This window comes from Comamonas sp. FG99, assembly GCF_057808605.1.
Genome location: NZ_JBMDII010000004.1, coordinates 114,543 through 168,431, shown reverse-complemented (window position 1 = coordinate 168,431; position 53,889 = coordinate 114,543). Strand labels below are relative to the sequence as shown.

60 protein-coding genes and 1 pseudogene (2 of these 61 running past the window's edge) are annotated in these 53,889 nt (G+C 64.4%); 44 read left to right on the top strand and 17 right to left on the bottom strand.

Annotation, left to right across the window (positions count from 1 at the left end; all coding sequences use genetic code 11):
* From guaB to ACODRX_RS04515, 8 genes are all read left to right on the top strand, one after another.
* Window positions 1-1,089, top strand: the 3' portion of a protein-coding gene (guaB, locus tag ACODRX_RS04550) for an IMP dehydrogenase (RefSeq protein WP_488869807.1). Its footprint begins 387 nt before the window's first position; 1,089 of the gene's 1,476 nt are visible here — the last part of the coding sequence; its start codon lies off the left edge, out of view; it ends in the stop codon at window positions 1,087-1,089.
* Window positions 1,090-1,183: 94 nt separating this feature from the next.
* Window positions 1,184-1,444 carry a type II toxin-antitoxin system Phd/YefM family antitoxin gene (locus tag ACODRX_RS04545; protein WP_488869806.1) on the top strand — a complete coding sequence of 87 codons (261 nt, stop codon included), beginning with the start codon at window positions 1,184-1,186 and terminating at the stop codon, window positions 1,442-1,444.
* Window positions 1,441-1,875: a type II toxin-antitoxin system VapC family toxin gene (locus tag ACODRX_RS04540; protein WP_488869805.1), complete on the top strand. Its 435-nt coding sequence runs from the start codon at window positions 1,441-1,443 to the stop codon at window positions 1,873-1,875. The genes ACODRX_RS04545 and ACODRX_RS04540 overlap by 4 nt, the downstream gene beginning before the upstream one ends.
* 31 nt (window positions 1,876-1,906) lie before the next feature.
* Window positions 1,907-3,550, top strand: a complete 1,644-nt coding sequence (gene guaA, locus ACODRX_RS04535) for a glutamine-hydrolyzing GMP synthase (RefSeq protein WP_488869804.1) — start codon at window positions 1,907-1,909, stop codon at window positions 3,548-3,550.
* A gap of 301 nt (window positions 3,551-3,851) precedes the next feature.
* The gene (locus tag ACODRX_RS04530) at window positions 3,852-5,108 is read left to right on the top strand and encodes a tyrosine-type recombinase/integrase (protein ID WP_123787438.1); all 1,257 of its coding nucleotides are present in this window, start codon (window positions 3,852-3,854) and stop codon (window positions 5,106-5,108) included.
* A 156-nt stretch (window positions 5,109-5,264) separates the two neighbouring features.
* Window positions 5,265-6,086, top strand: coding sequence for a type IV toxin-antitoxin system AbiEi family antitoxin domain-containing protein (locus ACODRX_RS04525; RefSeq protein WP_123788133.1), 822 nt, complete (start codon window positions 5,265-5,267; stop codon window positions 6,084-6,086).
* The gene (locus ACODRX_RS04520; RefSeq protein ID WP_123787439.1) at window positions 6,070-7,017 is read left to right on the top strand and encodes a nucleotidyl transferase AbiEii/AbiGii toxin family protein; all 948 of its coding nucleotides are present in this window, start codon (window positions 6,070-6,072) and stop codon (window positions 7,015-7,017) included. Before ACODRX_RS04525 ends, ACODRX_RS04520 begins: the two co-directional genes overlap by 17 nt.
* Window positions 7,014-7,277: a transcriptional regulator gene (locus ACODRX_RS04515; RefSeq protein ID WP_252978771.1), complete on the top strand. Its 264-nt coding sequence runs from the start codon at window positions 7,014-7,016 to the stop codon at window positions 7,275-7,277. Before ACODRX_RS04520 ends, ACODRX_RS04515 begins: the two co-directional genes overlap by 4 nt.
* Window positions 7,278-7,305: 28 nt before the next feature.
* Here the strand turns inward: ACODRX_RS04515 and ACODRX_RS04510 are convergent, their stop codons facing one another.
* The 3 genes from ACODRX_RS04510 to ACODRX_RS04500 form a co-directional block, all read right to left on the bottom strand.
* Complete coding sequence (locus ACODRX_RS04510) at window positions 7,306-7,671, bottom strand: helix-turn-helix transcriptional regulator (RefSeq protein WP_252978772.1); 366 nt, start codon at window positions 7,669-7,671, stop codon at window positions 7,306-7,308.
* 113 nt (window positions 7,672-7,784) lie between these two features.
* Complete coding sequence (locus ACODRX_RS04505) at window positions 7,785-8,654, bottom strand: ImmA/IrrE family metallo-endopeptidase (protein ID WP_123787441.1); 870 nt, start codon at window positions 8,652-8,654, stop codon at window positions 7,785-7,787.
* A 2-nt stretch (window positions 8,655-8,656) separates the two neighbouring features.
* Window positions 8,657-9,049 carry a helix-turn-helix domain-containing protein gene (locus ACODRX_RS04500; protein WP_123787442.1) on the bottom strand — a complete coding sequence of 131 codons (393 nt, stop codon included), beginning with the start codon at window positions 9,047-9,049 and terminating at the stop codon, window positions 8,657-8,659.
* 275 nt (window positions 9,050-9,324) lie between these two features.
* Here ACODRX_RS04500 and ACODRX_RS04495 point away from each other — a divergent pair, with 275 nt between their 5' ends.
* From ACODRX_RS04495 to ACODRX_RS04465, 7 genes are all read left to right on the top strand, one after another.
* On the top strand, window positions 9,325-9,549 hold the full coding sequence (locus tag ACODRX_RS04495) for a DUF2188 domain-containing protein (RefSeq protein ID WP_003454802.1): 225 nt from the start codon (window positions 9,325-9,327) through the stop codon (window positions 9,547-9,549).
* A 4-nt stretch (window positions 9,550-9,553) separates the two neighbouring features.
* Window positions 9,554-10,555, top strand: coding sequence for a CBASS cGAMP-activated phospholipase (locus ACODRX_RS04490; protein WP_343499480.1), 1,002 nt, complete (start codon window positions 9,554-9,556; stop codon window positions 10,553-10,555).
* Window positions 10,549-11,691, top strand: coding sequence for a CBASS cGAMP synthase (locus tag ACODRX_RS04485; protein ID WP_123787443.1), 1,143 nt, complete (start codon window positions 10,549-10,551; stop codon window positions 11,689-11,691). The genes ACODRX_RS04490 and ACODRX_RS04485 overlap by 7 nt, the downstream gene beginning before the upstream one ends.
* Window positions 11,688-13,319 carry a ThiF family adenylyltransferase gene (locus tag ACODRX_RS04480; protein ID WP_371438664.1) on the top strand — a complete coding sequence of 544 codons (1,632 nt, stop codon included), beginning with the start codon at window positions 11,688-11,690 and terminating at the stop codon, window positions 13,317-13,319. Before ACODRX_RS04485 ends, ACODRX_RS04480 begins: the two co-directional genes overlap by 4 nt.
* Complete coding sequence (locus ACODRX_RS04475) at window positions 13,307-13,783, top strand: Mov34/MPN/PAD-1 family protein (protein ID WP_123787474.1); 477 nt, start codon at window positions 13,307-13,309, stop codon at window positions 13,781-13,783. Before ACODRX_RS04480 ends, ACODRX_RS04475 begins: the two co-directional genes overlap by 13 nt.
* 324 nt (window positions 13,784-14,107) lie before the next feature.
* Window positions 14,108-14,644, top strand: coding sequence for a RadC family protein (radC, locus tag ACODRX_RS04470; protein WP_123787475.1), 537 nt, complete (start codon window positions 14,108-14,110; stop codon window positions 14,642-14,644).
* A 268-nt stretch (window positions 14,645-14,912) separates the two neighbouring features.
* The gene (locus ACODRX_RS04465) at window positions 14,913-15,260 is read left to right on the top strand and encodes a DUF2958 domain-containing protein (RefSeq protein ID WP_123787476.1); all 348 of its coding nucleotides are present in this window, start codon (window positions 14,913-14,915) and stop codon (window positions 15,258-15,260) included.
* Between the two features lie 37 nt (window positions 15,261-15,297).
* On the opposite strand, the gene ACODRX_RS04460 is transcribed toward ACODRX_RS04465, so the two are convergent.
* Window positions 15,298-15,969, bottom strand: a complete 672-nt coding sequence (locus ACODRX_RS04460) for a DUF6988 family protein (RefSeq protein WP_123788136.1) — start codon at window positions 15,967-15,969, stop codon at window positions 15,298-15,300.
* 539 nt (window positions 15,970-16,508) lie between these two features.
* Between ACODRX_RS04460 and ACODRX_RS04455 the strand changes: the two genes are divergently transcribed.
* The 4 genes from ACODRX_RS04455 to ACODRX_RS04440 all read left to right on the top strand — a co-directional run bounded on the left by ACODRX_RS04455 (window position 16,509) and on the right by ACODRX_RS04440 (window position 19,938).
* Window positions 16,509-17,333, top strand: coding sequence for a DUF932 domain-containing protein (locus ACODRX_RS04455; protein ID WP_123787477.1), 825 nt, complete (start codon window positions 16,509-16,511; stop codon window positions 17,331-17,333).
* Window positions 17,334-17,411: 78 nt separating this feature from the next.
* On the top strand, window positions 17,412-19,454 hold the full coding sequence (locus tag ACODRX_RS04450; protein ID WP_123787478.1) for a ParB/RepB/Spo0J family partition protein: 2,043 nt from the start codon (window positions 17,412-17,414) through the stop codon (window positions 19,452-19,454).
* Between the two features lie 62 nt (window positions 19,455-19,516).
* Window positions 19,517-19,726 (top strand): hypothetical protein, encoded by a 210-nt coding sequence (locus tag ACODRX_RS04445; protein WP_123787479.1) that lies wholly within the window; start codon window positions 19,517-19,519, stop codon window positions 19,724-19,726.
* A 2-nt stretch (window positions 19,727-19,728) separates the two neighbouring features.
* Entirely contained in the window at window positions 19,729-19,938 is a 210-nt protein-coding gene (locus ACODRX_RS04440) for a hypothetical protein (RefSeq protein ID WP_252979110.1), read from the top strand.
* Here the strand turns inward: ACODRX_RS04440 and ACODRX_RS04435 are convergent.
* The 8 genes and pseudogenes from ACODRX_RS04435 to ACODRX_RS04400 form a co-directional block, all read right to left on the bottom strand.
* Window positions 19,857-20,375: pseudogene (locus tag ACODRX_RS04435) on the bottom strand (GNAT family N-acetyltransferase). The gene ACODRX_RS04440 and the pseudogene ACODRX_RS04435 overlap by 82 nt on opposite strands.
* A gap of 17 nt (window positions 20,376-20,392) precedes the next feature.
* Window positions 20,393-21,622, bottom strand: a complete 1,230-nt coding sequence (gene chrA / locus ACODRX_RS04430) for a chromate efflux transporter (RefSeq protein WP_123787480.1) — start codon at window positions 21,620-21,622, stop codon at window positions 20,393-20,395.
* A complete protein-coding gene (locus tag ACODRX_RS04425) occupies window positions 21,619-21,948 on the bottom strand; it encodes a PadR family transcriptional regulator (protein ID WP_015014846.1) in 330 nt (109 codons plus the stop codon). The genes chrA and ACODRX_RS04425 overlap by 4 nt, the downstream gene beginning before the upstream one ends.
* Before the next feature lie 72 nt (window positions 21,949-22,020).
* Window positions 22,021-22,443 (bottom strand): arsenate reductase (glutaredoxin), encoded by a 423-nt coding sequence (arsC, locus tag ACODRX_RS04420; RefSeq protein ID WP_123787481.1) that lies wholly within the window; start codon window positions 22,441-22,443, stop codon window positions 22,021-22,023.
* A 17-nt stretch (window positions 22,444-22,460) separates the two neighbouring features.
* The gene (gene arsB / locus ACODRX_RS04415; protein ID WP_123787482.1) at window positions 22,461-23,546 is read right to left on the bottom strand and encodes an ACR3 family arsenite efflux transporter; all 1,086 of its coding nucleotides are present in this window, start codon (window positions 23,544-23,546) and stop codon (window positions 22,461-22,463) included.
* Between the two features lie 10 nt (window positions 23,547-23,556).
* The gene (locus tag ACODRX_RS04410) at window positions 23,557-24,054 is read right to left on the bottom strand and encodes an arsenate reductase ArsC (RefSeq protein WP_123787483.1); all 498 of its coding nucleotides are present in this window, start codon (window positions 24,052-24,054) and stop codon (window positions 23,557-23,559) included.
* Between the two features lie 12 nt (window positions 24,055-24,066).
* Window positions 24,067-24,537, bottom strand: coding sequence for an ArsI/CadI family heavy metal resistance metalloenzyme (locus tag ACODRX_RS04405; protein WP_003107243.1), 471 nt, complete (start codon window positions 24,535-24,537; stop codon window positions 24,067-24,069).
* A 12-nt stretch (window positions 24,538-24,549) separates the two neighbouring features.
* Complete coding sequence (locus ACODRX_RS04400; protein ID WP_123787484.1) at window positions 24,550-24,879, bottom strand: ArsR/SmtB family transcription factor; 330 nt, start codon at window positions 24,877-24,879, stop codon at window positions 24,550-24,552.
* A gap of 786 nt (window positions 24,880-25,665) precedes the next feature.
* Here ACODRX_RS04400 and ACODRX_RS04395 point away from each other — a divergent pair.
* Window positions 25,666-25,980 (top strand): DUF736 domain-containing protein, encoded by a 315-nt coding sequence (locus tag ACODRX_RS04395; protein WP_123787485.1) that lies wholly within the window; start codon window positions 25,666-25,668, stop codon window positions 25,978-25,980.
* A 106-nt stretch (window positions 25,981-26,086) separates the two neighbouring features.
* On the opposite strand, the gene ACODRX_RS04390 is transcribed toward ACODRX_RS04395, so the two are convergent.
* From ACODRX_RS04390 to ACODRX_RS04380, 3 genes are read right to left on the bottom strand one after another with little or no spacing between them, the layout of a single operon-like run.
* Complete coding sequence (locus ACODRX_RS04390; protein ID WP_252978782.1) at window positions 26,087-26,923, bottom strand: macro domain-containing protein; 837 nt, start codon at window positions 26,921-26,923, stop codon at window positions 26,087-26,089.
* A gap of 33 nt (window positions 26,924-26,956) precedes the next feature.
* Window positions 26,957-27,520 (bottom strand): TIR domain-containing protein, encoded by a 564-nt coding sequence (locus tag ACODRX_RS04385; RefSeq protein WP_016448843.1) that lies wholly within the window; start codon window positions 27,518-27,520, stop codon window positions 26,957-26,959.
* 8 nt (window positions 27,521-27,528) lie between these two features.
* Window positions 27,529-27,819, bottom strand: coding sequence for a helix-turn-helix domain-containing protein (locus tag ACODRX_RS04380; RefSeq protein WP_123787487.1), 291 nt, complete (start codon window positions 27,817-27,819; stop codon window positions 27,529-27,531).
* Window positions 27,820-28,057: 238 nt separating this feature from the next.
* Here ACODRX_RS04380 and ACODRX_RS04375 point away from each other — a divergent pair, with 238 nt between their 5' ends.
* The 12 genes from ACODRX_RS04375 (at window position 28,058) to ACODRX_RS04320 (ending at window position 39,125) form a co-directional block, all read left to right on the top strand.
* The gene (locus tag ACODRX_RS04375) at window positions 28,058-28,408 is read left to right on the top strand and encodes a DUF2958 domain-containing protein (protein ID WP_031323550.1); all 351 of its coding nucleotides are present in this window, start codon (window positions 28,058-28,060) and stop codon (window positions 28,406-28,408) included.
* Window positions 28,409-28,717: 309 nt separating this feature from the next.
* Window positions 28,718-29,479 carry a DUF2285 domain-containing protein gene (locus ACODRX_RS04370; RefSeq protein WP_123787488.1) on the top strand — a complete coding sequence of 254 codons (762 nt, stop codon included), beginning with the start codon at window positions 28,718-28,720 and terminating at the stop codon, window positions 29,477-29,479.
* 83 nt (window positions 29,480-29,562) lie between these two features.
* Window positions 29,563-29,844: a helix-turn-helix transcriptional regulator gene (locus tag ACODRX_RS04365; protein WP_003107109.1), complete on the top strand. Its 282-nt coding sequence runs from the start codon at window positions 29,563-29,565 to the stop codon at window positions 29,842-29,844.
* Window positions 29,845-29,870: 26 nt separating this feature from the next.
* Complete coding sequence (locus tag ACODRX_RS04360; RefSeq protein WP_123787489.1) at window positions 29,871-30,728, top strand: replication initiator protein A; 858 nt, start codon at window positions 29,871-29,873, stop codon at window positions 30,726-30,728.
* 253 nt (window positions 30,729-30,981) lie between these two features.
* Window positions 30,982-31,620 carry a ParA family partition ATPase gene (parA, locus tag ACODRX_RS04355; protein ID WP_123787491.1) on the top strand — a complete coding sequence of 213 codons (639 nt, stop codon included), beginning with the start codon at window positions 30,982-30,984 and terminating at the stop codon, window positions 31,618-31,620.
* Window positions 31,617-31,901: a chromosome partitioning protein ParB gene (locus ACODRX_RS04350; RefSeq protein WP_123787492.1), complete on the top strand. Its 285-nt coding sequence runs from the start codon at window positions 31,617-31,619 to the stop codon at window positions 31,899-31,901. Before parA ends, ACODRX_RS04350 begins: the two co-directional genes overlap by 4 nt.
* Entirely contained in the window at window positions 31,898-32,440 is a 543-nt protein-coding gene (locus ACODRX_RS04345) for a DUF2840 domain-containing protein (protein WP_123787493.1), read from the top strand. The genes ACODRX_RS04350 and ACODRX_RS04345 overlap by 4 nt, the downstream gene beginning before the upstream one ends.
* A complete protein-coding gene (locus ACODRX_RS04340; protein ID WP_123787494.1) occupies window positions 32,437-33,024 on the top strand; it encodes a S26 family signal peptidase in 588 nt (195 codons plus the stop codon). The genes ACODRX_RS04345 and ACODRX_RS04340 overlap by 4 nt, the downstream gene beginning before the upstream one ends.
* Window positions 33,025-33,484: 460 nt before the next feature.
* Complete coding sequence (locus ACODRX_RS04335) at window positions 33,485-35,470, top strand: relaxase/mobilization nuclease domain-containing protein (protein WP_123787496.1); 1,986 nt, start codon at window positions 33,485-33,487, stop codon at window positions 35,468-35,470.
* 215 nt (window positions 35,471-35,685) lie between these two features.
* Window positions 35,686-37,029, top strand: coding sequence for a ferredoxin reductase family protein (locus tag ACODRX_RS04330; protein ID WP_123787497.1), 1,344 nt, complete (start codon window positions 35,686-35,688; stop codon window positions 37,027-37,029).
* Between the two features lie 14 nt (window positions 37,030-37,043).
* Window positions 37,044-37,709, top strand: a complete 666-nt coding sequence (locus tag ACODRX_RS04325; protein ID WP_012204578.1) for a response regulator transcription factor — start codon at window positions 37,044-37,046, stop codon at window positions 37,707-37,709.
* A gap of 60 nt (window positions 37,710-37,769) precedes the next feature.
* A complete protein-coding gene (locus ACODRX_RS04320; RefSeq protein ID WP_238922727.1) occupies window positions 37,770-39,125 on the top strand; it encodes a sensor histidine kinase in 1,356 nt (451 codons plus the stop codon).
* Between the two features lie 13 nt (window positions 39,126-39,138).
* Here ACODRX_RS04320 and ACODRX_RS04315 read toward each other — a convergent pair whose 3' ends face one another.
* Window positions 39,139-39,846, bottom strand: a complete 708-nt coding sequence (locus ACODRX_RS04315) for a VIT1/CCC1 transporter family protein (RefSeq protein WP_123787498.1) — start codon at window positions 39,844-39,846, stop codon at window positions 39,139-39,141.
* Between the two features lie 41 nt (window positions 39,847-39,887).
* Window positions 39,888-40,439, bottom strand: a complete 552-nt coding sequence (locus tag ACODRX_RS04310) for a cytochrome b (protein WP_123787499.1) — start codon at window positions 40,437-40,439, stop codon at window positions 39,888-39,890.
* Between the two features lie 310 nt (window positions 40,440-40,749).
* On the opposite strand from ACODRX_RS04310, the gene ACODRX_RS04305 reads away from it, so the two are divergent.
* The 12 genes from ACODRX_RS04305 to trbE all read left to right on the top strand — a co-directional run.
* A complete protein-coding gene (locus ACODRX_RS04305) occupies window positions 40,750-41,973 on the top strand; it encodes an efflux RND transporter periplasmic adaptor subunit (protein ID WP_123787500.1) in 1,224 nt (407 codons plus the stop codon).
* A 13-nt stretch (window positions 41,974-41,986) separates the two neighbouring features.
* Complete coding sequence (locus ACODRX_RS04300) at window positions 41,987-45,082, top strand: efflux RND transporter permease subunit (protein WP_235105032.1); 3,096 nt, start codon at window positions 41,987-41,989, stop codon at window positions 45,080-45,082.
* Complete coding sequence (locus ACODRX_RS04295; RefSeq protein ID WP_003056157.1) at window positions 45,079-45,399, top strand: DUF3240 family protein; 321 nt, start codon at window positions 45,079-45,081, stop codon at window positions 45,397-45,399. Before ACODRX_RS04300 ends, ACODRX_RS04295 begins: the two co-directional genes overlap by 4 nt.
* Window positions 45,396-46,694, top strand: coding sequence for a TolC family protein (locus ACODRX_RS04290; protein ID WP_252978783.1), 1,299 nt, complete (start codon window positions 45,396-45,398; stop codon window positions 46,692-46,694). Before ACODRX_RS04295 ends, ACODRX_RS04290 begins: the two co-directional genes overlap by 4 nt.
* Before the next feature lie 170 nt (window positions 46,695-46,864).
* Window positions 46,865-47,779 carry a LysR family transcriptional regulator gene (locus ACODRX_RS04285; RefSeq protein ID WP_123787501.1) on the top strand — a complete coding sequence of 305 codons (915 nt, stop codon included), beginning with the start codon at window positions 46,865-46,867 and terminating at the stop codon, window positions 47,777-47,779.
* A 26-nt stretch (window positions 47,780-47,805) separates the two neighbouring features.
* Window positions 47,806-48,030, top strand: coding sequence for an EexN family lipoprotein (locus ACODRX_RS04280; protein ID WP_123787502.1), 225 nt, complete (start codon window positions 47,806-47,808; stop codon window positions 48,028-48,030).
* A 215-nt stretch (window positions 48,031-48,245) separates the two neighbouring features.
* On the top strand, window positions 48,246-50,249 hold the full coding sequence (locus ACODRX_RS04275; RefSeq protein WP_123787503.1) for a conjugal transfer protein TraG: 2,004 nt from the start codon (window positions 48,246-48,248) through the stop codon (window positions 50,247-50,249).
* Window positions 50,246-50,710, top strand: a complete 465-nt coding sequence (locus tag ACODRX_RS04270; RefSeq protein WP_123787504.1) for a CopG family transcriptional regulator — start codon at window positions 50,246-50,248, stop codon at window positions 50,708-50,710. The genes ACODRX_RS04275 and ACODRX_RS04270 overlap by 4 nt, the downstream gene beginning before the upstream one ends.
* The gene (trbB, locus tag ACODRX_RS04265; protein WP_123787505.1) at window positions 50,707-51,723 is read left to right on the top strand and encodes a P-type conjugative transfer ATPase TrbB; all 1,017 of its coding nucleotides are present in this window, start codon (window positions 50,707-50,709) and stop codon (window positions 51,721-51,723) included. Before ACODRX_RS04270 ends, trbB begins: the two co-directional genes overlap by 4 nt.
* Window positions 51,720-52,112, top strand: a complete 393-nt coding sequence (locus ACODRX_RS04260; RefSeq protein WP_123787506.1) for a TrbC/VirB2 family type IV secretion system protein — start codon at window positions 51,720-51,722, stop codon at window positions 52,110-52,112. The genes trbB and ACODRX_RS04260 overlap by 4 nt, the downstream gene beginning before the upstream one ends.
* Complete coding sequence (locus ACODRX_RS04255; protein ID WP_123787507.1) at window positions 52,109-52,381, top strand: VirB3 family type IV secretion system protein; 273 nt, start codon at window positions 52,109-52,111, stop codon at window positions 52,379-52,381. Before ACODRX_RS04260 ends, ACODRX_RS04255 begins: the two co-directional genes overlap by 4 nt.
* 12 nt (window positions 52,382-52,393) lie before the next feature.
* Window positions 52,394-53,889, top strand: the 5' portion of a protein-coding gene (gene trbE, locus ACODRX_RS04250; RefSeq protein ID WP_033955072.1) for a conjugal transfer protein TrbE. 976 nt of this gene lie beyond the right edge of the window; only the first 1,496 of its 2,472 coding nucleotides appear in the window; its start codon is at window positions 52,394-52,396; its stop codon lies beyond the right edge, outside the window.

The following is a 53,889-nucleotide window of genomic DNA, read 5'->3' as shown; positions in this document are numbered from 1 at the left end:
GGCATCGTCACCAGCCGCGACCTGCGCTTTGAGACGCGCTACGACGTCAAGGTGCGCGAGATCATGACGCCGCGCGAGAAGCTCATCACCGTCAACGAGCGCGACGAGATCACGCCCGAGGCCGCCAAGGCGCTGCTCAACAAGCACAAGCTCGAACGCCTGCTGGTGGTCAACGACGCCTTCGAGCTCAAGGGCCTGATCACCGTCAAGGACATCACCAAGCAGACCACCTTCCCGAACGCTGCCCGCGACAAGTCGGGTTCGCTGCGCGTGGGCGCGGCGGTGGGCGTGGGCGCCGGCACCGAAGAGCGCGTGGAGCTGCTGGTCAAGGCCGGCGTGGATGCGATCATCGTCGATACCGCCCACGGCCACAGCAAGGGCGTGATCGAGCGCGTGCGCTGGGTCAAGCAGAACTTCCCGCAGGTCGACGTGGTGGGCGGCAATATCGCCACTGGCGCCGCTGCGCTGGCGCTGGCCGAAGTGGGGGCCGATGCGGTCAAGGTCGGCATCGGCCCGGGCTCCATCTGCACCACCCGCATCGTGGCGGGCGTGGGCGTGCCGCAGATCATGGCCATCGACAGCGTGGCCCAGGCGCTCAAGGGCACGGGCGTGCCGCTGATCGCCGACGGCGGCATCCGCTTCTCGGGCGACATCGCCAAGGCGCTGGCCGCCGGTGCATCCACGGTGATGATGGGCGGCATGTTCGCCGGCACCGAGGAAGCGCCCGGCGAGGTCATCCTGTACCAGGGCCGCTCGTACAAGAGCTACCGCGGCATGGGCTCGATCGGCGCCATGCAGCAGGGCTCGGCCGACCGCTACTTCCAGGAGGCCACCACCGGCAACCCGAACGCGGACAAGCTGGTGCCCGAGGGCATCGAGGGCCGCGTGCCCTACAAGGGCTCGATGGTCTCCATCGTCTACCAGATGGCGGGCGGCGTGCGGGCCTCCATGGGCTATTGCGGCTGCGCCACCATCGAAGAGATGAACAACAAGGCCGAGTTCGTGGAGATCACCGCCGCCGGCATCCGCGAGTCGCATGTGCACGATGTGCAGATCACCAAGGAAGCGCCGAACTACCGCGCGGACTGATCATCGCAAATCTGGCCAGATTGTCTGAATCTGGTCTTAATGTTAGAATCTGGCCTGAATTTGATTTCAGGCCAGATTTTTTTATTTTCCAGCCATGCAATCCGTCGGCATCTACGAAGCCAAGACCCGCTTTTCCGCCCTGATCGAACTGGTCGAGCAGGGCGAAGAGGTGCGCATCACCCGCCACGGCAAGGAAGTGGTGCGCATGCTGCCGGTGCGCCGCCGCCCGGTGATCACCGACGAGCAGATCGCCCGCGAGCTGGCGCAGATCCAGGCGCTGCAGGCCACGGTGCGCCGAGGCCAGGCGCCCGACGCCACCGCCAGGCTGCGCCACGCCGGCCGGAGCCAGGCATGAGCGCATTCGTGCTCGATGCCTCGGTCACCGCCGCCTGGCTGCTGCCCGATGCCGCCAGTCGGCACACCCAGCGCCTCTACGCCCGCATCCGCCGCGACGAGGTGGAGCCGCAGGCGCCCAACCTCTGGCAGTGGGAATGCGGCAACCTGATCGCATCGGGCGTCAACAGCGGCCGCATTCCGCACGGCTCGGTCGAAGGGCTGTGGGGCGTGCTCGAAGCCATCCGCCACCGCGTGGAGCTGCACGAGCTGGCCGTGGCGCAGCACAAGGCCGTGCTCGATGTGGCGCTGGATAGCGGCCTGCCGATCTACGACGCCGCCTACCTGTGGCTGGCGCAGTCGCTGCGCCTGCCGCTGGCCACCTTTGACGAGGCCCAGATCGCCGCCGCCCGCAGGCGCGGCATGGCGCTGCTGGCGCCCGAAGATTTCTGATTCCAACCATCCACCCTTGCCCTAGACCACCATGCAACACGACAAGATCCTCATTCTTGACTTTGGCTCCCAAGTCACCCAGCTGATCGCCCGCCGCGTGCGCGAGGCCCATGTGTATTGCGAGGTCCACCCCTGCGACGTGAGTAGCGACTGGGTGCGCGAGTTTGCCGCCGACGGCCGCTTGAAGGGCGTGATCCTCTCGGGCAGCCATGCCAGCGTCTACGAGGTGGACGACCGGGCGCCCGACGCGGTGTTCGAGCTGGGCATTCCGGTGCTGGGCATCTGCTACGGCATGCAGACCATGGCCAACCAGCTGGGCGGCAAGGTCGAGGGCTCGAACACCCGCGAATTCGGCTATGCCGAGGTGCGCGCGCACGGCCACACCAAGCTGCTGGAGGGCATAGAGGACTTCGCCACGGCCGAAGGCCACGGCATGCTCAAGGTCTGGATGAGCCATGGCGACAAGGTCACCGCGTTACCGCCGGGCTTCAAGGTCATGGCCTCCACGCCGTCCTGCCCCATCGCCGGCATGGCCGACGAGGCGCGCCGCTTCTACGCCGTGCAGTTCCACCCCGAGGTCACGCACACCGTGCAGGGCGCGGCGCTGCTGGGCCGCTTCGTCAAGGACATCTGCGCTGCCGCGCCCGACTGGATCATGGGCAACTACATCGAAGAGGCGGTGCAGAAGATCCGCGAGCAGGTGGGCGACGAAGAGGTCATCCTCGGTCTGTCGGGCGGCGTGGATTCGAGCGTGGCCGCCGCGCTCATCCACCGCGCCATCGGCGACCAGCTCACCTGCGTGTTCGTCGATCACGGCCTGCTGCGCCTGAACGAGGGCGACATGGTGATGGAGATGTTCGAAGGCAAGCTGCACGCCAAGGTCATCCGCGTGGATGCCAGCGAGCTATTCCTGGGCAAGCTGGCCGGCGTGAGCGAGCCCGAGGCCAAGCGCAAGATCATCGGCGGCCTGTTCGTCGATGTGTTCAAGGCCGAAGCCGCCAAGCTCAAGGCCGGCGATGCAGGCGGAAATGGAAATGACGGCCGCCCGGCCGTCAAGGGCGCCACCTTCCTGGCCCAGGGCACGATCTACCCCGACGTCATCGAATCGGGCGGGGCCAAGAGCAAGAAGGCGGTCACCATCAAGAGCCACCACAACGTCGGCGGCCTGCCCGAGCAGCTGGGCCTGAAGCTGCTGGAGCCGCTGCGCGACCTGTTCAAGGATGAAGTGCGCGAACTCGGCGTGGCCCTGGGCCTGCCGCGCGAGATGGTCTACCGCCATCCCTTCCCGGGCCCGGGCCTGGGCGTGCGCATTTTGGGCGAAGTCAAGAAGGAATATGCAGACCTGCTGCGCCGTGCCGATGCCATCTTTATCGAAGAGCTGCGCAACTTCAAGGACGAGGCGAGCGGCAAGACTTGGTACGACCTCACTAGCCAGGCCTTCACCGTCTTCCTGCCGGTCAAGAGCGTGGGCGTGATGGGCGACGGCCGCACCTACGACTACGTGGTCGCGCTGCGCGCGGTGCAGACCAGCGACTTCATGACCGCCGACTGGGCCGAGCTGCCCTACGCGCTGCTGAAGAAGGTGTCTTCGAGAATCATCAATGAAGTCCGCGGCATCAACCGTGTCGCCTACGACGTGAGCAGCAAGCCGCCAGCGACGATTGAGTGGGAGTGAAATCGAGTCCTTCGGGGACTATCGCCAGTTATCGAAAAACTGCCGTAACGTGTTGATTTAAAAGAAAATACGTCACGACAGCTATCGGTGGCTATCGCCGGCCAGCAAAACGGGTTGACGGTAGAGTTGACGGTAAGAACCGAAGGTCTGATTAAGACCCTCCCGTTTACTATTGAGACCAAACCGGTCTTTGACGGTAAAACGCTCCCCTGGAAAGCTTGTTTCATGCGGCTTTCCGGGCATCGACGGGTCTCCTGACCCCTGACGGTAAAAGCCGTCACGAAACAGGAGGAAAACCTCGATGCTTACCGACACAGCACTGCGCAACCTGAAGCCTAAGTCATTGACTTATAAGGTTTCTGACCGGGATGGGATGTACGTGACGGTATCGCCTGCCGGTACCGTCACCTTCCGCTACGATTACCGTCTCAACGGGCGCCGTGAGACCCTGACCATCGGCCGCTATGGCTCTGGCGGCATCTCGCTGGCTCTGGCCCGCGAAAAGCTGCTCGACGCCAAGAAGGCCGTCGCTGCGGGCCGCTCCCCGGCATTGGAGAAGCAGCGCGAGAAGCGCCGGCTGACCGCAGCCAAGAACTTCGGCGATGTAGCGCTCAAGTGGCTGGCGGACGCCAAGATGGCCGACAGCACGCGCGCGATGCGCAAGCATGTCGTGGACCGCGACATCCTGCCGGTGTTCAGGAGCCGGCTGCTCAACGAAATCACGGCCGATGACCTGCGGGCCTTGTGCAACAAGGTGAAGGCGCGCGGCGCTCCTGCCACTGCGGTGCATGTCCGCGACATCGTGAAGCAGGTCTATGCGTTTGCCATCCTGCACGGGGAGAGAGTGGACAACCCGGCCAACGACGTGGCGGCCGCCTCGATCGCCACATTCGTGCCGAAGGACCGCGCGCTGTCGCCGGTCGAGATCCGGCTGGCGTTCCACCAGTTGGAGTCCATTGCGACATACCCGACGATCCGCCTGGCGCTGCGGATGGTCCTGCTGACCCTGGTGCGCAAGAGCGAGTTGATCGAGGCCACCTGGAGCGAGATCGACTTCGAGAACGCGACCTGGACGATCCCGAAGCAGCGCATGAAGGGGCGCAACCCTCACGTGGTCTATCTGTCTCGGCAGGCGCTGGACATCCTCGTGGCGTTGCACACCTGCGCGGCGGGCTCGAAGTTCGTGCTGCCCTCGCGCTATGAACCAACCCGTTGCATGTCGCATGCAACCTTGAACCGCGTGACCCAGCTCATCGCGTCGCGGGCCCAGGCCGCAGGCCTGCCGCTGGAGCCTTTCACGGTGCATGACCTTCGCCGCACGGGCTCGACGCTGCTCAACGAAGTGGGCTTCAACGGCGACTGGATCGAGAAGTGCTTGGCACACGAGGAAGGGCGCTCCTCGCGCTCAATCTACAACAAGGCCGAGTACGCTGAGCAGCGGCGGCACATGCTGCAGGAGTGGGCGGACATGGTCGATGCCTGGATCGATGGGCGCACCCATGTGCCGAAGCTGCTGCCGGAGAACACATCGGTCCCGGTTCTCAGCGCAGCTTTGTGAAGGGAGGGCCGCATGATGACCCTATCGAGACTCTCTCTCGGCGACGAGTGCAAGGTTTGCTGGCATGGCGAAAAGATCACTCTGAGTGATCCTTTGTGGCCCTTATCAAACTGGCCTATCTTGGCGAAGGTTTATAAATCTGTTATTTTGAGCACTATGGATGCTCAAAATTCAGGAAAACTGAACCGTTTGCTGGCCGAGCTGGGGGATACCCGCCTGGTGTCCAGCCGCTGGCTCCGGGCGCACGGCTACTCCAATAGCCTTGTGGCGCGCTATGTGGGCAGCGGCTGGCTGGTGTCGCCGGCGCGTGGTGTCTACATGCGCAGAGGCGGGCGGCTGCAATGGGATGGTGTGGTCCGCAGCCTGCAGGTCGGCGAGGGCATGCCGCTGCACCTCGGGGGACGCTTCGCGCTCGGCCTGCAGGGCCACGAGCACTACCTGCGCCTGGGCGATGCCGGGACGATCACGCTGTATGGGCCGCAGCAACTGCCGGGCTGGGTGGGCAAGCTTTCACTGGAGCAACGCTTCGAGTACCAGGGCAAGGGTCCGCTCGATCTCCCGGCCGTGCCTGTCACTGCGGAAGTCTCCGAGAAGGCGTTGTCGGAAGCGGGCCTAGCTTGGCATTCAGCAGCACCTGGGACCGATGCGCTGGTCTGCTCGACGCCCGAGCGGGCCATGCTGGAACTGTGCGACAGCGTGTCGGATGCGGCAGGGGTCTACGAGGCCGATGCGCTGATGCAGGCCATGACCACGCTGCGGCCGCAGCGGGTCGGCCTGCTGTTGCGCCACTGTCGCAGCATCAAGGCGAAGCGGCTGTTCCTGGCCCTGGCCGAGCGCCATCGGCATGCATGGCTGTCGCACGTGCCCCTGGAGGGCGTTGATCTCGGCCGTGGCAAACGCGCGCTGGTGCCCGGCGGGCGCCTGCATCCGACCTACCAGATCACTTTGCCGGGGGACCTCGATGAGCACCTGGCTTGACCATTGGGACCAGCGCTACACGGACCGCGTGCGGCTGCTGGTCGAGATCCTGCCGGTGTTGGCTTCGGAGCCGGGCTTTGCGCTCAAGGGCGGCACGGCCATCAACCTGTTCGAGCACGATCTGCCGCGCCTGTCGGTAGACATCGATCTGGCCTGGTTGCCGGTACACGGCTATGCCGAAGATGCGAAGCTGATTGCTGACGCGTTGGGGCGACTGGCCAATACGCTGCGCGCCCGGCCTCTGCAATTACAGGTCCACGCCTCGGCGGGCGAGGGTGGGGTGGTCACCCGGCTGGTGGCCAGTCGCGGCCGTGCGCGCGTGCAGATAGAGACGACGCCGGTCATGCGCGGCGCGGTGCATCCGGTGCGAACCATGGTCGTGCGGCCACGGGTGGAAGAGGCCTTCGGCTTTGCCGAGGTGCAGGTGCTGGCGTTCGCTGATCTCTATGCCGGCAAGCTGGCGGCGGCGCTGTCGCGCCAGCATCCGCGCGATCTTTTCGACGTGGGCCTGCTGCTGCAAGATGAACGAGCGGACGAAGTGCTCTGGCGCACCTTCCTTGTTTACCTGACGTGCAGCCCCAAGCCAGCCTGGGAGATGCTGTCGCCGCGCGTGCCGGGGGATTTCGAGGCCACCTTCGAGGCCCACTTCAAGGGGATGACATCCGAGCCTATCAGCGTGGCTGCCTTGCTGGAAAACCGCGAGCGCCTGTTGGCGCGCGTAGCGCATTGGCTGGATGGTCCGTCGCGCGCCCTTCTGCAATCCGTCGAGGATGAGAAGCCGGATTTCAGTTTGATCGGATTGGCCGATGCGGTCGGCCTGCCGGGTGTGCGGCGCAAGCTGCACAACCTTGCGCAGCGCACGGCCGCCAAGCGTGCAGCAGATCGCCAGCAGCTTGACGAAACGCTCGCGCGGATCGCAGGAGCTAGATGACGAAGGAGGTTGACGCGATGGTTCACGATTTCATACTGGTCTATGCGCTGGACTCGGGCGTGGGGTCGCAGGAGGATGTTCTTCGCGAGTTGGCGGATAGCGATTGCGCCGATGCCACGGTGGGCTGGGGACGGCCGGGTCATGTCGGCCTGGCTTTCAGCAGGGAAGCGAGCGACCGCGATGCTGCAGTCACGCTTGCAACGCTGCAAATGGCACAGGCGCTGCCGGGGGCGGTACTGGTCCGGGTTGATGCCGCGTAGCCGCTGCAGGCATTTGATGGTGACTTCATCATCGAACAGGGCGGTGCCGGCGCAGCCTCACGTCCGGTCCGCTGGGCGAGTTAGTCTTCCCTGATCGAGAGGCTTGCTTGCGGTCTTCGATCCAGGCTTCGACTTCTTCCAGGTCCCAGACGACGCAACGGGAGGTGAGGTGGAAGCGACGGGGAAATTCGCCGCGCTGTTCCATTTCGTAGATCGTCGTCTCGGCGAGGGGGACGATTTGGTGCAGTTCGGGACGTCGGATGGTGCGACGAAAGGGGAGAGGGCTGCGCTGCGGAAACTGGGGTAGGGCCTCGTAAGCTTCGGTGCCTGGCAAGGGAAGCGACTGGTGGGCGTGGGTGCCGGTCGCATGAGATGCTTGTCGTAGCTTTTCCACCTCGAACTCCAAGAACTTGCTGTATGGAGATATGGTGAAGTTCAGTACCCATCGGAACAACTTGCTGTGGAGTGGAAGAGCAAGTTACGTACGGACAAACAACTATCCGCTTCTCAGCGGCGTCTACTTCGCCCTGGCCACGGTAGCTGCCCCGTGAGCTCCGCCAAGCCGCCATCGTCTTCGACGCGCGCACCGAAGCGGTTCACTTCGACATCTGGCAAGTCCTCGCTGTCGAACCACAGCAGCGACGTCGTGGTATCAGTGCGGGCGTAGTGTTTGGAAATCTCCCAGAGGTCAAGGCCCTTTTCCCAGTTGTCGAACCAGATGTCTTGTGCAACCTCATCCGTGTCGGCGGCACTGCTGCCTGAAGAACGGAGGCGGTGAGCCACGGAGCCGACGGGAATGGCGGATCTGGGAGATATCCAAGCCCCAGCCTGTCGCAAGCTGGTGGAGCGTGCCGCGTAGCGTACTGCGCCGCGCTCCATGGTGACGAAGGCGCAAGGGATGTCGCTGAGGGAGGCGAATCGCGACGCTGCGGCGGGAAATGATGTGCTGAACAATGCCGCCATGCGCTGGATCAGCTCCAGCGAAGGTTCTTCCTTGGGCGCAAGCGACAGCCATTGCTGATATGGCATCAGCAATTCAGCGGCGAAGGTGTCGCAGGCGATTTCGTTCGGATGCCGCTTTGCATAGGACCAGGACGGCACCTCCTCATGGCTCGATTCCAGCGCAAGGACGATATGCGCAATTTCGTGGCAGATGGTGAAGCGCTGGCGTTCTTCCGTCTCCAGCGAGTTCACCGTAATGACGTGCTTGCCATTCGGCTTGGTGATCGTGTAGCCGGACTCACCCTCACCAAGCTCCTCCTTCTTGACCTTGGCGTTGGCCTCGACGACATAGGGCGTCAGATCTTGCCGGATGTCGGACGCATCGACCTTCGCAACAAAGGCGCGCGCTTTCTGTCTGACATCCGCCTCATCCATGTTCAATCGTCCTCGTCCTCGTCCTCGAATGCCCTCTGTATCCGGGCAATCAGCGTCGCGGGATCGGGCCTCGTATTCCCACGATGCCTCACCCCCGCTGCAGCCGAAAAGATATCGATGCTGATGGACGGATCGTTCAGCACGAACTCGACAAGGCGGGGATCGGCTTCAGCATGGTCAACCAGCCACATCACCAGCGCAGCATCTCTTTCACCTGGTTTGAGAACCTTCAGCAGCTTCTCGACCAAGTCCGCTGACGGGTTCGTCTTCTCGCCGGACTCCAGGCGGTGGACATAGGCATGGTCCACCGATGACAGTTGACCGATTTCGCGCAATGAGAGGGTTCTGCGCTCGCGTAGCGTCTTGAGGGCGACGCCCAGGCCTGTTTGTGACATCCGTTCCGTTCCTTGTGGCTGCGGCGGACACCGGTGTGTTTCCGGTCCGAAGCAGTTGCGTTCCGCGGCACCAAGCCCACCCTTTGCAGCTTGGCACCAAGTCTGATACATTGTTGTCCAGCCAGACAACAGAAGTAAGTTCTACGACTGCAGAGAGTTGATTTGGCTTGACTCGCCCGTTGTCTGCAAGAGCAACGATTTTGCTTCAACCGGTGGTCATTGGCAACCCGGCCGGCTGGCTGGGGTCTCGATGGTTCAACTTAAGGAAATTCGCCATGACAGGCAAAAATCAGCACGTAGTTCCTCACCAGGACGGTTGGGCCGTCAAGGGTGCCGGCAATCAGCGGGCAACCTCCGTGCACGACACGCAGCAACAGGCCATTGACGCGGCACGGGACATCGCACGCAACCAGCAGTCCGAACTGGTCATCCACCGCCCCGACGGCCGCATCCGCGACAAGGACAGCCACGGCAACGACTCTTTCCCGCCGAAAGGCTGATGCCATGACGGGCGTGCCCACCTACCATGTGCTCGCCCTGTCTGGGGGCGGCTATCGCGGCCTGTACACCGCGACGGTTCTTGCCGAGCTTGAAGCCGTGCTGGGCCGCCCAATCGCTTCGCACTTCGACCTGATCTGCGGCACCTCTGCAGGCGGGATGCTGGCCTTGGGGCTGGCCGCAGAAATCCCTGCCATTGAACTCAAAGCCTTGTTCGAAGGACAGGGTTCCCGCATCTTTGGTTGCCGAAGTCTCGCTCGGCGCCTTCTGGGCTTCTGGTTGACCGCCAAGCACGACTCCGCAGGGTTGCGGGGCGTGCTGACCGAGCGCTTTCAAGACGCCACGATCGGCAACTTGAAGCACCGCGTTCTCGTGCCAGCCGTCAACTACTCGACAGGGCGTGGCCAGTTCTTCAAAACGCCTCACCATCCCTCATTTGAGATGGACCACCGCATGAGGATCGTGGATGTGGCGTTGGCGACCGCCGCTGCGCCTGTGTACTTTCCGCTGGCGCGTAACGACCGCGGCGTCTTTGCGGATGGAGGTCTGGTCGGCAACGCGCCCGGACTGTTCGGGCTGCATGAGGTCAATACGTTCCTCGCGCCGAAACAGAATGCCCTGGTTAGGGTGCTGTCCATCGGCACGATGACGATCGGTGCAACGGTCCGCGGTGGCGCCAGCCTCGACCGCGGATTCGGTAAGTGGCGCGGGGGGCTCTTCGACCTGGTGATCTCCGCCCAGGAGTCGTCGGTGGACTACATGCTACGACAGTCCTTGGGCAGCAACTACTTCCAGATCGACGACAAGGCCACGCCCGATCAAAGCAAGGACGTAAAGGCGCTGGACCGGGTTTCCTTCGGTGCCACGAATACGCTGAAGGATCGCGGCAATCATGCAGCGCAGCGCGCGCTTGGCGACCCTCTTTTCCAACCGTTTCGAGCGCATCAGGCCGGCGCACCCACCTTCTATCACGGCCCTAACAAGAATGTGCCGGAGGCCGCATGCTGAATCTGAGCCCGCTTTTCTTTACCACCGTCGATGACGAATCCTGCATGCATGACGAGTTGGATCTGTCGCCCGCGCAACGAGCGGGGATCGCCAGCGCCCGAAATGATGTCAGGAACTGCCTCCGCACCGGAATTCCGCGCGTGCTGCGCGAACGTGGGTACACGGAAGACGTGCCGCAGCCGCGTTTCTTCACGCAAGGATCGTGGGCGTACAAGACTTTGAATGGTCCGGCACAGCGGCCCCAGCAGGCGGATGTCGATGATGGTTGTTATCTGCCGTTGAGTTTCGTCTCCCAGACGAAGCGTCCCAGCAGGGCAACAACGGTGTTCTTTGCCGCTGCAGAAGAAGCATTGAAGCCGCTGGTCGAGGAAAAGCGCTGGAAGCTCGTCACCGACAAGCCGACCTGCATCCGAATTGTCATTGCAGCGTATGCCCACATCGACATTCCGCTGTACGCCATTCCCGACGAAGAATTCGTCACGCTCGCGAAAGCCTCGATGGAGCGATACGGCTACGACTCGCTGACGGAGGCAGTGAATATGGCAGAGCGGGATGCCTGGACGGCATTGCCCGCTGACAAAGTTTTGCTGGCGCATCGGGAATGCAACTGGATGTCTTCGGATCCCAGGCCTGTGAAGGAATGGTTTCTGGGCGAGGTGGAAGCCAAGGGCGAACAGTTCCGCCGCGCGATTCGCTACTTGAAGGCGTTCCGCGATTGGCGATGGCCCAGCGGCGGGCCGGCTTCGATTCTGCTGATGGCCGCTGCGGCTCCGCTCTTCGAGAAACGGGATCGGCGTGACGACCTAGCCCTGCTGGATGTCGTCGCAGCATTGCCGGGCAGGCTGCGCGCGGGGGTGAACAACCCCGTGGAAGAGTCGGAGTCACTTACCTCACGCCTTGGCAAAGAGGGCGTCGAAGAGGCTGCGAAGGCGTTCGAAGCATTTGAAAAGGTGCTGCGCGGTGCCACCGACGCCGGCAGCCCTTCACAGGCCTGCATCTGGATGCAAGGCGAGTTCGGTCCACGTTTTCCGAACGAGCCCGACCGGGTCAAAGTGGTATCCGTTGCCGCGACCATCGCCGCAGCGCCGGCCACGGCTGGTCCGAGTGAACTGGTCGGGCGAACGAAAGCCGGATGAGCAGCGTTGCCGCAATCGCTGACGTGATCGAAGCCTTTGAGCGGCAAGGCTTCAAGTTCGTCGGCAAGACGGAAGACGGCTGGTTCAAGCTGCGGGGGCCGTTGATCCCTTGCGGCGCGGTCGACGGCATTCCATGTGAGGTTCAGCTCGACCCTGCCTTCTTCGACCTGCCTCGCATTCGGTTGCTTGAAATTCCGCCTGAACTGCCCAAGGCGGTTCCCCATCTTGGTGCGGATGGCAGCCTTTGCTATTTGGCCAAGGGGACCGTGGTATTGGACATCTACGATCCAGTCGGGCAGTCCTTGGCATGTCTGCAACGCGCGGCCGCCGTGCTGGGGCGAATATTGAAAGGCGAGATGATCGAAGACCTCGCCGAAGAATTCTTTGCCTACTGGAGCGGCTGGCTTTGCTTCGTGGACATGCAAGGCGAAGATCTGGGCCGGCAGAACTGTATCGTTGCGCAAGCCCATGGCAATCCGCTCTGGTTCATCACCGACAACGAAGAACGAACAACCAAAAAGCTGCATTCGCTCGGCTACCAGGTCACCGATAGAACGGTGCTGACCTACCGAGTCAAGACCACCGCTCAGCCCCGGCCGCTGACCAGCCACTGGCCTCCTGAAACCGTGGGGGACGTGTTGACTTGGCAAAGCACCCTGGACCCTCGGTGTCGGCGCAAGATTCACGAACGAATCAAGGAGGGGCAAAGCAAGAGGGCCAATGGTGTCCTCATCGTCATCGAGTCGCCATTGATGACGTATGGTTTTGTTGTGCTCTTTGACCACCAACCGTTGACGCACAAAGCCAAGCTCGCTGATCGCAGAGATTCAACCTTTGGACTGAAGGTTATGCCCGTCTCTGTGATCCGGATCGATGACCGGTATCTGGCCCAGCGCAACATTCCCAATTTGAGAACGCTGGCGGGGAAACGAATCGCAGTTGTGGGGTGCGGCACGATCGGCGGATACCTCTCGGACATGCTGGTCAAGGCCGGGGCGGGCACATGCGGCGGAAAACTCACGCTGGTGGATTTCGACGCACTCCTTCCACAGAACATCGGGCGGCATCGCCTCGGATTTCCGGACCTGCTGTCGAACAAGGCCGAGGCCATGGCGCGGGAACTCAAGCGCTTGTCGCCAGGCGCCGAGGTTCACGCGCTTCCTGTAGATGTCAGACAGGCTCAATTGGGAAAGCTTGACCTGCTCATCGATGCCACCGGCGAAGAATCCCTCGGGCACTGGCTGTGCGGCCGCTATCGGGCGCCCACCCCCATGCTTTCTGTCTGGATCGAAGGGCCTGGAACAGCTGTGCGGGCGCTCCTGAGAACGACCGCGTTGGGTGCGTGCTACCGGTGCTTATGGCACAGCCACAGAAGAAGCGAACTTCGCTCGACCGTTGATGCTCTACCGAACATCTTGGCAGGCCATGGGTGCGAGGGCTTGTATGTGCCATTTCCGGCTTCGGTGTCGGTGCAGGCTGCCAGCCTGGGCGCTGATATGGCCCTTGATTGGATCAACGGCGTCCACTCTCCTGCGTTGCGAACCCGGCTGATCGATCAGACCCATCAGTTGGCCACGTCCGACTGCGATCCTCAGCGAGATCGGGATTGCCCTCTATGCAACTCCTAGGTTCCTGGGCAACTGGCGACAAAGGCACGTTGCTGCATTTTTCGGCAGCTACGCTGCAGACATTCAATCAGCATATTCAGGGCACTGATGCCGACTGCGAAGCCGGTGGGCTTTTGCTTGGCTCCGTGCATGGAGGCCACTTGCTCATTGAGCAAGCGACGGTTCCCACGGCCTGGGACAAGCGGTTTCGCTACCTGTTCGAGCGGATGCCGTTTGGACACGAAGCCATCGCCTTGTCTCGATGGACGGCGAGTCAAGGGACAATCCGCTATTTGGGTGAATGGCATACCCACCCTGAAGATCATCCTCATCCTTCTGGTCTCGACAGATCAGAGTGGAACCGACTGTCAGCGCAGCGTCGAGACAAGCGGCCCATGCTTGCTGTCATCGTTGGGCGACAGTCCCTGTATGTCGAACTGGTGCCAAGTACGGGACGCGGTTCAGTGCTGATCCCTGTGGAATAACTGGTAATCGATATTCGGTCGTTCCGGCGTACCGCAGCCGGGTTCGGGGGCTGCGCCCCGGGTTTCCTGCCGCATCCCGGCCATCCGGCTTTGATCCCTGACGTCTGCGCGGCGTTGCCGCTGCGCGCTTCGCTTGCCAGTGCAATGCTGGCGGGGTGTGGGCTGGCTTGCTGTTCCCTTCATCCTTGCACACCGTTCTCGCGGTCAAGGTCTGCGCGCACTCGTGCGCTTGCGGCCTGACGGCCGTCGTTGAACCTGTGACAGCTGCGCTGCGGCGTGCCGGTTCCGGTCTTGGGCAATCCCGCCCGATCACTGGAGTTCGCCATGTCGCACGATCTGTTCTCGTCCCTCGATTCCTTCGCAGCCGTTTCTTCTGCTGCTGGTTCACTGCTCTTTCGCGATGTCGCGGGTGAGTACCGCTCGGCCGAGCCAGCCGAAGTGCTGCAGGCGGCGCTGCGGGTGTTGGCAGGCCAGTTGCGCGGTACCGAGATGCTGTCGTCACCGCAGGTGGTGCGCGACTTCCTGCGTATCAAGCTGGGCACGCTGGAGCACGAGGTGTTCGCGGTGATCCATCTGGATGTCCAACACCGGGTCATTGAGTACGTCGAGATGTTCCGGGGTACGGTGAACCAGACGTCGGTGTACCCGCGCGAGATCGTCAAGGAAGCCCTGGCGCGCAATTCGGCGGCGCTGATTCTGGTGCACAACCATCCGTCGGGTGTGGCCGAGCCGTCGCGGGCGGACGAGGCTCTGACGCAGACGCTCAAGAGCGCGCTGTCGCTGGTGGACGTGCGGGTCATCGATCACCTGATCGTGGCTGGGCCGACGATCCTGTCCTTTGCCGAGCGCGGGCTGATCTGAGCCCGCGCAACCGGGAGCCGCATGGGCTCCCGGATTTTCCTGTGCCGTGGACAGCGTGCCATGGCATGGCACGAGACCGTTGCAAGACGGAGGGTGAGGCTGGCTTGCTGTTGCACCCAGCGTGCCACGTCATTCTCGCCGTCAAGGTCGGCGCGCATCGGCGATGCGCTGGCGGCCTGGGCGGCCGTCTTCGAACCTTGACCGCTGCGCTGCGCCGTGACCCGGAGGCTGCGGGCAATCCCGCCCGGCATTTCTTCTGGAGTTCACCATGAACGCACTCATCACCGACGCGCAGCGCGTGCTGCTTCTGGCCAATGGCCGCGAATCGCTACAGGACACCGACTTCGATCCGGCACCCGTGGTCAAACTGTTCACGGCCGATGCGGGCGCGACCTGGCTGCTGACCGAGATCGACCCCGACGACCATGACCATGCCTTCGGTCTTTGCGACCTGGGCCTGGGTGCCCCGGAGCTGGGCTGGGTCAGTCTGCAGGAACTGGCAACCGTGCGGGGACGGCTGGGCTTGCCGGTCGAGCGTGATCTGCACTTTCGCGCCGAGAAGCGCTTGAGCGCCTACGCACGTGATGCGCGGCTGGCCGGGCGGGTCGTCGTCTGACCCGCCATCAGGGCGTCCGTCATCGACGCCCTGATCCTCAGGGCTTGAGCAGATCCGGCAGGCAGTCGGCGAACGCCGGCTGGACCTTGCTCATCGGCTTGGTGATGGCTTCATCGCCGGTGAGGATGGCCATCGTCATGGCGGTCATGGTGCTCAGCCCGTTCGAGTTGCGCAGCACCTGCAGGGCCAGATGCACGGGGAAGCCATCGGCATTGCGCCGCAGGGGATGAATGCCGCCGTGAACGAACGAGTTCATGGCATTCCAGGAGATGTCCTTGAAATGGACCAGCATCTGGTGGGCTGCTGCCGGCGCATTCTGTCCGACGCGCTTGCCGATCTGATCGATCATGTCCTTTGCGCTGGGTAGATTCTTGGCGGCCTGTTCGGCCTCCAGCGTGAGCGGGGCCGACAGCTTCTCGATCGCTGTCTCGGGGGCCGCATAGATGAGCCACATGGCGCGGGTCAGCGCTTCGAACTGCAACCGCATCAGACTGACGGCCGATGTAGGCATGCCCAGCGCCATCAAGGCATGCAAGGCTGTGGCGTGTTCCATGGCGACCAGGCACATGCCCAGAGCTGCTTCGCCGCGTGGAGAGCCGTCGAATTCGGCTTCGTCCAGCAGTTCGTTGAATCGTTCGTGCAAGGCCTCCGAGCGCTGGAGCATGTGTTCCAGGGGATCGTCGGAATCGGTGTGTTCTGTCTCGGGCATGGCGTCATCGTAAAGGCCACTTTGCGTTCGGGCGTCCCCGGCCACCAGGGAGATGGCCGGTCGCGCTGTCGTGCGCGTTGCGCATCGAGCCGCCTGCGGTGTCTCGCCCCTTCGGGCTTCCATCGTTCCCTCGCTCCGCTCGGCTGACGCCTCCGGCCCAGCTTCCAGCTTCGGGCCTGCGCGCTTCGCTTGCCGTGCGGTCAGCGCAAGGGGAGGGCCGTTGCCATGTCCAGCCGTCTTCCCTGACTCCATCACCTTGTCCGCGACTGTAGCCGCGCCCCTGTGCCGTCAAGGCGCGCAGGGCCGTGTCCTCGGCTGCGCCTGCGGGCCGCACCAACCCCGCGCTTGCCTCCTTGACGGCACCCGTTCGCGCGCTCCTGACCGTCGCGGGCGATGAACTCAGGAAAGACGGTGGCAACAGGGCCAGCCGGGTTCCTCGTGCCGACCGCACCGAACAGCCGGAAGGCTGGGCTTCCGAATCTAGGAATCCGGTGTGCGGTGTGAACAGCAAACCCTTTTTCTTTGTAAGGAGAAATGCCATGCAACTCGCATCCCGCTTCGCTTCCCGTTCTCCGGTGCTGCGTTCGGAACGTCCCTTGTCCGATGACCAAATCCGGGCCGTGGCCCCGTCCATCTTCGCGGAGGCACCGCACGAAAGCCGCTCCGAGCGGTACAGCTACATCCCCACCGCGACCGTGCTGCAAGAACTGCGCGGGGAAGGCTTCGAGCCTTTCATGGTGACGCAGACCCGCGTGCGCCACGACGACCGCCGCGACTACACCAAGCACATGATCCGGCTGCGCCACGCCAGCCAGGTCAACGGCCGCGAGGCCAACGAAATCATCCTGCTGAATTCCCATGACGGCACCAGCAGCTATCAGATGCTGGCCGGGATGTTCCGCTTCGTTTGCAGCAATGGCCTTGTCTGCGGCGACACCGTGGCCGACGTGCGCGTGCCGCACAAGGGCGACGTGGCCGGACAGGTGATCGAAGGCGCATACGAAGTCCTGCACGGCTTCGACCGGGCGCAGGAATCACGCGATGCCATGCGCGCCATCACGCTCGACAGCGGGGAATCGGAAGTGTTCGCCCGCGCTGCGCTGGCGTTGAAGTACGACGAGGACAAGCCGGCGCCCATCACGGAATCGCAAATCCTGATGCCGCGCCGCCACGACGACGACCGCCGCGACCTGTGGAGCGTGTTCAACCGCACGCAGGAGAACTTAACCAAAGGCGGCCTGTCCGCCCGCTCCGCGAATGGCCGCCGCCAGACCACGCGGCCCGTGCAGGGCATCGACCAAAGCGTGCGCCTGAATCGCGCCCTGTGGCTGCTGGCCGATGGCCTGCGCCAGTTGAAAGCCTGAATCCCGACGCGGCAGCGGCACGCCGCAGCCCTTGCCGCTTCTCTCGCTGCTGCATCCCAACCGCAAGGAGTTATCACCATGAACGCCGTACTCAAAACCGAAACTGTCGCCATCGAAGCTGGCGCACCGCTGGAAGTGGCCGACCCGTCCAAGAACCTGATCTTGGTTCCCCTCTCGCTGTTGCTGCCGCGCCGCTCCAAGCGCAACGTGCGGACGACCCCGCGCCAGTCCATCCCCGAACTGGCCGCAAGCATCGCCCGCATCGGCCTGCTGCAAAACCTGATCGTCATCCTCTCCGCCGATGGCGAGCAATACGAAGTCGTCGCAGGCGACCGCCGCCTGACCGCCTTGAAGCTGCTGGCGAAGAAGAAGCGCATCCCCGCCGACTACGAAGTGCCGTGCCTGCTGGTGCCCGATGCCTCGGCTCGCACCGTCAGCCTTGCGGAGAACGTGCAACGCGAGAACATGCACCCCGCCGACCAGTTCGCGGCCTTCGCCGCGCTGGTCAAGGAAGGCCGACCCATCGAGGACATTGCCGCCGATTTCGGCGTGTCCCCGCTGGTGGTGCAGCGCCGCTTGAAGCTGGCGAACGTCTCGCCGCGCCTGATGGCCGACTATCGCGCCGGTGGCGTGACGCTGGAACAGTTGATGGCCTTGACCATCACCGACGACCACGCCGCGCAGGAAGCCGCGTTCTATGGTGCGCCGGAATGGCAGCGCAGCCCGTCCAAGCTGCGCGAGCGCCTGACCGAGCGCGAAATCGACGCCACGCACCCGCTGGTGCGCTTCGCCGGGCTGGACGCCTACAAGGCAGCGAACGGCGGCATCCGCCGCGACCTGTTCGCAGAAGGCGATGCCGGAACCTACCTCACCGATACCGGAGTGCTGGAAATGCTGGTGCGCGACAAGCTGGAAACGCTGGCCGAGGACGTGCGCGCCGAGGGCTGGGCATGGGTGGAGGCCGTGCCGCATCTGGCCTACGAGGACCGGCAGGCGTTCCAGAACGCCCCGCGCCATCGCCGCGAGCCGACGACCCGCGAGGCCCGCCGCATCGCCTCGCTGGAAACCCGCCTCGAGAAGATCGACGCCGAACTGGAAGATGCTTGCGACGCCGAGGACGAGGCCAAGGCCGAGAAGCTGGAACAGCGGCGCGATCAGGTGGTCGGGGAATTGCAAGACGCGGAGGACGCCTTGCAAGGCTATGCGCCCGAGGTGCGCGACGTGGCCGGGGCCATCGTCACCATCGACCGCAACGGCGAGGCCGTCATTCATCGCGGCCTGCTGCGCGAGGCCGAAGCGAAGGCGCTGCGCGCGCTCGACAAGCTGCGGCGCGGTTTCGGCAGCACCGAAGGCGAAGCCGCCAACGACGAGCGCGAGGACGACGACAACGACGCACCCAAGGCCGCGAGCCTGTCCGATCGGCTGGCGCAGCGGTTGAGCGCCCACCGCACCGCCGCGCTGCAAATTGAAGTCGCCCGGCATCCGCAAGCCGCGCTGGCCGCGCTGGTACATGGCATGGTGCAGACCGTCTTGCAGCCCGACGCCTACGGCGATGGCCTGCCGTTGGGCGTGCGCCTCACGGTGCAAGACCGGCTGGAAGGCATGGCCCCGGACTGGCCGGAATCGCCCGCCGCCGTGGCGCTGCGCGAACTGCAACAGGTGGCCGGTGAAGCCTTGCCGGAGGACAGCGCCGAATTGTTCGCCGCGCTGCTGGCGAAGTCGCAAAACGAACTGGTCAAGCTGCTGGCCGTATGCGTCGCTTCCACGGTGGACGTGGTGACGCCCCGCGCCATGACGCACCAGCCCGGCGAGGAACTGGCGCAGGCCGTGGGCCTGGATATGGCCGCATGGTGGAAGCCGACCGCAGAAGGCTACTTCAAGCATGTTTCCAAGGCCGCGATTCTGGATGCCGTGGGCGAGTACGCACCCGAGCAGGTCAACCGGCTGGCGAAGCTCAAGAAGGCCGACATTGCCAGCGAAGCGGAACGGCTGGCCGATGGCACGGGCTGGATGCCCGCCATCTTCAAGGCCGCAGGCGCGCAGGACGCCGTGCAGGAGGCCGACCCAGAGCAGGATGCCGACGCTGTGGCGGATGAACCTGCCGAGGCGCTGGCCGCTTGACCCGCGCCAATGGCAAGCGCCCCGACTCCGGCCGGGGCGCTTCGCTGGAAGGGGCACCGCCCATGACCCACACTACGACCAGCCGCCCACGCATGGCGGCGACCTATGCCCCCGGCACGGTACGCACCCGCCGCTGGCATGGTGAAGGCGACGTGCGCGGCTATCGTCCGCCTGCGGGCTGGACGGCCCGCACCGACCTCACCGACATTCATCCCATCACGGGCCGCGCCTTGCCGCGTGCCGTGTGGTGGCTCATCGAGACGAAGGAATAACCGTGTTCAGCACCGCGCCCAGGCCGTTCCGTCCTGGGCGCGGTGAAACACAAAATCCGGGCGTGGCAGTGGCCGCGCCCGGTGTCGAAGGCCAACAGCCGAATCAGAACGCCGCCGCCTTCGCGGTGGCTCAGGCGGCGGCGTTGAAGGCATCGCTGTATTTCGCGATGCCTTCGGGCACCGGCCCATCGAAGGCCAGCGCCATGAAGTAGCCGGGCGGCACGCCCGGCAGTTACAGGCCCGCATGGGCCTGGAAACCAAAGCGCGCGTAATACGCGGGATCTCCCAGCAGAACGCAGCCTGCGGCCCGCATGGCCCGCAGTTCGGTCAGTGCCCGTTCCATCAAGCGCGAACCAATGCCTTGCCCCTGCCTTGGCGGCATGACTGAAATCGGCCCCAAACCATACCAGCCCTCGGCCTTCCGGCCTTGGGCGTCGGAGACCGTGACGGGGGACAGTGCGACGTAGCCGATGATCTGTCCACGTTCCTCGGCCACGATGGAAAGCGTCAGTTCCTGGGCTACACGCAAGGCACGCACGATGAACTGCTCGGTATGGCTGGTGTGCGGCGCATCGGCGAAGGCGGCGGTCGTGATCGCTTCGATGGCGGCAATGTCGTCGGCGGTTTCGTGTCGGAGCTGGATGGTCAGGGTGTGCCACATGAGATTCAGACGCCCATCGCCATGACCCAGCCCACCAGCCCGGCTAACAGCACCACGAGCGCCGGCGGCACGCGCCCCACCGTCAGCAGTCCGAACGAGAGCAGCGCCAGCCCAAAATCCGCCTTGCTGTGGATGGCACTCGTCCATACCGGGTCATAGAGGGCGGACACCAGAATACCGACCACGCCGGCGTTGATGCCGGCCATGGCCGTCTGGATGCCCGCGCGGTGGCGCAGCCCTTCCCAGAACGGCAGTGCACCGACCAGCATGAAAAAAGCGGGGAGGAAGATCGTGCCCAGGAGTGCCAGCCCGCCGATCCAGCCATGCAGCGGTCCGTGGGCGACCGCGCCGAGGTAGGCCGAGAAAGTGAACAGCGGCCCCGGCACGGCCTGCGCCGCACCGTAGCCGGCCAGGAAGTCGGCATTGCTCACGACGCCGCTGGGCACCACCGAGGCCTGCAGCAGCGGCAGCACAACGTGTCCACCGCCGAAGACCAGTGCACCGGAGCGGTACACCCCTTCCAGCAGGGCTATCGTGGACGAGTCCGTGGCTGCCGCCCACAGGGGCAGCCCGACGAGCGGTGCGGCAAACAGCAGCAGCGCCACGATGCCCAGCTTGCGCGAGACGGGGTAGCTGTGGGCGTGGCCGCCGCCGGGTTGCGCGATCTTCAATGTCCACCAGCCCAGCAGCCCTGCCACCGCGATGGCGGCAAGCTGTCCCGCAGCCGAGGGCAGGACCATGGTCAGCAGCGCCGCCAGAATGGCCAGCGCGGCGCGCGGCCGGTTCGGGCACAACGACTTGGCCATCCCCCAGACCGCTTGCGCCACGATGGCCACGGCGACGACCTTGAGCCCGTGCACCCAGCCGGACTGGGCCAGCCCCTGGTACTCGGCGATGCCAAAGGCGAACAGGATCAGCGCAATCGCCGATGGCAAGGTGAATCCGGCCCAGGCCGCCAGCAGCCCCAGCCAGCCCGCGCGGCCCAACCCCAGCGCCATACCGACCTGGCTGCTGGCCGGCCCCGGCAGGAACTGGCACAGGGCGACCAGATCGGAGTAGCTGCGGTCATCCAGCCAGCGGCGACGCTCGACGAACTCCGAGCGGAAATAGCCCAGATGCGCGATCGGCCCGCCGAAGGAGGTCAGCCCCAGCTTGAGGAAGGCGCCGAAGACTTCGACGGGTGAGCCGCGCGCGGCAGCGGCCTCATGCTGCAAGGTGTTGGTGGAATCTGTCATTTGTGCATCGCCTCCCCGGTGAACTCCCGGATGCGGTCCTTGGCCAGCGCCAAGCCTTCCTTGCCCTTGGGCGTGATCGTGTAGAGCTTGCGCACGGTGCGCCCCTCACGCTCCTGGCGGGAGACGAGGTAGCCGTCGCGCTCCATCTTGTGCAGCATCGGGTACAGCGTTCCGGGGGAGAGGCGGTAGCCGTGGTGGGCCAGCTCGTCGATCATCCATTGCCCGTAGATCTCCTGCTCGGCTGCGTGGTGCAGCACATGCAGGCGGATCAGCCCCGACAGCAGGTCGTGGTGCTCCATGGCGCGTGGAGTAGGTTTCTCTTTCATATCGAATATCGATAACGAAATTCGATAATACCAGCCTCACTTCAGATTGCCTGCCGCTTGTGCGGGAGGTCTTCAGACCCTGCGACCCTCCGCATCCACCACGGCTTCGCCGTCTTCCTTGCGGAACGCGCCGCGCTGCGGCTGCGGCAGGATGTCCAGCACGGCCTCCGAAGGCCGGCACAGGCGCGTGCCCAGCGGCGTGACCACAATGGGCCGGTTGATGAGGATGGGATGCTGGAGCATGAAGTCGATCAACTGGTCATCGCCCCACTGCGGGTCGCCCAGGCCCAGTTCGGCATAGGGCGTGCCTTTCTCGCGCAGCACGGCGCGCGCCGATACGCCCATTGCGGCGATCAGCACCATCAGCGTCGCCCGATCAGGCGGGGTCTTCAGGTACTCGATGACCGTGGGCTCCTCGCCGCTGTTGCGGATCAGGGCCAGCACGTTGCGCGAGGTGCCGCAGTCGGGATTGTGGTAGATCGTGACGGTGCTCATGGGAGTGACCTGGTTGGTTATCGGGTGGCGGAGTCCGGGCCGCATTCGTACCAGCCGCGCGAGCGGTTGACCACGCGCACGACCAGCAGCATCACGGGTACCTCGATCAGCACGCCGACCACCGTGGCCAACGCCGCGCCGGACTGGAAGCCGAACAGGCTGATGGCGGCGGCCACGGCCAGCTCGAAGAAGTTGGAGGCACCAATCAGCGCCGAGGGACAGGCAATGTTGTGCTGCTCGCCCAGCCGGCGGTTGAGCCAGTAGGCCAACCCGGAGTTGAAGAACACCTGGATCAGGATCGGCACCGCCAACATGGCGATCACCAGCGGCTGGCGGATGATGGCCTCGCCCTGGAAGGCGAACAGCAGCACCAGCGTGAGCAGCAGCGCCGCGATCGACAGAGGGCCGATGCGCTCCAGCGCCCGGTCGAAGGCGGCTTGGCCCTTGCTCAGCAACGCGCGGCGCCAGAGCTGGGCCAGGATGACCGGAATCACGATGTACAGACCGACCGATACCAGTAATGTGTCCCACGGCACCGTAATGGACGATAAGCCCAGTAGCAGGCCCACGATTGGGGCGAAGGCGAAGACCATGATGGTGTCGTTCAGCGCCACCTGCGACAGCGTGAACACAGGATCGCCCCCGGTCAGCCGGCTCCAGACGAACACCATTGCCGTGCAGGGTGCGGCGGCTAGCAGGATCAGGCCCGCGACATAGCTGTCGAGCTGGTCGGAGGGCAGCCACTGCGCGAAGACCTGGCGGATGAAGATCCAGGCGAGTAGCGCCATCGAGAAGGGTTTGACGGCCCAGTTGACGAACAGCGTCACGCCGATGCCGCGCCAATGCTGCTTGACTTGGCCCAGCGCGCCGAAGTCCACCTTGAGCAGCATGGGAATGATCATCACCCAGATCAGCAGGCCCACCGGCAGGTTGACCTGCGCGATCTCCATGCGGCCGATGGCATGGAACACGCCGGGCGCGAACTGGCCGAGCGCGATACCGGCGACGATGCACAGCAGTACCCACACGCTCAGGTAGCGCTCGAAGACGCTCATGGTTGGGGCGGCCGGCACGCGGCTGGCCGTTTGGGTTCCAACACTCATCGCGCAGACCTCACTTCGTGCCGATGCTGCGCAGCTCGTGCTGCAGCGACATGGCATCCAGGCGCTGAATCGGCAGCGACAGGAACAGCTCGATGCGTCGGCGCAAGGTCAGCGCCGCATCCGTGAATGCCTTGCGCTTCTGTTCGTCGGTGCCCTCGACGGCTGTGGGATCAGGCACACCCCAATGCGCCGACATCGGGCGTCCCGGCCACACGGGGCAGACCTCGCCGGCGGCGTTGTCGCAGACCGTGAAGATGAAATCCAGCTCCGGCGCACCGGGCGCCGCGAACTCGTCCCAGTTCTTGCTGCGGTAGCCGGCGGTCGGCATGTGCAGCCGCTCCAGCGTGGCGAGCGCCAGTGGGTGGACTTCTCCCTTGGGGTGGCTGCCCGCCGAGTAGGCGCGAAAGCGCCCCTGGCCCAATTCATTGAGGATGCCTTCGGCCAGGATGGAGCGAGCCGAGTTACCCGTGCAGATGAACAGGGCGTTGTAGGTCTTGTCGGTGGTCATGGGTATCTCACATCAGCAGCAGGAGGAAGCCGGCTTCACCGCAACGCCCACCGGCTTGCCGCGCACCGGGGTACAGCACGCTGCGGCGGAAGTCGCTGCAGGCGCCGCTTCGTTAAAGACCGGAATATTGCCCAGCGTGTGGAAGTGCTCCCAGGCCACGCCCTGCGGATCGGTGATCCAGTGCTTCTCGCTGCGCGCGTAGCAGCAGGTCGTGGTGCCCTCGTCCAGCAGCGTCATGTCGGCCGCCTCGGCGCGGGCCTTCAGCACCGCCAACTCCTCGGCATCGTCGGTCTGGATACCCAGGTGGTCGATGCCCGGCTTGTTGCCACGTGTGGAGATGGCGAAGTTGACCGGCGGGTCTTCGAGCATCCATTTGGCGTAGTCGCCTTCGACGCGCGCGGGCTGCGCGGCGAACAGTTGGGAATAGAAGCCGATGCTGCGGTTCAGGTCATCGACGTGCAGGTGGACGTGGAAGCGCTTCATGGGGAGATCCTTTCAGCAGGAGGTACAGGCGGAGGAGGAATCACTGACCTCACACGTGCTGCCTTGGCAGCAGTGCTCGGTCAGGTAGCCGAGCAACCCATTCATCTGGCTGAAGTCGGCGCGGTAGATCAGGTTGCGGCCTTGCTGTTCGATGGTGACGAGGCCGGCATGGGCCAGTTCTTTCAGGTGGAAGGACAGCGCGTTGCGGGCCACGTCGAGCTGATCGGCCAGAACGCTGGGCGTGAGCCCTTCGGGGCCGGCGACGACCAGGGATCGGAACACGCGCAGGCGCTGGGCATGGGCTAGGGCACCGAGGGCGGAAACAGCTTGGGTCTCATTCATTATTCAATGATACATCAATTATTGAATCAATGGCAATGCCGCTTATGCTGGATCAAGCCTGCGTGCTTGGGTGGCTTGACCTTCAAGACAGTTGCTCACGCCTTCGCGCCTGCGGCGCTGCGCGCTTCGCTTGCCTCCAGGGGAAAGCCCTGCGGGCTATCCCCGCCGCGCGCAGCTTGGCGCCCCTCAAACACCGCCGAACCGGCTGCGCCGGATCTGCCTAGCCAGCGCCCCGCCGCGATGGACGGGCCGCTGGCGAACACGCTGGCGCTTGCTGCGGCAGGTTGTGCGGATGCGTGCCGTCCTCAACGCTGGCGGTTCCTGCCCATCACGTCACGAAGGACGGTTCACGGACAACCCGCCCGGCATCGCTATGGAGCTTCCACGCCACGCCTCAAGACCTGCGCCGCAAGGTGTGGCAGGGCGTTCTCGCCTGTCGTTGGGTGGTTGACCTGGCCCGCGTCAGGGGGCGGGCCGGAGAAGCCTTCGGGCGGGGATGCCGAGCCGGCCCTATCTCCGTTCGGAGCGGTTCGGCCCAAGGCGTCCTTGTCTCGTTGTGAATCCTGGCGGGGGCGCGGCTGCGCCTCGGGCTTCATGACTGCAACCGTCCGGCGAAAACAATTTCCCCTGCGCTGCGCGCATTCCTCGCGGGACAAATTCTTTTCGCCTCCCGGTTCTCCACTACGTTGCGACCGCAAGCGGTGCAGCCAGCCCGTCCCCCGCCGGCCGGATCACAACAAGGACGCGATGGGCGCGAACCTTGTTCAACCGAAAGGAGAGAACATCATGGCCAACATCGGCACCTTCACCGCAGACAAAGACGGCTTCACCGGCACGCTGCGCACCCTGACGCTCAACGTCAAGGTCAAGCTGGTTCCCAACGACAAGGGCAGCAGCGAGAACGCCCCCGAGTTCTGCCTCCAGGCCGCAGGCCACGACATCGGCGCGGCATGGAACAAGACCAGCGAGGCCGGGCGGGAATACAAGTCCGTGACCCTCGACGATCCTTCGTTCCCGGCTCCGGTCTATGCCCGCCTGATCGAAGGCGAGGACGGCACGCACGACCTGATCTGGTCGCGCAGCAAGCCCCAGGCGGCGTGACCGTCGCAGCGCCCCGCCCATCGCGGCGGGGCGCTGTGCTGTTGGTACAGCACCTATCCAGTCAGCACCTATGAGAAGCAGGCTCGTTCCGAACCGCTATTGGAAATTACACGCCGTTCCTAGCGGATTTAATGTCAAGAAGATTGATCTGGTCAATCTTATCTTTGTGGATCACGATGGTCAGCTTCGCGGGATACTTGAATCGCATTTCGCTGATCCTGAACGTCCACAGCATTATCTTCAGGAGATCCTCGTCGGAAATGTTCTTGTGTCCTTTGATCCGCGTGATTCCCGAACCGAAGATTGTGGTCGATACGCTTTGCTGGGCGTAGACGTTGTTTACCTTGTCCCAGAAATTGATGAGAAACTCAAGGTACTCCGGCATCGTTAGCAGCGCCTTGTTGTTCTCGTCGAACTTGGAGAACGCGGTCAGGAGGTAGTCCTTGTACAGGCAGATCGTGCCTATCTGATATCTTTTCTTCTTCCCCTGTTTCCTGGCCTCGTTCTCATCCAGCACTTCGCTGATATCAAAAGCGTATTCCTCGATGTGGCGGTCCAGTTCGGAGAGTGGGACGCCGAGATGCTTCTGGATGAAAACGCCGTTGAGGGAAGTCTCGCCAATTATCTTGTTATCAACCTGCGTGTCGAAATACTCATTGAAGGCGATTGCCTTCAATCCAGGCTGCTGGAAAATGTCTCCAGTCTTGATCGCGACATCGCTGCCCTCGACATTGATGTCGATACTATTCAGGTTGTTCGACCAGAGCCATATCACCAAGTAGATGAGCGCCAGTATTACTAAGAAGCCCAAGCCAGCCTTCAGCTTCCACTCGGTAGGGACGTCAACAAAAATAACTACGAATGACAGCGTACCGCTGATGACAGCGGTGATCTCAAGGAATTTCTTGATGACCCGCCTGTCAAAAAAGTTGACCTTCGCCATGACGTGGATCATTCGCTCCGATATGTCGATTGATTATGGGTTGTACCTGTAGATGCCTGGGGCCTTCATGCTCCCAACCATGAACTCGCCGTCCTGCAAGGATTTTTTTATGAGTTCCTTGTTCATTGGGACATGAAGCGTAGGGATTTTGCTCATCGAATCCCGGAATACGGGAAGATTTCCCCACAGGTTCTTGACCGCCTGCTTCAATGATCCACCGACCAGCAGGCTTTCCTTGGTGGCATATTCAGGGTAGACGACGATGACGGGTAGCCCCTGGTCGTTGATCCCGTAGTCGATTTCTTCTCGAAGGGCACGGGAATTCGTCGTGATCGAACTCAAGATGAGGATGATGTTCTTCGAGTTCCGAAGGCGCTCCCTGAGTCTCGGCTTCAGGGTATATTCCCAATCGCTGCCGTCGCGGACGCTGTAAGTTTTGTCGTGCGAATCGACAAAGGGGAACGTCGCATCAGCGCCTTTCCACATCCGCAGGGTGTTGTAGTATTGAAAATCTTTTGTCGCATTGGCACCCAGCGAGCTGGGATGGAATGGCTCCGCAACGTAGAAGGCGGTGTAGTTTCCATTTCGATATGCCATGGCGCTTCTCAATCTCCGTCTGAATTCAATACCGCCTCAAGTTCGTGGCGAACCTGCGCCAGCAACTCGTCGGCCTTGCGCGTGCTGTCGCCTGCGTAAGCCAGCGTCAGCAGCGTGAGCGGGTGGATCTCCATCACCTCGCACAGCTCGGCCAGTTTGTTCAAGGTAGGGCTTTTAAGGTCGCGCTCCAGGGTACTCATATAGGTGCGGCTCGACACGTCCGAAAACGCTTCTTGGCTCAAGCCACGCGCTTTCCTGACTGTCTTCAAAGCCTTCGCCAATGAGTACCGAGCCGCCACCTATGGTTCCCCTGAAAAACCAAGATGACAACCCATTGCGCTCTATAGGGCTACAATCTATAGTGTTCATTGTTGTTCTCCGCTTTCGTGCCTTTACGGAAATCCGTATCGACGGGTTCCAGCAAAGCCACAGAACCGCATCCGTGCTTGCGCACGAAGGCGTACATCCGTTTTCGCGGTTCTGCGCTTCGACGTGGAACAGCATTCGTGCATCATTGGATTTGTGGGATTGCCGACCATGCCCCAGTCACTCACCACCGCCCCGGAGCGCGCGCAACTGCTCGCCAACGGCGCGGCCCGTGCCGCTGGCCGGGCCATCGACCCGGTGCCCGTGGTGCGCCTGTTCACGCCGGACGCGCACGTGACCTGGCTGCTGGCCGCGCTCGACCCCGTCGATGGCGATACCGCCTGGGGCCTCATCGACCTGGGGATCGGGATGCCGGCGCAAGGCACCGTCAAGCTGTCCGAGCTGGCCGGCATCGTCGGGCCACGCAAGCAGCCCGTGATGCGCGATCTCTATTTCCAGCCCACGCGCACACTGTCGGAATACACCTGCTTGGCCGAGCAAGACGGGGCTATCCCGGACTGAGCACAGCCCACTGTGACTTTTTCAGTCTGGTGTCATACCGGGCAGGTCTCAATCAGCATTCTTGCGGCGCAGCCGCACCAGTCTGATCCAAATAGACATGATGCCCGACGCGGGCTACGGCAGGCTGGTCTGTACGGCGCCCCACCTCGGGGCGTTGCCGCCGCAGCATTGAGACAACTACCGCAACGCATCGGAGCCAATCGGTCTTGACAGTCCCAACTATCTTTTTTCCCCATGACGTTCTGATGATGGCGATGTAGCGCGTAGCCCTGCCGTGGCGGCCTGTCCTGTTCGCAGGGAGGTTGCGCCATGGTCGATCCCCATCACGTCGCGCATTGGTATCCGACTGCCGCTTACCTGTACGTCCTTTGGCTGGATACGCTCGCGCTCGCCTGGGAGTACCTGCGCAGGCATCCCGACTACCGGCTTGACTGGCTGCGCCGTCATCGCCGGCCTGAAGCAGCGCATCGCTGGGGCTTGCGCCTGCTGGAAGACCCGGCCTTGGATGCGCGTGACGCGCATCCCGCTTGGCTGCCTGGTCATGCGGCCGTGGTGCAGCTCTATCCCGATGCCGACCCGCCGCAGGATGCCGCCACCTTCGCGTTCTGGTGCATCCCCGGCCACAAGCAACTTCTCCACGACGGCAAGGGGCTGGCGCTGATCGCGCGCAGCCCAGGCCATTGCCTGCGCTTCGCGTTGGCGTCCGCCCTGGAAGACGGCATGGCCGTGGCCTATGCCCATCGCGGCGGCGCTGCCGCGAATGCGCGTCGCCATACGCCCGGCCCAGCCTTGGCCGACGCCAAGCCCAGGCCAACACCTGCCGCGCTGCTGGAGCTGCACACCTTGCAGGCGCTCGACGCGACCCTGGCGGGCGCATCCTTGCGCGATGTCGGCGAAGGGCTGTTCGGTGCCGAGGCCGTGGCCGATTGGTACAGCGATGGCGGCCTGCGCTCCAAGGTGCGCCGCCTGGTGCGGCGCGGCGATGCGCTGATGCGCGGCGGCTATCGCCGGTTAGCACAGCTTCCGCCGCTTGAGAAGGGTCGTTTTGATGCGGACGCAAAACGGCCCTGATCGGAAACCTCTCGCTTCTTGAGACTGCCTCCATCCGGTCGCGCTGTGTGGCCGGGCGTTTTCAAACGATGGAGGTTCACACCATGCGTCCCGCTCCTTTGCGGCCTGCCGCCACTGTCTCGACCGCTGCCGCGCAACCTCAACGCTATCTCACCAACGACGAAGCCGCCGAGTACCTACGCCTATCGCCGCGCACGCTGGAAAAGCAGCGCGTGATTGGCGGTGGCCCGCGCTTTCGCAAGTTCGGCCGCCGTGTCATGTACGCCGTGGCCGACCTCGATGCCTGGGCGGCCGACCGCAGCTTCGAGACGACCTCCGATCCCGAATACGCCGAGCACCACTCGGCCGACAGCCGTGCGCGCTGATCGGCGGCGCGCGGCAGGCCATCGCCATGTCCAGCACCGCGCTGCCGTCCCGGCAGCGGCCGTTGCAGGAGCGCGAACAGCTCGACCTGTTCCGCGCCTTGCCCGGCGACATGGCGCCGCGCGACAGCCAAGACCTGATGGCCTATCCGTTCTTCTCGCTCGGCAAGTCCAAGCGGGTCAAGCCCATCGACTTCCGCGCGGGCAACGTCACGATCCGCGTGGAAGGCACGGCCGAGCACGGCATCGCCACGATTTGGGATGCGGACGTGTTGATATGGGCGGCCTCGCAGATCGTGGAGGCAAAGGACGCGGGACTGCGGCCTTCGCGGCTGATGCGCGCCACGCCCTACGAGATCCTGCGCTTCATCGGGCGCGGCAAGTCGCTGCGCGACTACCAGCGCCTCAAGGCTGCGCTGGATCGCCTCCAATCGACCACGGTGGCCACGTCCATCCGCGAGACGACCGGGCGGCGCCTGCATCGTTTTTCATGGATCAACGAGTGGAAGGAACTGGCCGACGCCAGCGGCACGCCGCTGGGCATCGAGCTGATCCTGCCGGACTGGTTCTATGCCGGCGTGCTCGACGCCGCCTTGGTGCTGACCATCGACACGGCGTATTTCCGGCTCACGGGCGGCATCGAGCGGTGGCTGTATCGGCTGGTGCGCAAGCATGGCGGCAGGCAGGAGCACGGCTGGCAGTTCGACTTCCGCTACCTGCACCAGAAATCGGGCAGTACCGCCAAGCCCTACGACTTCGCCTGCGACCTGCGCGCGCTGGTCGCACGGCAGTCGCTGCCCGGCTACGTCCTGGGCATCGAGCGGATGCCGGACAACGGCATGGAACTGCTGACATTCCGGCCCGTGCCGCAGACGGCACGGGGATAACTCCGGGAGAGCCTGTGGATGGAGTCGTGCTATCAGGCGTGCGGGGTATCGTGCTATCAGGCGTGGGACGATCGTGCTATCAGGCGTGCCGATCGGCCGCAAACCCTCGCCAGCACTGGGTTTCCTGGCCCTCTAACTTCCCTAACTTCATTTCTCTAACTTTTAGTAGAGAAACGCCGCTGCGGTGGACAACCACCACGCGGCCACAAACGCAGCAGCAAAAGCCCGGTTTTCCAGCACGGAGGGCCAGGCCATGATCGTCGCTCTGCTCAACCAGAAAGGCGGCGTGGGCAAAACCACGCTCGCCACGCACATCGCCGGCGAGCTGGCGATGCGCGACCAGCACGTCGTCCTGCTGGACGCCGACCCGCAGGGTTCATCGCTGGACTGGACACAGCGCAGAAGCCAGCAGGGTTTGCCAAGGTTGTTCAGCGCCGTGGGCCTGGCACGCGAAACGCTGCATCAGGAAGCACCAGAACTCGCCAGGCGGGCCGATCACGTCGTCATCGACGGCCCGCCACGCATCGCGGCACTGGCGCGCTCCGCGCTGCTGGCGGCCGAGCGCGTGCTGATCCCCGTGCAACCCAGCCCCTACGACCTGTGGGCCAGCGCCGAGATGGTGGCGCTGATCCGCGAGGCGCAGGTGTTTCGGCCTGCGCTGCGCGCGGCCTTCGTCATCAATCGGCGCGTCAGCACCACGGTGATCGGGCGCGAAGCGCGCCAGGCGCTCGCCGACCAGCCGCTTCCTGCGCTGCGCGCGGAAGTGCATCAGCGCATCGTGTTCGCCGACAGCGTGGCCGCTGGCCGGCTTGCACGCGAGACGGCGCCGGACAGCGCAGCCGCCCGCGAAATCACTGCGCTGGTGGACGAACTGCTGCGGTGGCCGTCATGACAGAGAAGCCACCACCGAACAGCAAGCGCACGGCCAAGCGCGTCGGCATCGGCGCGCGCCCGCCCGCAAATCCGCACGCCGAGGCGTGGATTCGCCAGGGCGACGCCGATGCGCTGGGCAAGGGCGACCTCTACACCGCCCGCCTGACCCTCGACATCACGTCCGCGATGCGGGCGCGCATCAAGGTGTCGGCCTTCACGCAAGGCGTGACCGTGGCCGACCTGCTGCGCGGCCTGCTGGAACGGGAGTTTCCAGAGAACCGCAGGGAGAACACACCATGACTACATCCGCTTCGCCTGCCTCCGCGCCTTCCGTCGCGGCCACGGCTGCGCTCGCAGCACCTGCCGGCCAACCCGCCAGCGCGCCGCTGACGCGCGTGGCGCTGGCTTACATCGAACCGCATTTCAAGCTCTATCTGCGCTTCGGTGAACCCGCGCGCACCCTCCAGCTCGACCGCTGGCGGCGCTGCGCGGTGTTCCTGCCGGGCGCGATGTTCTGCCGCATCCGCTGGCAGGCCAACGACTACGGCACCGTGCGCTGGCAGCTCATGGTCATGCAGGCTTGCACGCCGTTCGATGCGGCGCAGCGCATCCCCGGCGTGCTGCCGGGCGCGCGCCTGCTGCTGCACGCCGAGGGCGAGAACGCAGTGCGCGCCGTGCTGGAGCGCATCGACGCCATCGAGGCGCTGGGTATCGCGCCCGGCGGCGCCTCGCTCGCGTACTGGCGCACGCTCGCCAACCGGCTCGCCGCACGCTTGCCACTGCCCGAATACACAGCCGAGCGGCACGCCGCCTGGCTGACCGGGAGGGCGCTGTCATGACCGCCGCTTGTGCTGCCGACACCGCGCCGCAGCCTCGCTCGCGCCTGCGCGCTCGCATCGTGCTGGCGGGCCTGTCCGCCTGCGGCCTCGCTGCGCTGGCCTGGGCATCCTTCGTGCATCCGCTGCCGCGCCTGATCTACAACCCGTCCGACAGTGTGGCGGTCGGCTGGTATCGCGTCGATCCGCTGGGCCACGGTGCCGGCTCGCTGCCACGTCCGTTGTCCGTGGACAGCATCGTCCTGACCACGCTGCCGCCAGACGCCGCCGCGCTGGCTGCGCAGCGCGGCTACCTGCCGGCGCGCGTGCCGCTGCTCAAGCGCGTGGGCGCTATCGCACCGCAGGAGGTGTGCATCTCTGGCCGCATCGTCCGCATTGACGGCGTGCCTTCGGCCGCCGTGCTGCCCGCTGATCGCTGGGGTCGTCCGCTGCCATCCTGGCAGCAATGCCGTCGCCTTGAAGCTGGCGAACTGTTCCTGCTCAGTGTGACCAACCCGGCGTCGTTCGACAGCCGGTATTTCGGGCCGGTCAGCGCATCCGCCGTGATCGGCGTCGCGCATCCGGTCTGGCTGGAGTCCCACCCATGATGGCCGCCGATTCGCTGCACGTCGCCGTGCATCTCATCGTGCCATCGGGCGTGTCGTTCTGCTGTTCGTCGCCGTGTCGTCGCGCGTGCAGTGCGGGTGCCAATCCTACGCATTGGGCACCGCAGTTCGCGCTGCCTTCGGCGCAGCCGTCCAACGTGCAGGCGTCTTGCCTCGAACGCGCCCGGCCTGCGGCCGTGTCCGCGTTCGCCGGCGCGCTGGCTGCTCACGCAGCAGCGCCGCCGGGCCGCCGCTGCCCGGAGCGCCAGCGAGGGGCAAAGGCGGAAGGCAAGACAAAAGGACGCGGCACCGGGCCGCGTCGAAAGCCAGTCTGCACGTGGGGTTGGCGCAGCACGGAGCGGCTTCGCCGCCGTGCCGTTTGTGGCGCGAGGCCCGCGCCAATGCAGGCATGTCCGCGTGCTTCGCACGACCGGACACGCCAGAGCTTGCAGAGGGCACAGCCATGACCGACCGCCGCGACGACGATTTCCGCATCCGCCCCAGCGCCCCGAAGAATCGCGGCCAGGGCTTTGTCTCCAAGGTGCTCAAGCAGGCAGGCAAGGCCAGCGGCGGCAAGTCCTCGGTGCGCCGTCCTGGGACGGCTGGCGGCACCGGGAGGGGCACCGGCCAGCGGCCCGGTTCGCGCCTGGGGCGCGGCCACACGGCGGCGCGCTTCGCGGGGGCGAAGCTCACGCCCATGTCGCGGCGCGTGACCATCAAGACGCTGCTGGTCAACCAGCGCCAGGCCAGCCCGCAGTCGCTCGCCAAGCACCTGCGCTACATCGAGCGCGATGGCGTGGGCCGCGATGGCGAGCCGGGCCAAGCCTACGGGCCGCAGACCGATGCCGCCGACCTCGACGCCTTCAAGGAACGCTGCGCCGACGACCGACACCATTTCCGCTTCATCCTCTCGCCCGAGGATGGCGCCGAGCTGGAAGACCTGCGCACCTACACGCGGCACCTCATGGGCCGCATGGAAGCCGACCTGGGCACGGGCCTCGATTGGGTGGCCGTCAACCACTGGAACACCGACAACCCGCACACGCACATAGTCGTGCGCGGGCGCGACGACACCGGCAAAGACCTCATCATTGCGGGCGACTACATCGCCGATGGCTTCCGCCATCGCGCCGCCGAGCTGGCGACCGAATGGCTGGGGCCGCGCACCGAGCTGGAGATCCAGCAGACCTTGCAGCGCGAGGTGGAGCAGGAGCGGTGGACGAGCCTGGATCGCACCCTGCAACGCGAGGCCGGCGACGACGGCCGAGTGCAGATCGAACGCTTCAACGAACCGAGACTGCAACGCCAGCGCCTGTTGCTGGTTGGCCGGCTGCAACGCTTGCAGCGCCTGGGCCTGGCCGACGAAATGCAGCCCGGCACCTGGGCCGTCCACGCCGACGCGGAAAAGACCCTGCGCACCCTGGGCGAGCGTGGCGACATCATCCGCACCATGCAGCGGGCCATGCGCGGCGAGCCGCGCGAGCTGGCAGTGTTCGAGCCGGGCGACGATGGCCGAACCATTCTCGGCCGCGTAGCCGCGAAGGGGCTGGCCGACGAGCTGCGCGACCGGGGCTATCTGGTCATCGACGGCGTGGACGGCAAGGCCCACTACGTCGCGCTCAATGCCCGCGACGAGCTGGCGAACTATCCGACCGGCGCCGTGGTGGCGGTGAAGGGATCGGCCGACGTGCGTGCGGCCGACAAGAACATCACCGCACTGGCGAGCGGTGGCCTGTACCGCACCGACCATCATCTGGCCGTCGCGCAGGGGCAGACAGTGCCGGGCCGTGATCCGCAGGAAGTCGTCGCGGTCCACGTCCGCCGGCTGGAAGCCCTGCGCCGCGCCGGCATCGTGGAGCGCGTGGCCGAGGGACTTTGGAAGGTGCCGGACGACCTGGCCGAACAGGGCCGCCGCTACGACGCGCAGCGTCTGGGCGGCGTGGCGGTGGAACTGAAATCGCACCTGCCCATCGAGCGGCAGGCCCGCGTGATTGGGGCCACTTGGCTCGACCAGCAATTGATCGGCGGCGGCTCGGGCCTGGGCGACCTCGGCTTTGGCAGCGAGGCCAAACAGGCGATGCAGCAGCGCGCCGACTTCCTGGCCGAACAGGGATTGGCCGAGCGGCGCGGCCAGCGCGTGATCCTGGCGCGCAACCTGCTGGGTACACTGCGCAACCGGGAACTGGCGCAGGTCGCCAAAGACATTGCGGCCGAAACTGGCTTGGAGCATCGACCCGTGTCCGATGGGCAGCGCGTGGCCGGCATCTACCGGCGCTCCGTCATGCTTGCCAGCGGGCGCTACGCGATGCTCGATGACGGCATGGGGTTCAGCCTGGTGCCGTGGAAACCGGTGATCGAGCAGCGAATGGGGCAGCAGCTTGCCGGGACGGTGCGCGGCGGCGCGGTGTCATGGGAGATTGGGCGGCATCGGGGGCCAACCATTTCTTGAGTCAAGGTAATGCCACAAGCCGGTGGGAAAAATTAGATCCTATTTATTGATGGTTGATCAATCCAAAGCATTACCAAAGGTTGGGATTCCAGAATTAAAATTTTCTGTAATTTCGGATACATGGCCACATTCAAAGGCACGCTATCGCGTATCTGGATTGATGGTTTCAGACCAATACCGCATGCGCCTTCCGCAGAATTTAGGGCAAATCCACGATGAAGAGAATAATTTGGACGTTCTGGTTTTTTGCGCTGGCATTGAGCGCTCTATGGCTTTTTACCGATACGCTCTGGCCTGCACAGTCCAACTACTTCGCCCTGCGAACGGTATGGATTCAATACAGCGGCGTACTGGCCATCGGCACGATGTCCGTGGCGATGGTGCTGGCCACGCGCCCTGCGTGGCTGGAGCCCAGCTTGAACGGACTGGACAAGATGTACCGCCTGCACAAGTGGCTCGGCATCGCCGCTCTGGCCGCTGCAACAATACACTGGCTGTGGGCGCAGGGTACTAAGTGGGCCGTAGGCTGGGGCTGGCTGACGCGCCCGGCGCGCAAGCCCCGCGCAGCGGCTGATTCAATGGGCTCCATTGAATCGGCGCTGCGTGGCTGGCGCGGACTGGCCGAGGACTTGGGCGAATGGGCCTTCTACGCCGTCGCGGTGCTACTGGTACTGGCTTTGGTCAAGCGCTTTCCATACCGGCTGTTCGCCAAGACGCACCACTGGATGGCAGCGATCTACTTGGTGCTGGCCTTCCACACCTTGGTGCTGGTTCAGTTCTCCTACTGGGCGCAGCCCGTGGGCTGGGCTTTGGCTATGCTGCTGGCGAGCGGCACGGTATCGGCGGTGTGGGTGCTGCTGGGCCGGGTCGGTGCGCAGCGCACCACGCACGGTGTCATCGAATCGCTGCAGACCTACCCTGCGCTGAACGTGCTGGAAACCACCCTGCGAATGGACCCGGCCTGGCCCGGCCACCGGCCCGGACAGTTTGCCTTCGCCATGTCCAACCCGAAAGAAGGCCCGCATCCCTACACGCTGGCCTCAGCCTGGGTGCCGGAAGACCGGCGCATCACCTTCATCACCAAGGCGCTGGGCGACCACACCCGCCGGCTGCCGGAACGCCTGCAAGTTGGCGACCGGGTGACGGTCGAGGGGCCTTACGGCTGCTTCACTTTCGACGACGGGCGTGCCCGCCAGATCTGGATCGGTGCTGGCATCGGCATCACGCCGTTCATCGCGCGCATGAAGTTCCTGGCGCAGCACGAGGGCCAAGACGCACGTCCCATCGATTTGTTTCATCCGACGAGCGACGTTGATCCGCAGGCCATCGAGAAACTGAGCGCCGACAGCGAGGCGGCCGGCGTTGCGCTACACCTGTTCATCGACAAGAAGGACGGTCGCCTGACAGGTGAGCGCCTGCGTGCCATGGTTCCCGGTTGGAAAGACGCCAGCGTCTGGTTCTGCGGCCCCACGGCCTTCGGCAGCGCGTTGCGCGCCGACCTGCTGGCCCAGGGGTTGGAGCCGGAAGCCTTCCACCAAGAGCTTTTCGAGATGCGCTGAATGGAAGAAAGCATATGCGCGTATTGATCGTGGAAGACTCGCAAACGCTGGCCGAAGCCCTGAGCCAGAGCCTTCAGTCGGAAGGCTATGCCTGCGATACAGCAGCCGATGGCGTGTCCGCGCTGAAGTTTCTTGCCAGCTACCGGTACGACGCCATCATTCTGGACTTGATGCTGCCCCGGCTGGACGGCTTTGGCGTGTTGCGCGCATTGAGCCGGGAGGCCCATGCCGCTCCGGTATTGGTGCTCTCCGCGCGCGAACTGCTTGACGACCGGGTGCGGGCCTTGGATGCGGGTGCCGATGACTACCTGACAAAACCCTTCGAGCTGGCCGAACTGCTGGCTCGCCTGCGGGCGCTGGTGCGGCGTCCGCCGCAACGGGACGTTCCAGTTCTGCGCCACGGCGATCTGGAGGTCGATCCGCGCTCGCGCACCGCGAGGTTCAAGGGCATTGATCTTGGGCTCACGCCGAAGGAATATGGACTGCTCGACTTGCTGCTGCGTCGGCGCGGCGCCACGCTGTCGCGCCCGCAGATTTTTGAACATTTGTACGACAGCCGCAGCGATGCATCGGACAAGGTGGTGGAGGTGATCGTCAGCACCTTGCGAACCAAGCTCGCCCAGTGCGGCCTGGATGAACTGATCGTGACACGACGTGGCTTCGGCTACATACTGCCCTGAACGATGGTACGTCCCGATTCCGAAGCCCTCTCTGATGCGAGTCAAGGCAGATCCTGGTCCTTGCAGCGGCGGCTGGCTGCCAGCCTGGTGATCTGCATTGGAGGAACCTTCGCCATCCTGTTTCCCGTCCTCGACTACTGGATCGACCACGAAATCTACCGACGGATGGATACCACCCTGATGCAACGATCAGCGGCGGTGGGGCGCGTGCTGCAGGAGTTGGATGCGAGAAAGCTCGAAAGCCTCATGCCGGAATACGAGCCTGGCGGGCATACCGAGTTCTTCACGGTCTTCGATTCGCAGACCCACCGGACCTTGCTGCGTTCGCCCAGCAGTGCTGGGGCCGAGCTGGCGCTTGGACCGGTGGAGCAAGGCACCCCACGCTACTACGACGTGATACTCCCGGACGGCCACGCGGGCCGCGCGCTGGCGACGCGCGTGCCGGTAAGAGGTGAGGAATCTCGATTGCTGGTTGTGGCAACAGAACGTCGGGATTGGGATCAAACCGAACGGCGCATCCACTTCACGCTCCTGGGCGGTATCGTGCTGGCGACGCTCCTGGCCACAGGCCTGGCGCTGCTCATGGTTCGGCGCATCGTGGTCATGCTGGAGCGCGTTGGCGTGCAACTGGCCGACCTGCGTTCGGATCGGCCGATTGCGCGGATCGGAGCGGACTTTCCACGCGAACTGCGGCCGTTTGCCGAAGCCTTCAATCAGGGCTTGCATCACCTGTATGCGGCCATTGCCCGCGAGCGCCGCTTCTCCCGCGACGTGGCCCACGAGTTGCGCACGCCCTTGGCAGAAATCCGCATCAGCGCAGAAAGCGCTTTGATCGATGCCGACCCGACCCGAATCCAGCGCGCCCTGAATGCAACGATCCAGGCCAGTTCACGCATGCAGCGCAGTGTGGACACTCTGCTGTTGTTGGCGCGGCTTGAATCCGGCCAACACACACTTGCGCTTGATCCTCTGGATCTAACAGCTTTGCTGCAAGAGTTGCTGGCGGGATTCAACGTCCAGCAAATGGCACCCAAGTCACCTATCCGTGTGACTTTGCCTGAATCGGCATGGGTGCAAAGCGATCAGGGCGTGATCGAACGCATCGTCTCCAACCTCTTGCGCAATGCCATCGAATACGCGCCCGAAGGCGACGACATTCAATGTAGGCTGGAGCGCGCGGCTTCCGGCTGGATGTTGACCATCGTCAACACAGCTCCCAATTTGCAGGCATCCGATCTGGATCAATTCGGACTTCGCTTCTGGCGCAAGGATTCCGAAGGTGGCACGGCGCACCACGCCGGGCTGGGACTTGCACTGGCCCTGGCGCTCGCGCATGCCATAGACCTGCCGCTGGCGTTCTCACTGGACAACGGTCGGCTGTCCGCGCGGCTTGGCCCTTGGCCACCGCTGCTCTGAGATTGACGCAGATCTACACCGCAGTGCCGAACATGGCTCCCACGCCCGCTGTCACCGCCATGGCAAATGTGCCCCAGAACGCGACGCGCAGCGCACTTTTGAAGAGCGGCGTACCACCCACGGCAGCGGCCGCAGCGCCGAGAAGGGCCAGGAAGACAATCGCCGTCGCGACGATCCAATAGAGCAGGCTCTGCTCCGGCGCCAACAGAACCACGGCCAGCGGCATGGCCGCACCCATCGCGAAGCTCCCAGCGGACGCCATGGCGGCTTGCAGCGGGCGAGCGCTCAAGGTTTCAGAAATGCCCAATTCATCGCGCGCGTGCGCGCCCAGCGCATCATGCGCCATCAATTGCGTGGCGACCTGATCCGCGAGTCGATGATCCAGGCCACGCCGGACATAGATGGCCGTTAGTTCCCGATGCTCTGCTTCCGGACTGTTTTCCAGTTCATCACGTTCCCGCGCCAAATCCGCCTTCTCCGTATCAGCTTGTGAATAGACCGACACGAACTCGCCTGCAGCCATGGACATGGCACCGGCTACCAACCCCGCGATGGCCGTGGTCATGATGCTGGCATGGCTTGCATGGGCAGCAGCCACGCCTGCAACCAGGCTGGCCGTGGAAATGATGCCGTCATTGGCACCCAGAACAGCGGCGCGCAGCCATCCGATATGTTCAGTGCGGTGACTTTCAGGGTGGGCGCGGTGGTGAAATTTGGTCATTGGAGATTCGAATCCATATAAAGCAGCCTGAGGCCAGTAGGTCAGGGGCGACGACCGGGAAGCATGCGAACCAGTGTGTTGTCACGCATGACGTAGTGGTGCAACAGCGCCGCCATCGCATGCGATCCGATCAAGACATAGCCCAATGTCGCCAGCGCCTCATGGACATCCTTGAGTTGGCGCGACAAAGCAACGTCGGTGCCGATCAGAGAGGGAATGGGCAAGCCAAACAGAACAACCGGCTTGCCCGCCGCACTCAAGGTGAGCCATCCGAGCAGCGGCATGGCGAGCATGAAGCTGTAGAGCGCATAGTGCATGACATCGGCGAGCGTGGCCTGCCAGCGTGGCATGGGTGGTTGGATCGCGGGCTTCACGCCCGCCTGGATGCGCACCCCGATACGGATCACGACGATAACCAGAACGCTGAGGCCCAGCAGGTAGTGCAAGGACTTCATGGCGTCTCTCAAGGCTCCCTTGGGTGCCAGTCCGCGCAGCTCCATGCTCGCATAGACCGCGATGATGAGAAGCACGGTCAGCCAATGCAGTCCTATGACCAAAGGACTGAAGCGGTATTCGGAATTCCTGACATTCATGGTGTATGGCTCCGATGTTTGAGGTAGCAAAGGCGCACCGCTGGCATATCAGAGCAAGTTACTGAAAAATCAGTTTATCGATTGCTTGCTGCTCAAAGCAGGCGTTTCGCCGAAATACATCGTACTGAGCAAATTTCGCTTTCTCCAAAGCTTTCTCAAAGCTTCACCGAAGAACATGAGCCGATCTTTTACAAGAGATCGACCGCATGTTTCGCCTCATTAACCTCGCGCACCGCTTCATATGCGACGGATTTTCAATCCGCGCTGTGTGCTCGCTACTCTGCTCTACGTCGTTTGGAGCAGCACAAGCATGAGCTTCCCGACCTTGAAAGCGGCGGGTGCCTCCAGCCGAACCAAGACTCTGGCCCTGTCCGCTATCAGCGTGGCGGTTCTGGTTGCCGCAGGGTACGGCTGGTGGGCCTGGACAACGCCGCGGACAACCGTAGCCGATAAAGACGCGAGCGAGGCTGTCGCCCAACCGAGCGCTGGCGGCGTTCAGCTCAACGCTGCTCAGCTTCGCGCGCAGGGTGTGGAAACCGCGCTCGTCAAAGACACCGCAGTGATACCGCTGGATGGCTTGCCCGCGCAGACCGTAGCGCCGCTCTCGGCCAGCGCGCACGTCGTAGCGCCCTATGGCGGTGTGGTGACGCGTGTTTTGGTCGATGAAGGCGCTGCGGTGCGTCAAGGACAAGCTCTGGCGCACATCCAGAGCAAGGACGTTCTGGCGGCGCAGGCCGATCTGGCGCGTGCCCGCACCGAAGCGGCGGTGGCCGCGGCGCAGGCCCGGCGCGATGCCTCGCTCTTGGCCGAGGGCATCATCCCAGCCACGCGCAACGAGCAAACCCAAGCGCGCGCGGCGGTTGCGCAAAGTACGTTGCAAGAGACCAATGGCGCCCTCGCACGGCTTCGACCCGTTAGCGGTGGGCAGGCGGGCGAGTATGAATTGCTGGCGCCTTTGTCCGGGCGGGTGATGCGTCGTCACCTGAGCCTCGGGCAGGCGGTCGCGCCGCTCGACATCGCCTTCCTGGTGGCTGAGCCTGGCCCGCTGGATGTCAGCGTCACGGTTCCGCTGCGGTGGCGCTCGGATCTCCGCCCGGGCTTGGAAGTGCGTCTTCCCGATGGCACGATCGCTCGGGTGACGGCCGTTGGTGGCGACACTGACCTCAGTAGTCAGAGCCTGCGGGTACGTGCCCGCGTCGATGCAGATCAGGCAGGGGCAGACCGCTATGCGGCCGGGCAGCAGATCAGTGTCGCGCTGTTGCTGCCAGCACCGCATGGCACCTTGAGCGTGCCATCGTCCGCACTGCTGCCAGCGGGCAGCGCCCACGTGCTCTACGTTGCTGAGCCGTCATCGCAAGACAAGCAAGGCGACCTACGCGTCCGCGCTGTTCCGGTGCAACTGCTGGGGCAAGACGAATCAGAGGCGTCAAGCGCCGTGCGTGCCGTCTCGCCAGACACTGCGCCGCTTGCGGCAAGCATGCAGGTCGTCGTGCGCGGCACGGCACTGCTCAAATCCATGATTCCATTGCAATGAGGGGCGACCACGCATGTTGTCCCGTCTGATTGAATTTTCCCTGCGCCAACGTGCGCTGGTGCTACTCGGCGTGCTGGCTTTGGCAGGTGCGGGCTTGGCAGCCTTCCTGCAACTGCCGATCGATGCCTATCCGGATATTTCCCCCACGCAGGTCAAGCTGATCATCAAGGCCCCCGGCATGACGCCCGAAGAGGTGGAGTCGCGCGTGATCACGCCGCTGGAGATGGAGTTGCTCGGCGTGCCGCAGGGCGTGATGCTGCGCTCCACGGCCAAGTATGCCATCGCCGACATCACGCTGGACTTCGCCGAAGGCAGTGACATCTACTGGGCGCGTCAGCAGGTGGCCGAGCGCTATGGCGGCGTTTCGGGCAGCCTACCCGAAGGCGTCAGCGGCGGACTAGCGCCGATTTCGACACCACTGTCGGACGTGTTCATGTTCACCATCGAAGGCGGTGGCCTCACGCTGAGCGAGCGCCGCGCTCTGCTGGACTGGACGCTGCGCCCGGCCCTGCGCACGCTGGCCGGTGTTGCCGATGTCAACGTGCTGGGTGGAGAAGCCAAGAGCTTTGCCGTGGTGCCGGATCGCGCACGGCTTTCCGCTGCGGGCCTCAGCTTCTCTGATGTCATCACGGCAATCGGCCGCAACAACCGCAATGACGGTGCGGGCCGCCTGGATGCAGGCGAAGACACGCTGATCGTGCGCGCCGAAGGCGCGATCCACACTTTGGACGATTTATCCCGTCTGATCCTGCGCGCGGGGGCCAATGGTACGGCCCCAGTTCGCCTGGGCGACGTGGCCCAGGTGCGCATCGAAGGCGTGACGCGCTATGGCGCCGTCACCCGGGACGGCGCGGGCGAAGCGGTGGAAGGCATCGTGGTGGCGCTGCGCGGGGCCGATGCCTCGGCGCTGGTCAAAGCCATTCGAGCCCGGCTGGACGAGGTGACTCCCAGCCTGCCGCCCGGCGTCAAGGTGGTGCCATTCTATGACCGCAGCACGTTGATCGAGCGCGCTGTGGGCACGGTGGAAAGCGCCTTGCTGGAAGCCACGGTACTGGTCGTTATCCTGCTGCTTCTGTTCCTCGGCGAGCTTCGCGCCGCGCTGGTTGTGGCGGTGATGGTGCCTTTGGCGGCACTGGGCACCTTCCTTCTGATGCGTCTGGTCGGCATGAGCGCCAACCTGATGAGCTTGGGGGGCCTCGCGATCGCCATCGGCATGCTGGTGGACGCTGCCGTAGTGGTGGTGGAAAACGCCGTCAGTCGGCTCGACCCGCACGCGCCCAGTGCGCACCAGCCGCGCCTGCACCGCATATTCGCCGCGGCGCGCGAGGTCGCCATGCCTGTGGCCTCGGGCATCCTCATCATCTGTCTGACCTTCATGCCCCTGCTCACGCTGCAAGGGTTGGAAGGCAAACTGTTTGTGCCGGTGGCGCTGACCATCGTGTTCGCCCTGGGCGTCTCGCTGCTGCTGTCGCTCACGCTGGTGCCGGTGCTGGCCTCGCTGCTGCTCAAGGAACACGCGCACACCGAGCCGTGGGTGATGCGCTGGGCCACGCGCCTGTACCAACCGCTGCTGGAGGCTGCGCTTCACCACCCGCTACGCGCATCGGCGGTCGCCATCGCGGCCCTGACATTGGGTGTGGTGGCCTACCTCGGCACGGGCAAGGCGTTCATGCCGACGATGGACGAGGGCGATATCCTGCTGCAACTGCAAAAGCCGCCGTCCATTGGGTTGCAGCGCTCGCTGGAGATTGACCTGGCGGTGCAGAAGGCCATCGGTGCGGCGGTGCCCGAGGTGCGGCACAGCATCGGGCGGGTGGGCTCGGACGAGCTGGGGCTCGACCCGATGGGCCTGAACGAAACCGACCTGTTCATGCAGCTCGCACCGCGCAAGGATTGGCATGCAGCCGACAAGGACGCGTTGAGTGCCGAGATACGCAAGGTGATGGATGCCTTCCCCGGCCTGGAATTCGGCTTTACCCAGCCCATCGAGATGCGCATCTCGGAAATGCTCACCGGCAGCCGGGGCGACGTGGCCGTCAAGCTGTTCGGCCCTGATCTGCAAACGCTGGGCGATCTGGCGCAGCGCATGGCCGCTCGCATCGAGAAAGTGCCCGGTGCGCGCGACGTGCTCACCCAGGCCAGCGACAGCGTGGAATACCTGCAGGTGAAGGTGGATGCGCAGGCGGCCGGTCGCGCCGGACTGGCCGTGACGCAGGTTCAGGACGAGCTGCGTGCGCAGCTCGAAGGCGTGCCGGCCGGGCTGGTGATCGAGCCGGACAGGCGCACGCCCATCGTGGTGCGCGGGGATGCCCGGCTGCGCGGATCGGCCGAGCGGTTCAAGGACTTGCAGCTCGCCCGTGGCGATCAGGGCGAGATCCCCCTAGCCTCGCTGGCGCGCATCGCCACCACCGATGGCCCCGTGCTGGTGCGGCGCGAGAACGGTTCGCGCTTCGCGCTGATCCAGTCCAGCGTGAGCGGGCGCGATCTGGTCGGCTTCGTAGATGAAGCGCGCGAAGCCGTGGCGCTCGACGTGCCGCTGCCGCCCGGCTACCGCGTCGAATGGGGCGGGCAATTTGAGAACCAGCAACGTGCAGCGGCCCGCCTAGGCATGGTAGTGCCGGTGGCCCTGGGGCTGATTTTCTTCGTGCTGTTCATGACCTTCGGCTCGGTGCGGCAGGCCGCGCTCATCCTCGGCAACGTGCCGTTTGCCATGGTCGGCGGCGTGGCGGCGCTGTGGCTGTCGGGGCAGTACCTGTCGGTGCCTGCTTCGGTCGGCTTCATCGCGCTGCTGGGCATCGCCGTGCTCAACGGATTGGTGCTGGTGACGCACTTCAACCACCTGCATGCGCTAGGCCTGCCCATGGAACAGGTGGTGCGCGAAGGTTCGCTGCGACGGCTGCGCCCCGTGCTGATGACGGCTTCCATCACCGCCTTTGGCCTGGTGCCCCTGCTGCTGGCCAGTGGCCCTGGCTCTGAGATCCAGCGCCCACTCGCCATCGTGGTGATTGGCGGACTGGTCAGTTCCACGGCGCTGACCCTGGTCCTGCTGCCGGTGCTGTACCGGCGATTCGGCCAGGCCATCTCCTCACAACAAGGAGTCCACGCATGAACGGATTGAAAGAAGCGCAACTGGTGCGCCTGAATCTGGTGTTTCCACCCACGCTCGAAGACGCCGTCACCGATGCCCTGATGGCCGACCCGGTGCTGCCAGGGTTCACCCTGTTGCACGCCGAAGGGCATACCGGCGACTTCGCGCGCGCGTCCATTCGCGAGAAGGTTCGCGGCCGTGTGGATCGGCGCGTCATCTGGGTGTTGATCGAATACGAACAACTGGAACAGGTCCTGGCGCATCTGCGCCAGCGCATCGCGTCTAGCGATGTCCGCTGGTGGGTGGAGTCGGTGTTGGCAAGTGGAAGACTGGTATGACGAGTAAAAACAAGGGATGCAGCCTGGTACTACCGGCTGGTGCCGTCATGGTGGCCATTGCGGCCTTGACATTCCATCCCGCGCAAGTGCGCGCCGATGATCTCTCCTGGCTACCTGCGCAGGCGCAAGTCGAAGCGGCGATGAAAACCCAGCCGGTCGTGAATGCCGCAGCCGCTCGCTTGGACGCGGCTGCTGCCACGCAAAGCGCCCTTGAAGCCGGTAGCCACGAGTTTGAACTCAGTAGCGGCCTACAACGTCGCAACGTGACCAACGAAGCGCGTCGCTACAACGAATGGGAAATCCAGCTCAGCCGTGCTGTTCGCTTGCCAAACAAGGCGCGTCTGGATCGGGAGATCGGCAACCGCACCCGCGGCGTGGCCGGTATGCGCCTTGAAGATGCCGAGCACCAGATGGCAAGGCGACTGCTGGAAGTCTGGGCCGGATGGCTGCGCAGTTTCATCGTGGCTGACGAGATGCAAGCGCAGGAAAAGTTGCTTATTCGTGAGCAGGAAGCAATGGCCCGGCGCGTGGCCCTGGGCGATGCCGCGCGGCGGGACAGCGACGTTTTGCAAGCCGAACGCGCACTGCTTGCGGCCCAGGTTAGCGCCGCGCGCGATGCAGAACGGGCAGCACGACAGACGTTGGTGATTGAGTTCCCCGGCATTGAGATTCCCGCACGGCCATCCACCCTGCCAGATCCCGATCCCTTGCCGGGCGGGGTACAGGAGTGGCTGGCGCGAATTGTGCGACAAAGCGTCGAAATCGGCATTGCCGATGGAGAGGCGGCTCGCCTTGCCAAGGTGGCCGAGCGCGCTCGCGCCAACCGCACGCCCGACCCCACCGTCGGGGTACGCATGATGTCTGAACGCGGCGGGGCGGAACGTGTCATTGGCGTTGTCTTGACGGTGCCATTTGGCACGGACTATCGCAGTGCAATGGCCGCCACGGAAAGCGCCAACGCGGCGGCCGCAGAGGCCGAGGCGCTCGGCGTGCGGCGCGCGGTGGAGCAAGGTGCGTGGGTCGCCGTGCAAGCAGCGGATAGTAAGCGCACGCAGTGGCAATCATTCACGCAGGCGCTGGCCGCGCAGACCACGGCCAGCAACCGCACGCGGCGGGCTTGGGAATTGGGAGAGGCCCCCTTGGCCGAATACCTTTTGACGCTGCGCAACCTGCGCCAGACACGACTCGCCGAAGCACAGGTTCGCGTCGATGCGTTGCAAGCATCAGCACTGGTGCGTATCGACGCGCATGCGCTGTGGCATTCCGAGGAGGTGCATATCGATGCCGCTCCGTGAACTCCTATTTCTGCGCATGTCTTTGTTCCTATGCGTCAAAGATGGGAAGCGCCGACGTGTTGTTAGCTGCCATATTGAAGAAATGCTTTCTTCCTGGCACGACAGCGGCGCTTTCTTCTTTAGCCGACTAGCTAGGCAGCGAATTCAATAGCCCAAAAGGAGTGAGCACTATGGAGCTTCGACATCTTCGCTGCTTTCTCATCGTTGCGGAGGAGCTTCATTTCGCTCGCGCCGCTGAACGGCTACATATCGACCAATCCCCACTTTCGCGCACTATCAAGGAATTGGAAGAGGAACTCGGTGCTCGCTTATTCGTTCGCACCACCCGAAGCACTCAGCTAACCCGTGCTGGGCGGCAGCTTCTGGAGCATGTCCCGCGCATTTTTACCGCATTGGATCAGGCCCGTGATGGCGTCAAGTCTGCCGCCAACGGATTTTGCGGCCAGTTGCGCATTGCCTTGTCTGACGGTGTAACTCCCTCACGCTTGCCAACTTTACTGGCGCAATGCCGTGAAGAGGACCCCGAAGTTGAGATACGTCTGTTCGAGGTGCCGCTCGGGCAACAGATCAAGGGTTTGCATGAAGATCTGTATGACGCAGGTTTTTCAATGGCCGAAGACGGAGGCGATGGCATCTTGGTCACGCCCGCCTGGGAGGACGAGTTGATGGTTGCGGTGCCAACTCGCCATTCTCTGCTCGCCCATAAGCGCGTTCCGTTGGAGGAAGTACTACGTCATCCGTTGGTGCTCGGCGACCCAGCAGTATGCGAAGGCCATGCACGGCAAGTCGATCGTTTTCTCCGCAAGCTCGATCAGGAGCCATTGATAGTCCAGCGCGTGGCGACCTTTGACGTGATGATGACATTGGTTTCCGCCGGTTTGGCTTTGGGCCTAGCAGGCGCAGCGCATATAGCTTCTTGTCGAGAGTCAGGCATCGTGGGTCGCCCCTTGGCAGGCAAGCCGCCAATGCTGACAACCTATCTGTTGCGCCGTGATGCCGCACCTTTCGAGATGTTGAACCGATTCATTGAACGAGTCGCCTTTCTTGAGGCAAGGGGTAATCTGAACCTGGCCGAAGATTCCTGACTTACTCGACGAAAGGACTGGGAACCATGAACAAAGTGCTGCTGATAATGGTCATCACCCTAACGGCATGTGGTCAATCTCGACCCTCGGAAACCGTGGACTTCCTTGTGGCCCACCCCGACCGCATCAAGGAACTCCAGCGCCAATGCAAGGAGGATCGCGCAAGGGTCGGCGATGAACTCTGCGTGCGCGCGGCCGAGGCCGCCAATCGGCGCTTCTTCGGTGATCGGCCGGAGCAAAAGACGAAGTAGCGTCCGCCGCTGTTGCTTCGCTACGACGAAGCTCTCGCTACTACCTCCATACGCCGCAACGCGCCCGCGCTCGCGGCGTTTTTATTGTCTTCGCCATTGCAAGAAATCTGGCTTTTTTCGCCTGAATCCCCGCCATAACGGCCTTTGACCGGCACTCCCCACGGCACTGATCCTGATGCCTGCGGCACGTCTATGTGCCGTGCTTGGAGGCTGGGATGCAAGGGACGAACGTGCTGTTCGGTCAGATCGCCGTGGTATTCGGCATCGTGATCGCCGGAGTGTGGGGCGCCACACAATGGACAGCAGCAGCCCTTGGCTACCAGCTACGCCTTGGCTCGCCCTGGTTCGACTTCCTCGGCACGCCGGTCTATCACCCGTGGCGGCTGTTCGAGTGGTGGTTCTTCTTCGACGCCTACGCGCCGCGTGTGTTCGACACCGGCGGCGCCATCGCGGGCGGCAGCGGTCTTGTCGCCGTGCTGGTGGCGATTGGCATGTCGATCTGGCGCTCGCGGCAATCGCGCCTGGTCACAACCTACGGCTCGGCCCGTTGGGCGAACGCGGATGACATTCGCAAAGCCGGCCTCACACAGCCGGCCGGCGTGTTCCTCGGCCAGCATGATCGTCAGTACCTGCGGCACGAAGGGCCGGAACACGTCCTGACTTTCGCACCCACCCGCTCGGGCAAAGGTGTCGGCCTAGTGGTGCCGACGCTGCTTTCGTGGCCCGCGTCAGCCGTCATCCACGACATCAAGGGCGAGAACTGGCAGATCACAGCCGGCTGGCGCTCGCACTTCTCGCATTGCTTGCTGTTCAACCCGACCGATGCGAAGTCGGCGGCCTACAACCCGCTGCTGGAAGTTCGGCGCGGCGCACATGAAGTGCGCGACGTGCAGAACATCGCCGACATTCTGGTCGATCCCGAAGGCGCGCTGGAGCGCCGCAACCATTGGGAGAAGACTTCGCACGCGCTGCTAGTCGGCGCGATCTTGCATGTGTTGTACGCGGGCGAGGACAAGACGCTGCGCGGTGTCGCCAACTTCCTCAGCGACCCGGCCAGCCCGTTCGAGCTGACCTTGCACCGGATGATGACCACGCCCCACCTGGGCGATGGGCCGCATCCTGTCGTCGCTTCGGCGGCGCGCGAAGTGCTCAACAAGTCGGACAACGAGCGTTCCGGTGTGTTGAGCACCGCCATGTCGTTCCTCGGCCTGTACCGCGATCCCACGGTGGCCGAAGTCACCTCGCGCTGCGATTGGCGCATCGCCGACCTGATCGCGGCCGAGCATCCAGTGTCGCTGTATCTGGTGGTGCCGCCTTCGGACATTTCGCGGACGAAACCGCTCATTCGCCTGATCCTCAACCAGATTGGGCGGCGGCTCACCGAATCGCTCGATGGCTCCGACGGCATCGCGCGCCGCCACAAGCTGCTGCTGATGCTCGACGAGTTTCCCGCGCTGGGGCGCCTGGACTTCTTCGAGACGGCGCTGGCCTTCATGGCCGGCTACGGCATCCGCAGTTTTCTCATCGCCCAAAGCCTGAACCAGATCGACAAGGCGTATGGGCAAAACCATTCCATCCTCGATAACTGCCACGTCCGCGTGACGTTCGCCACGAACGACGAACGCACGGCCAAGCGTATTTCCGAAACGCTCGGCACCGCCACCGAGCTGCGCGCGCAGCGCAACTATGCGGGCCACCGGCTCGCGCCGTGGCTGAGCCATCTCATGGTGTCGCGTCAAGAGACGGCCCGCCCGCTGCTGACGCCGGGCGAAGTCATGCAGCTTCCGCCCGACGAGGCGGTGGTGATGGTGTCCAGCGTGGCGCCGATCAAGGCGAAGAAGCTGCGCTACTACGCGGACGCCAATTTCAAGCGGCGCGTGCTGCCGTCGCCCACGCTGACGGACGGACAGTACGCCGACGCGCCGCCGCTGCGCCCTGACGACTGGAGCGGGATGGCGATTCCTGCCGTGCCCGCCGCGCTTGCGGCCGATACCGCCGAAGGCTTCGGCGCCGCAACCGACGACGGCGGCCCGCGCCGTCAGCCCGAACTCTCGCAAACCGTCGCCTACGACCCCGAGCTGGCCGCGCCCGCAGCCGACCTCGGGCTGCTCGATGACGACGACGACCTGCCGCTTCCCCTTCCTCGCCAGCTCGATCCGGCCATGCAGCGCACGGCCCGGCTGGCTTCCCTCGACCCCAACGACGGAATCGAGCTATGAGCCACTACCGCCTGAACCTCTTTATCCAGCCCGAGCACGCCCAGCGGCTCGATGAACTGGCCGCCAAAAAAGGCGTGTCCAAGTCCAGCATTGTCGCTGCCGCCTTGGCGTCCTGGCTGTCGCCGGACGCGGCCGACCAGCGCGAGGCGGCCATCGCCAAGCGGCTGGATCGCCTGTCGCGGCAGGCCGAGCGCCTGGAGCGCGACCAGAACATCGCCATCGAGACATTGGCGCTGTTCGTTCGCTACTACCTGACCGTCAGCACACCGGTGCCCGAGGCGCACCAAGACGCGGCCCGTGCCCAGGGCAAGGCGCGCTTCGAGCAGTTCGTCGAACAACTCGGGCGCCACCTGCTGCGCGGGCGCAGCCTGGTACGTGACGTGGTGGAAGAACTGCATCCCGACCCGATGCGGATGGAGGACGCGGCGGCAGCCGCGCAAGCGCAGGAGCGCGCGTCATGAGCGCCACATCGCTCGACCGCCGCATCCAGATGCTGCGCACGGCGATGGGGCCGCTGATCGCCACTGCGCTCGAAGACCCGGACGTGGTGGAAATCATGCTCAACCCCGATCGCACCCTTTGGGTGGATCGGCTGTCGTCGGGCCGCGCGCCGATGGGCGTGGAGCTGTCCGAAGCGGACGGCGAGCGAATCATCCGCCTCGTGGCCGCCCACGTCGGCGCGGAAGTGCATCGCGGCCAGCCGCTGCTGTCGGCAGAGCTGCCCGAAACGGGCGAACGCTTCGAGGGCATCTTGCCGCCTGCCGCGCCGGGGCCGGCCTTCGCGCTGCGCAAGCGTGCCATCGGTGTGATCCCGCTGGAGCGGTATGTCATCGACCGGGTGATGACCGCCGCGCAGGCAGCCTTTCTCGTTCGCGCCGTGCGCGAGCGCAAGAACATCCTCATCGCCGGCGCTACCAGCAGCGGCAAGACCACGCTTGCTAATGCCTTGCTGGCGGAAATCGCCGCCACCGGCGACCGCGTGCTGGTGCTCGAAGACACGGTGGAACTGCAATGCTCGGCCCGCGACCACGTTCCGCTGCGCACGCGCGCGGGCGTGGTGTCCATGACCGAGCTGGTGCGCTCGTCCATGCGCCTGCGGCCGGATCGCGTCGTCGTCGGCGAGGTGCGCGGCCCCGAGGCGCTGGATCTCATCAAGGTGTGGGGCACGGGCCACCCCGGCGGCATTGCCACGATCCACGCGGGTTCCGCACTGGGTGCGCTGCTGCGCATGGAGCAACTAATTCTCGAAGTGGCGGTGAACCCGCCCCGTGCACTGATCGCCGAGGCCGTGGACGTGGTGATCCACATCGCCGGGCGCGGGCACAAGCGCCGCATCGAGAGCATCGCCCGCGTCGTCGGCTTCGACGACGTGGGCTACCAACTGGCGGACGCGCTGGACGCGCCGTTTCCCGAGCTGCCTTCGCAGTCCGACCTTTCTTCCCCGTCCCTCAACCACTCTGGAGAACTGCCATGACGCAGATGCACATTCCTGCTTTCCGTGTTTCCGTAAATCCGCCCTCGCGGCTGCCGAGGCTGGCCCGGCTGCACAGCCTGGCCCGCCCTGCGGGGCAAGGGCTGCTGCTGTCCGCGCTGCTGTTGTTCCTGGCCGGCACCGCGCAGGCCGCTGGTTCCTCAATGCCGTGGGAAGGCCCCTTGCAGTCGATCTTGGAGTCGATCCAAGGGCCGGTGGCGCGCATCGTGGCAGTCATCATCATCATCGCCACGGGCCTCGCTCTCGCGTTCGGCGACACGTCGGGCGGCTTCCGCAAGCTGATTCAGATCGTGTTCGGCTTGAGCATCGCGTTCGCCGCGTCCTCGTTCTTCCTGTCGTTCTTCAGCTTCTCCGGCGGGGCTGTCGTATGAGCGCCCCGGATAGCTTCGCGGCGGGGTTCGAGGTGCCTTTGCACCGCTCGCTCACCGAGCCGATCTTGCTGGGCGGTGCGCCGCGCACCGTGGCGATTGCCAACGGCACGCTGGCTGCCGCTGTGGGGCTGGGCCTGCAACTCTGGATTCCCGGTGCCGTGCTCTGGATCGTCGGCCACTCGCTGGCGGTGTGGGGAGCGCGCGTCGATCCGCAGTTCATGCAGGTCTTTGCGCGACACATCAAGCATCGCCCGCTGCTGGACGTGTGAGGGGACGCCGCCATGCTGAACCTCGCCGAATACCGCCAGCGGCCTGCGCTGCTGGCCGACTGGCTGCCCTGGGCCGGGCTGGTCGCGCCGGGCGTCGTCTTGAACAAAGACGGCAGTTTCCAGCGCACGGCCCGGTTTCGCGGGCCTGACCTCAACAGCGCCACGCAAAGCGAGTTGATCGCCACGTCAGCGCGATTGAACAACGCGCTGCGGCGGCTGGGTTCGGGCTGGGCGCTGTTCATCGAAGCCGAGCGCTGCGCTGCCGCCGACTATCCGCACTCGGAGTTCCCCGAGCCGCTTTCGTGGCTGGTGGACGAGGAACGCCGCGCAGCGTTCGAGGAATCGGGCAACCATTTCGAGAGCGGCTATCACCTGACGCTGGTGTACCTGCCGCCCGAGGAATCGCGCGCGCGTGCGGCGGGGATGCTGTACGAGAACCGGCCCACCGAAGGCGTGGATTGGCGTGAGCGCCTGCAAGCCTTCGTCGCGGAGACGGATCGCGTCTTTGACCTGCTCGATGGCGTGATGCCGGAAATCGCATGGCTCGATGACAGCCAGACGCTGACCTACCTGCACGCCACCATCTCGACGCGGCGCTATTCGCTGGCGGTGCCCGAGGTGCCGTTCCACATCGACGCGCTGCTGACCGATTCCGTGATGGTCGGCGGCCTCGCACCGATGCTGGGCGACCAGCACCTGCGCGTGGTGTCGGTGCGGGGCTTCCCGACCTCGACCTGGCCAGGGATTCTGGACGACCTCAACCGCCTGGGCTTTGCGTATCGCTGGAGTACGCGCTTCCTGTGCCTGGACAAAGCCGAGGCGGAAAAAGAACTCACCCGGCTGCGCCGCCAGTGGTTCGCAAAAAGGAAGAACGTCATCGCGCTACTGCGCGAAACGATCTTCCAGCAGGAAAGCCCGCTGGTCGATACCGATGCCAGCAATAAAGCCGCCGACGCGGACGCGGCGTTGCAGGAGCTGGGCAGCGATCAAGTCGCCTTCGGCTACCTCACCGCCACGGTGACGGTGCTCGATGCTGACCCAGCCGCAGCCGACGAGAAGCTGCGCATGGTGGAGCGCGTCATCCAGGGGCGCGGGTTCGTGACCATTCCCGAAACGCTCAACGCCGTGGATGCGTGGCTGTCCTCGCTCCCCGGCAACGCCTACGCCAACGTGCGCCAGCCCATCGTCTCGACGCTGAACCTGGCGCACATGATGCCGGTGTCGGCGGTATGGGCCGGGCCGGAGAAGAATGACCACTTGGGCGGCCCGCCGCTGATCGTCACGCGCACCGATGGCGCGACGCCGTTCCGGCTGGTGACGCACATCGGCGACGTGGGCCACACGCTGGTCGCCGGCCCGACCGGCATGGGCAAGTCGGTCTTGCTCGCCACGCTGGCGATGCAGTTCCGCCGCTATCGCGGCTCGCGCATCTTCGTGTTCGACATGGGGCGTTCCATGCGCGCCACGATCCTCGGGCTGGGCGGCGAGCACTACGACCTGGGCACGGA

Coding starts and splice junctions, on each gene's coding strand:
- ACODRX_RS04465 (WP_123787476.1), top strand. CDS start 14,913: ATGAACGCACTCATCACCGACGCGCAGCGCGTGCTGCTTCTGGCCAAT.
- ACODRX_RS04365 (WP_003107109.1), top strand. CDS start 29,563: ATGCGTCCCGCTCCTTTGCGGCCTGCCGCCACTGTCTCGACCGCTGCC.
- ACODRX_RS04345 (WP_123787493.1), top strand. CDS start 31,898: ATGACTACATCCGCTTCGCCTGCCTCCGCGCCTTCCGTCGCGGCCACG.
- ACODRX_RS04375 (WP_031323550.1), top strand. CDS start 28,058: ATGCCCCAGTCACTCACCACCGCCCCGGAGCGCGCGCAACTGCTCGCC.
- ACODRX_RS04275 (WP_123787503.1), top strand. CDS start 48,246: ATGCAAGGGACGAACGTGCTGTTCGGTCAGATCGCCGTGGTATTCGGC.
- ACODRX_RS04260 (WP_123787506.1), top strand. CDS start 51,720: ATGACGCAGATGCACATTCCTGCTTTCCGTGTTTCCGTAAATCCGCCC.
- ACODRX_RS04540 (WP_488869805.1), top strand. CDS start 1,441: ATGAGCGCATTCGTGCTCGATGCCTCGGTCACCGCCGCCTGGCTGCTG.
- ACODRX_RS04485 (WP_123787443.1), top strand. CDS start 10,549: ATGCTGAATCTGAGCCCGCTTTTCTTTACCACCGTCGATGACGAATCC.
- ACODRX_RS04525 (WP_123788133.1), top strand. CDS start 5,265: ATGGATGCTCAAAATTCAGGAAAACTGAACCGTTTGCTGGCCGAGCTG.
- ACODRX_RS04350 (WP_123787492.1), top strand. CDS start 31,617: ATGACAGAGAAGCCACCACCGAACAGCAAGCGCACGGCCAAGCGCGTC.
- ACODRX_RS04340 (WP_123787494.1), top strand. CDS start 32,437: ATGACCGCCGCTTGTGCTGCCGACACCGCGCCGCAGCCTCGCTCGCGC.
- ACODRX_RS04490 (WP_343499480.1), top strand. CDS start 9,554: ATGACGGGCGTGCCCACCTACCATGTGCTCGCCCTGTCTGGGGGCGGC.
- ACODRX_RS04385 (WP_016448843.1), bottom strand. CDS start 27,520: ATGGCATATCGAAATGGAAACTACACCGCCTTCTACGTTGCGGAGCCA.
- ACODRX_RS04335 (WP_123787496.1), top strand. CDS start 33,485: ATGACCGACCGCCGCGACGACGATTTCCGCATCCGCCCCAGCGCCCCG.
- ACODRX_RS04390 (WP_252978782.1), bottom strand. CDS start 26,923: ATGGCGAAGGTCAACTTTTTTGACAGGCGGGTCATCAAGAAATTCCTT.
- ACODRX_RS04300 (WP_235105032.1), top strand. CDS start 41,987: ATGTTGTCCCGTCTGATTGAATTTTCCCTGCGCCAACGTGCGCTGGTG.
- parA (WP_123787491.1), top strand. CDS start 30,982: ATGATCGTCGCTCTGCTCAACCAGAAAGGCGGCGTGGGCAAAACCACG.
- arsB (WP_123787482.1), bottom strand. CDS start 23,546: ATGAGTGTTGGAACCCAAACGGCCAGCCGCGTGCCGGCCGCCCCAACC.
- ACODRX_RS04530 (WP_123787438.1), top strand. CDS start 3,852: ATGCTTACCGACACAGCACTGCGCAACCTGAAGCCTAAGTCATTGACT.
- guaA (WP_488869804.1), top strand. CDS start 1,907: ATGCAACACGACAAGATCCTCATTCTTGACTTTGGCTCCCAAGTCACC.
- ACODRX_RS04370 (WP_123787488.1), top strand. CDS start 28,718: ATGGTCGATCCCCATCACGTCGCGCATTGGTATCCGACTGCCGCTTAC.
- ACODRX_RS04425 (WP_015014846.1), bottom strand. CDS start 21,948: ATGAAAGAGAAACCTACTCCACGCGCCATGGAGCACCACGACCTGCTG.
- arsC (WP_123787481.1), bottom strand. CDS start 22,443: ATGAGCACCGTCACGATCTACCACAATCCCGACTGCGGCACCTCGCGC.
- ACODRX_RS04255 (WP_123787507.1), top strand. CDS start 52,109: ATGAGCGCCCCGGATAGCTTCGCGGCGGGGTTCGAGGTGCCTTTGCAC.
- ACODRX_RS04455 (WP_123787477.1), top strand. CDS start 16,509: ATGCAACTCGCATCCCGCTTCGCTTCCCGTTCTCCGGTGCTGCGTTCG.
- ACODRX_RS04505 (WP_123787441.1), bottom strand. CDS start 8,654: ATGGATGAGGCGGATGTCAGACAGAAAGCGCGCGCCTTTGTTGCGAAG.
- ACODRX_RS04360 (WP_123787489.1), top strand. CDS start 29,871: ATGTCCAGCACCGCGCTGCCGTCCCGGCAGCGGCCGTTGCAGGAGCGC.
- ACODRX_RS04310 (WP_123787499.1), bottom strand. CDS start 40,439: ATGAATGTCAGGAATTCCGAATACCGCTTCAGTCCTTTGGTCATAGGA.
- ACODRX_RS04475 (WP_123787474.1), top strand. CDS start 13,307: ATGCAACTCCTAGGTTCCTGGGCAACTGGCGACAAAGGCACGTTGCTG.
- ACODRX_RS04445 (WP_123787479.1), top strand. CDS start 19,517: ATGACCCACACTACGACCAGCCGCCCACGCATGGCGGCGACCTATGCC.
- ACODRX_RS04295 (WP_003056157.1), top strand. CDS start 45,079: ATGAACGGATTGAAAGAAGCGCAACTGGTGCGCCTGAATCTGGTGTTT.
- ACODRX_RS04500 (WP_123787442.1), bottom strand. CDS start 9,049: ATGTCACAAACAGGCCTGGGCGTCGCCCTCAAGACGCTACGCGAGCGC.
- ACODRX_RS04545 (WP_488869806.1), top strand. CDS start 1,184: ATGCAATCCGTCGGCATCTACGAAGCCAAGACCCGCTTTTCCGCCCTG.
- ACODRX_RS04400 (WP_123787484.1), bottom strand. CDS start 24,879: ATGAATGAGACCCAAGCTGTTTCCGCCCTCGGTGCCCTAGCCCATGCC.
- chrA (WP_123787480.1), bottom strand. CDS start 21,622: ATGACAGATTCCACCAACACCTTGCAGCATGAGGCCGCTGCCGCGCGC.
- ACODRX_RS04410 (WP_123787483.1), bottom strand. CDS start 24,054: ATGACCACCGACAAGACCTACAACGCCCTGTTCATCTGCACGGGTAAC.
- ACODRX_RS04285 (WP_123787501.1), top strand. CDS start 46,865: ATGGAGCTTCGACATCTTCGCTGCTTTCTCATCGTTGCGGAGGAGCTT.
- ACODRX_RS04315 (WP_123787498.1), bottom strand. CDS start 39,846: ATGACCAAATTTCACCACCGCGCCCACCCTGAAAGTCACCGCACTGAA.
- ACODRX_RS04270 (WP_123787504.1), top strand. CDS start 50,246: ATGAGCCACTACCGCCTGAACCTCTTTATCCAGCCCGAGCACGCCCAG.
- ACODRX_RS04405 (WP_003107243.1), bottom strand. CDS start 24,537: ATGAAGCGCTTCCACGTCCACCTGCACGTCGATGACCTGAACCGCAGC.
- ACODRX_RS04495 (WP_003454802.1), top strand. CDS start 9,325: ATGACAGGCAAAAATCAGCACGTAGTTCCTCACCAGGACGGTTGGGCC.
- ACODRX_RS04325 (WP_012204578.1), top strand. CDS start 37,044: ATGCGCGTATTGATCGTGGAAGACTCGCAAACGCTGGCCGAAGCCCTG.
- ACODRX_RS04395 (WP_123787485.1), top strand. CDS start 25,666: ATGGCCAACATCGGCACCTTCACCGCAGACAAAGACGGCTTCACCGGC.
- trbB (WP_123787505.1), top strand. CDS start 50,707: ATGAGCGCCACATCGCTCGACCGCCGCATCCAGATGCTGCGCACGGCG.
- ACODRX_RS04460 (WP_123788136.1), bottom strand. CDS start 15,969: ATGCCCGAGACAGAACACACCGATTCCGACGATCCCCTGGAACACATG.
- ACODRX_RS04520 (WP_123787439.1), top strand. CDS start 6,070: ATGAGCACCTGGCTTGACCATTGGGACCAGCGCTACACGGACCGCGTG.
- ACODRX_RS04480 (WP_371438664.1), top strand. CDS start 11,688: ATGAGCAGCGTTGCCGCAATCGCTGACGTGATCGAAGCCTTTGAGCGG.
- ACODRX_RS04290 (WP_252978783.1), top strand. CDS start 45,396: ATGACGAGTAAAAACAAGGGATGCAGCCTGGTACTACCGGCTGGTGCC.
- radC (WP_123787475.1), top strand. CDS start 14,108: ATGTCGCACGATCTGTTCTCGTCCCTCGATTCCTTCGCAGCCGTTTCT.
- ACODRX_RS04450 (WP_123787478.1), top strand. CDS start 17,412: ATGAACGCCGTACTCAAAACCGAAACTGTCGCCATCGAAGCTGGCGCA.
- ACODRX_RS04280 (WP_123787502.1), top strand. CDS start 47,806: ATGAACAAAGTGCTGCTGATAATGGTCATCACCCTAACGGCATGTGGT.
- ACODRX_RS04305 (WP_123787500.1), top strand. CDS start 40,750: ATGAGCTTCCCGACCTTGAAAGCGGCGGGTGCCTCCAGCCGAACCAAG.
- ACODRX_RS04515 (WP_252978771.1), top strand. CDS start 7,014: ATGACGAAGGAGGTTGACGCGATGGTTCACGATTTCATACTGGTCTAT.
- ACODRX_RS04330 (WP_123787497.1), top strand. CDS start 35,686: ATGAAGAGAATAATTTGGACGTTCTGGTTTTTTGCGCTGGCATTGAGC.